Raw genomic sequence first — 52,606 nt, forward strand, 5'->3', positions numbered from 1 at the left:
CGGCGACATAGGCGCGCGCCTTGTCCGCGATCGCAGGATCGCCGCGATGACCGAGCACCGCGATCAGCGTTTCGCGCAGCGTCGCGACGAGCGGCGATTCGTCCTTTGCCGCGGTGAAGCCGACCCGTTGCATCGCCGGAGCGAGCGTCGCGCGGATCCGAGTGCGCATCGCATCCTTCGCAACGCCCTTGGGCAAGCGACCCTCGAGATCGGCGAGCTGTCCGGCGACCGTCTGCCACAGCAGCGGATTCGCATCCGGCCCAACCGCCGCCACATCGGCGAAATAGCGATCGAGCTTCTGATTGCCGCCCTTGGCGAGCGCAAAGTCGTCGCCGAGCGTCCCGAGCTGGTCGGTCAGCGCGAGCGTTCCGAAATCGCGGACGATCGCATCATGCGCCGCCTGGCTGTAGAGAACGCGCGCATAGCTGCCCTTGTCGCGGTTGAGCACGATCGTGCCGCAGCCCTGGACGCTGACCGTCATCGGCTTGGCGCCGCGCACGGTGGCGCGCGTCACCGGCTGGCCGACCACACCGAGCGTCAACGGCACGTGCCAGTCGAGCGGCTGCTTGGCGGTCGCATCATAGCCGAAGCGGCCTTGCGTCAGCGTCACCTGCGTCTTGCCCGCGACACAGCGCGCGCCCGTCATCGTGACGAGCGGGACGCCCGGCTGGAGCGTGAAATCGTGCGCGACATCGGCGACAGAGTGCCCCGACGCCGCAGACAGCTCGGCCCACAGCTGGTCGGTCGTGGTGTTCCCATATTTGTACTTGGCCATGTAGCGGCGGATGCCGTCGCGGAACACGTCGGGCCCGAGCGTCGACTCCATCATACCGATGACCGCCTGCCCCTTCGAATAGGTGATCCCATCGAACGCCTCGCCGATCTGATCGACCGTTTCGACATGGCGGATGATCGGGTGCGTCGCAGCGGTCGCATCGACCTGTAGCGCACCCTCGCGATCCTGCGCCACCGCGGTCGCACCGGCAAACCAGTCGGGGTTGAGGTCGACGCTCGACTTGTTCTCCATCCACGAGGCGAAGCCTTCGTTGAGCCAGAGGTCGTCCCACCAGTTCATCGTGACGAGATCGCCGAACCATTGGTGCGCCATCTCATGCGCGACGACGGTGTAGATGCGCTGCTTGCCGCTCTGCGTCGCGCGCTTCTTGTCGTAGAGCAATTCGGGCTCGAAATAGAAGACCGCGCCCCAATTCTCCATCGCACCGAAGAATTGGCTCGAGCCCGGGCCGGCGATCATGTCGAGCTTGGGCAGCGGGTACGGCTGGCCGAAATAGTCGTTGTAATAGGTCAGCAGGCGCTTGGCCGATTCGAGCGCGTAATCGCCCTGATCGACGACGCCGCGGCGCGTGATGACGCCGATCTCGGTCTTGCCTGCCATCACCGTCTTGCGCTCGACATCACCCATGCCGAGGAACAGCAGATAGCTCGACATCTTGGGTGTCTCGGCGAAATGGTAGAGCTTGGTGCCGTCGCCCTGCTTGGTCACGCTGGTGACGGGCATGTTGGAGAACGCCGTCTGGTCGCCAGGCGCGACGGTGCTGAGACGGAAGGTCGCCTTGTAGCCCGGTTCGTCCCACATCGGCGCGAAGCGGCGCGCATCGGGCGCCTCGAACTGCGTCACCAGCAAGCGCGACGACGAGCCGTCCTGGTTGCTGTAATCGATCGCGAAGAGCCCCGCCGCCGAGGTGTTGATCGTGCCCGTCCAGGCGAATTGGACGCGGTGCTGGCCTGAAGCGAGCATCGTCGGCAGCGTCAACGTCAGCTGCTGCTTGGTCGTGTCGAGCGTGAAGGGCACCGCCGCGCCATCGACCAGCGCGCGCGAGATCTTGAGATCGGCGGCGTTGAGCACGACCGTGCGCGTCGGCTTGGCGACCGCGATGCTGATCGTCTCTTCGCCCGCGAAGGTCATCGCCTTGGCGTCGGGTCGGATCGTGATATCGTACGAGACCGGGGCGATCCCGCTGGGCAGTTGCCCTACGGCAAACGCCGGAGTCGCGGTTCCGAGCAACAAGGCGGCGGCGAGGGTAAGCTTCACTTCGTTACTCCGGAAACAAACGGGGATTTGCGCGCCATAAGGGTTTCTGCTCGCGAGGCAAATCGAGGCCGCTGGACAGTCCTTTCGGTTGCGCTATGAAACGGACATGAGCACACCGCCCCTCCTCTCGTCGCTGCGGCTTCCCCTGATCGGCTCGCCGCTGTTTATCATCTCGGGTCCCGAACTGGTGATCGCGCAGTGCAAGGCGGGAATCGTCGGATCTTTCCCCGCGCTCAACGCGCGGCCGCAGGCGATGTTGGACGAATGGCTCCACCGCATCACCGAGGAATTGGCGGCACACAATCGCGACCATCCCGATCGCCCGGCAGCACCGTTTGCGGTCAACCAGATCGTCCATCGCTCGAACGAGCGGCTCGAAGCCGATCTCGCGACCTGCGCCAAATGGCAGGTGCCGATCGTCATCACCTCGCTCGGCGCGCGCGAGGATCTCAACACCGCGGTGCACAGCTGGGGCGGGATCACGCTGCACGACGTGATCGATGACCGCTTCGCGCGCAAAGCGATCGAAAAGGGTGCCGACGGGCTGATTGCGGTTGCCGCCGGCGCGGGCGGGCACGCCGGGCGGCTGTCGCCCTTCGCGATCATCCAGGAAATCCGCCAGTGGTTCGACGGGCCGCTCGCTTTGTCGGGCTCGATCGCGACCGGCGATGCCATTCTCGCGGCACAAGCGATGGGTGCCGATTTCGCCTATATGGGTTCGCCCTTCATCGCCGCGCTCGAGGCCAATGCCGAACCCGCCTACAAACAGGGCATCGTCGAGGGCAAGGCCGCCGACATCGTCTATTCGAACCTGTTCACCGGCGTGCACGGCAATTACCTGCGCGCCTCGATCGTCGCCGCGGGCATGGACCCCGACGCGCTGCCCGAGGGCGACCTCAAGACGATGGACTTCGGCACCGGCAACGGTGCGAAGCCCAAGGCGTGGAAGGAAATCTGGGGATCGGGCCAGGGGATCGGTGTGATCGAGCGGGTCGAACCCGTCGCGGCGATGGTCGATCGGTTCGAGGCGCAATATCGCGCCGCGCGCGAGCGGCTGAAGCTCTAAGCGGGCACCATCGGCTCGCGGGCTAGAACGCCATCGCCAGCCGCTGGTGCAGCGAGCGCACCGGACTCTCGAGCGCCAGGCCGTCTCCCGCGCTCGAATCGTCGAGCCGGGCGACGCGGCCGTGCAACTCGACACTCGCGGCGATGAGCGACCGCGCAGACTGCGGCATGTGCTCGAGCGCAGCCGGATCCGTCGCCGGCGCGGTGCCGAGCCGGCGCGACGGATCGAGCGCATCGTGCGGCAGCATCTCGCCCGCCTCGACCGCGCGCTGCGTCAGCAGCCATGCAATCACGTGCATCAGCCGCGTGGTCACCTTCAACGATTCACACGAGAAGGCGACTCGCGCGATCGGATCGAGCGCCTCGCGATCGGCGCGGCCGCCTTCGTCGAAATAGCTGCGCGCCTCGTCCGCGAGCACCATCGCATCGATGTACAACGTGTCGATCACGCGACGCTGCATCCGTAAGTCTTGCCGATTTCCGCGCATTCCGGACCTTCCCACAATCGCGCAGGCGAGGGTAGCCGGTCGCGCGAAAATTCGCAGCGACCTGTCCCAAAGCGGTGCGGCTCAGGCGATGATGTCGGGGATCAACTGATCTTCGAGCAAGGCGATCTCGTCGCGCAGCCGCAGCTTGCGCTTCCTGAATCGCGCGAGCTGCAGTTGGTCGGCCGCCCCGCTGCCGATCAGCGCACCGATCGCCGAATCGAGGTCCCGATGTTCGACGCGTAACACCTCGAGGCGCTTTGCGATAAGGCTGTCGTCCATTCGGTCCCCGCTCGATCGCGGCGTCTTAGCAAATCGCGGGGCTGCAGCACGGATAAAATCGACCGGTCGCGCAATTCGGTGCGCGCGTCGCGACCGCCCCGAATCAGAGGGAGACAATTAACCTTGCCCATGTTCTATTTGCCTCCCCCAAGCAGCATATGAAGGAGGTAAGCATCCATGCAGACCGCGCATCACTCGGCCTTGACGGCCAAGCATGCAGTCCTCGATCGACAGATTGCCACCGAGGCGCAGCGCCCGCTGCCCGACGCCGTGACGCTGGCCGCGCTGAAGAAACAGAAGCTTAAGATCAAACAGGAGCTGGCGCAGATCTGACGCCGCAGGGCCCGGACGCACGGCGTCCGGGTCCGCTTAGCGCGCCGCCGCGTTCAACGACTCGGGCGCGAGAAGATCGGCTTCACGAACGTAGGCGTCTGAGAGCCCTGCCCGACGGGCTTGCGGGCCAGCAGCGGATCGATCTGCTGATCGAACGCGACGCCGATTCGCCCAGCGGCCGACCAGGCGACCTGCCCTGGAACCCACCCGATCCCGCGCACGTCGAATTCGACGCGCAATCCCTGCTCGAGCCCGCCCGACAGCTCGGCCATAAGGCCGCCAGCCGAGAGATTGCGGACGCGAACCGCGTGCACCTCACTGCTCCCGACCACGCGGAAATCCGCCATCAGGAACAGGCTGTCGCGCGACTCCTGCCGGTTGTGGGCGCCATCCTCGTCGGGAGCGCTAAGGGGATCTTGGGAATATTGATCCATCGCCTGAATCTTACGGCCTCCGTTAAGATCGTAATAGCCGGGCAAATGTATCGAACCGCTTAACGCGGACCGAACATCATTCCTCGCGCGAGATCTTTTCCTGGCGTTCGTGGCGTTCCTGCGCCTCGACCGTCATCGTCGCGATCGGGCGCGCCTCGAGCCGGGCGAGCGAGATCGGCTCGCCGCTGACTTCGCAATAGCCATATTCGCCCTCGTCGATTCGCCGCATCGCGGCCTCGATCTTGGAGATCAGCTTGCGCTGACGATCGCGCGTGCGCAGTTCGATCGACCAATCGGTCTCACTCGAGGCGCGATCGGTAAGGTCGGCCTCGCGCAGCGTATCGACCTGCAGCTGCGAAAGCGTTCCTGCCGCCTCGCGCAGGATCGAGTCCTTCCACCCCTGCAGCTTGGCGCGAAAATACGCCTGCTGCCGTGGGTTCATGAACTCTTCGTCCGCGCTCGGCCGATAGCCATCGTCACCGCCGACCGGCGGGACCGCGAATTTCTCGGAGTCATCGTGTCGATTCAAGACCGTCGCCATCCCATTTTCTCCCACAGCCGCACGATGCCGAGCGCATCGCGGGTCCGCCCCCGGGTTAACTCACGTGGTGCGGGCCTATAGCCATGCCCTTGAAGCTCCACAAGCAATCCGATGCGATTGTCCTGCGTTCCTGCGACGATCCGATTGCCGCTGCATCGCGCGCCCGGATTGCGCGCGCCGCGGGAGAATGGGGTTTCCATGTCCCAAGACGAAACGTTAACCCACAATCAACCTTTGCCATCCGGACAAAATCGTAGATTAAGATGTGCAGGAGAGGTAAGGCGGTTCAACTTAACGCTTTGTTGGCCTTCACCTGCTAGAGCGAAATGGCACGGATGACCGTGAAACGACCTATAGCGTTGATTTTACGGTAAAGAGAAAGTGGCGGATATGTCGGTGCGGATGGCCTTGGCGAAATTGTGTGCCTGTGCGTGCGGCGGCGCGATCGTCGGCGGTGGCGCGGTCCATGTCGCTGACTCCTCCCGCGCCCGCGCCGCCTATGTCCACAAGACCAAACGAATCGTCCGCAAGACCGCGGTCGCCTCGGTTCGCCGCGTTCGCCGAGTCGTGACGACGACCCGCACCACTCCGCCGCCGCAGGTCGTGGTGGTGACGACGCAGGGCGCACCGATCCCGCTGCCGCCCGCCTTCAATGGTTTCAGCGGGTCGTCGGGCGGCGTCGGTCCAGCCGTGATCGGTGGCGGCTTCGGCGGCGGCGGCGGCTTCTTCGCTGGTGGCTTCTTCGGTGGCGGCGGCGGTGGCGGCGGCGGCGGCAACATCACGATTTCGTCGACCTCGACCGGGAGCAGCGGCACGGTCGTCAACGTCTCGTCGGGCGGATCGTCGACCAGTGGCGGATCGACCTCGACCAGCGGCGGCTCCACCTCGACCAGCACCGGTGGCGCGACTGTCTCGAGCACATCCTCGACCGGCGGGTCGTCGTCGAGCGGCAACGTGTCTTCGGCTTCGGGCGGCAGCAGCGGCGACGTGTCGTCGTCGACCTCGTCCAGCGGCAATATCTCGTCGGCATCCTCGACCTCATCGAGCGGCAACGTCTCCTCTTCGACCTCGTCCTCGACATCGTCGAGTGGCAACGTCTCTTCGGCAAGCTCGTCGAACGGGTCGAGCACGTCCTCGGCCAGTTCAAGCAGCTACGGCTCGAGCAGCCATGGCTGGAATTCGAGCAGCAATTGGGGCCATGGCAGCAGCAGCTATGGCAGCTCGAGCTGCGGCGTGAATTGCACGCCGGGCGCTCCCGACGGCCCGCCCGCGCCCGTCCCAGCGCCGCCGATGGTGCTGCTGTTCGGTGCCGCCGCCGCGGCGCTGGTCGCGCGCAAGCGGTTCACCAAGGGGGCCGCGATCGCCGCCTGACGCGCGACAGCAGCTGCAAGAACGGGCTCCCGCGATGGTCGCGGGAGCCCGTTTGCGTTTCAAGCCGCCTGCAGCGCCTTTTCGATCTGGTCGATCGGGTGGCCGGTCAGATCCTTGTCGAGCTCGCCGCTGAGCCGCGCGCTGACTTCGCTATGATAATGTTTGCGCAATTCGCCGAGCGTCTGCGGCGGCGCGACGACGATCAGCGATGCGAAGTCGTTGGCGAGCGCACGGCGTTTGAGCACGTCGGCGGTATCGACCGCGAAGCGATCCTTCTCCTGCTGGTGGAAGTCGACCTCCTGCATCGAATTCTGCCCACCGCCGACGCTCGACGAGGCGCGCCCGGCATGGTCGGTCTTCTGGTCGCCATCGCTTGGATTGATCTGCTCGACCGCGCGCTCGACGACGAGATTGAGGTGCGTCGCATCGCCCTCGTTGCGCAGGAACAGCGACTTGCGGCCGTCGGCCACGAGCACGACGGCATTGTTGGGTATCTGCATGGGGCGTTTGCCTCTTATGGTTGGTGAGGCTGGAAGAACGCACCGCGCGCCGCGCGGGTTGCGCGCTTGCGGCAGGCTGGGCATAGCCTGCGACCATGCATGATATCCGTTCGATCCGCGAAAATCCCGCCGCTTTCGATGCCGCTCTCGCGCGCCGCGGGCTGTCGCCGCTCGCCGCCGGGCTGGTCGCGCTCGACGAACGCCACCGCGCGCTGATCACCGAGGCACAGACCGGCCAGGCGCGCCGCAACGAAGCCTCGAAGGCGATCGGCGCGGCGAAGGCAAAGAAGGACGACGCCACCGCCGCAAGCCTGATGGCCGAGGTCGCCGCGTTGAAGGAGCGGATGCCCGCGATCGAGGCCGAGGAAAAGGATGTCGCGGCACAGCTCAAGGCCGCGCTCGAAATGATCCCCAATCTGCCCGCCGACGATGTGCCGCACGGCGCGGGCGAGGAGGACAATGTCGAAGTCGCCCGCTGGGCCACCCCGCGCGGCTTCGACTTCACGCCGCGCGAACATGCCGATCTCGCGCCTGCGCTCGGCATGGATTTCGAAACCGGCGCGCGGCTCTCGGGTGCGCGTTTCACCTTCCTGCGCGGTGACATGGCGCGTCTGCACCGCGCGCTCGGCCAGTTCATGCTCGACCTCCAGACGCGCGAGCATGGCTATGAGGAATGCAACCCGCCGGTGCTCGTCAAGGACGAGGCGATGTACGGCACCGACAAGCTGCCGAAGTTTGCCGAGGACAGCTTTCGCACGACCGACGATCGCTGGCTCATCCCGACGAGCGAAGTCAGCCTGACCGCGAGCGTCATGGGCGAATTGCTCGACGAGAGCGCGCTCCCGATTCGGCTTACCGCGCTCACGCTGTGCTTCCGTTCCGAAGCGGGCGCGGCCGGCCGCGACACGCGCGGCTTTATCCGCCAGCACCAGTTCGAGAAATGCGAGCTCGTCAGCGTCGTGCGGCCCGAGGACAGCGAGGCCGAGCACCAGCGCATGACACGTGCCGCCGAGACGGTCCTCGAACGCCTCAACCTGCCCTATCGCAAGCTGCTGCTGTGCACCGGCGACATGGGCTTCGGCGCGCGCAAAACGTACGATCTCGAGGTGTGGCTGCCGGGCCAGAACGCCTATCGCGAGATCAGCTCGTGCTCGAACACCGGCGCGTTCCAGGCGCGGCGCATGAACACCCGGTACCGGGTGGCGGGCGAGAAGAAGACCGAGTTCGTCCACACCCTCAACGGCTCCGGCCTGGCGGTAGGTCGGACGTTGGTGGCGGTGATCGAGAACTACCAGAATGAAGACGGCAGCGTCTCGGTACCCGAGGCATTGCTGTCCTATACGGGCGGCATGTCGCGGCTGGAGCCGAGGCGCTGAACCAAACCGTTTGGGGCGAGCCGATTGATGCCGTGCCCGCGACGACGGCAGCGACGACCAGCGTTTCACGACGCCGGAGCCAAACGGGAGATTAGATGCGCATCCTCCTCACCAACGACGACGGCTATCACGCCCCCGGCCTCAAAGTGCTCGAAGCGATCGCCGCGACGCTGTCGGACGATGTCTGGGTCGTCGCACCTGCCGAGGAACAGTCGGGTGCAGGCCACTCGCTGACGCTCACCCGCCCGATCCGCGTGCGTCAGCATGGCGAGAAGCGCTTCGCCGTCGCCGGCACGCCGACCGACGCGGTGATGATGGCGCTCGCCAAGATCATGGCCGATCACAAGCCCGACCTGATCCTGTCGGGCGTCAATCGCGGCGCCAATCTCGCCGAGGACGTGACCTATTCGGGCACCGTCTCGGCGGCGATGGAGGGCGCTCTCGCCGGCGTCCGCTCGATCGCGCTGAGCCAGGTCTATGAGAAGCGCGGGATGGGCGACGCAGTCCCGTTCGACAGCGCCGCGGCGTGGGGCGAGCGCGTGCTGCGCCCGCTGCTCGATGCGCCGCTCGCGCCGCGCACGCTCGTCAACATCAACTTCCCCGCCGTTTCCGCAGCAGCGGTGAAGGGGGTGCGGATCGCGCAACAGGGTCTGCGCGATTACGGAAGGCTGCAGATCGTCACCAATCGCGATCCGCGTGGCTATGAATATCACTGGTTCGCGCTCGCCGGCACGGTCGAGACGCCGGCGCACGCGACCGACCTCGAAGCGGTCGCCGACGGGTACATCGCGGTCACGCCGCTGCATCTCGACCTGACACATCACGCATCGCTCGCTATGCTCGGCGGCTTATACGCCTAGGGGTGGGCAGGATCGGGGGATGAGGATGGGGCATCGCAGAGAGATAGGCCTGGCGGCGACGCTGTTGCTGACGATGCTGGGCGCCTGCATTCCCAATCCCGACCGTCCCGATAGCGGCTATCGCCCGCCGCGCGACCGCGAAGAGCCGCGGCGCGACGATCGCCCGCGCCGCGATCCGCGCGACGACGCTCCGCCCGAACGCTACGAGCCGCATCGCATCGACGAGCGCGTCTCCGCGCTCCCCGCGCCGCCACCGGCGTGGCAGGCGCGCCCCGTGTCGGCCGATGCCGCGACGATCGACACGACGACCTATCTCGTCCGCCCCGGCGACACGCTGCGCGCGATCGCCGACCGTACCGGCGGCGGCTCGGAGGCGATCGCGCGCGCCAACCAGCTCCCCCCGCCCTTCGTGGTCCGCGCCGGCCAGCGGCTGACGATTCCCGGCGGGCGCTATCATCTCGTCCGCGCCGGGCAGACCGGGATCGCGATCGCGCGCGCTTATGCGGTCGATTGGTCGCGGATCATCGCCGCGAACGATCTGACCGCGCCCTATACGTTGCGCGTCGGGATGCGCGTGCTGATCCCCGGCACCGCAGGCGGCAGTTCGGCGGCCGAGCGCGCGAAGGCCTTCACGCTCGATATCGACGATATCCTCACCGGCAGCGAACCGGCGCTCGCCGCCAACCAGCGCCCTGCCCAGCCGACCGCCTCGCCGCGCCGCGTGCTCGCGCCGACACAGGCGCTCGCCGAACCGGCGCAGCTGACCAGCGGCTTCGCCTGGCCCGTGCATGGCAAGATCATCACGCGCTTCGGGCCGGGCGCCTCGGGTGAAAAGTTCAACGGCGTCAACATCGCGGTGCCGCTCGGCACGCCGATCCTCGCCTCGGCCGATGGCGTTGTCGCTTATGCCGGCAGCGGCGTGCCGACGCTCGGCGGGCTGGTGATCGTCAAGCACGGATCGAGCTGGACGACCGTCTATGCCAATGCCAGCCAGCTGCTCGTAAGGCGCGGCCAGGCGGTCAAGCGCGGGCAGACGATCGCGCTGTCGGGCGATTCGGGACAGGCGAGCCGACCCGAGGTCCATTTCGAAATGCGCAAGGGCCGCACCCCGGTCGATCCGCAACGGCAATTGCCGGGGATTTAGCGCCCCTCCCGCTTGCGGGAGGGGTTGGGGGAGGGCATGTGCGGAGCCAGCACTACAGCCCCTCCCCTAGCCCCTCCCGCAAGCGGGAGGGGGAGAAGATAATATGACCGAGCACACTTCCGATCTCCTCCGCCTGCTGTCGACGCGCGGCTATATCCACCAGACCACCGACGCGGCGGCGCTCGATGCGCTCGCGGCCAAGGAGATCGTGCCCGGCTATATCGGCTTCGATCCGACCGCGCCGTCACTGCATGTCGGCAGCCTGGTGCAGATCATGCTACTGCGCCGGCTCCAGCAGGCCGGTCACAAGCCGATCGTGCTGATGGGCGGTGGCACCGGCAAGATCGGCGATCCGAGCTTCAAGGACGAAGCGCGCAAGCTCCTCGACCATGACGGGATCGCGCACAACGTCGCCTCGATCCGCCGGATCTTCGAGCGTTTCCTGACCTTCGGCGACGGCCCGTCGGACGCGATCATGCTCGACAATGCCGAATGGCTCGACAAGCTCGAATACATTCCGTTCCTGCGCGACGTCGGGCAGCATTTCTCGGTCAACCGGATGCTCGGCTTCGACTCGGTCAAGCTGCGGCTCGACCGCGAGCAGTCGCTGTCGTTCCTCGAATTCAACTACATGATCCTGCAGGCCTACGACTTCCTCGAACTGTCGCGCCGCGCCGGGTGCCGGCTGCAGATGGGCGGGTCGGATCAGTGGGGCAATATCGTCAACGGCATCGAGCTCGCGCGTCGGATGGACTCGACCGAAGTGTTCGGCATCACGACGCCGCTGATCACCACCGCCGATGGCGGGAAGATGGGCAAGACGATGTCGGGTGCGGTTTGGCTGCACGAGGACCAGCTGCCGCATTACGATTACTGGCAATTCTGGCGGAATACCGATGATCGCGACGTCGGGCGCTTCCTGCGGCTCTTTACTGACCTGCCGCTCGACGAGATCGCGCGGCTCGAGGCGCTCGAAGGGGCGGAGATCAACGCCGCCAAGATCGTGCTCGCCAATGCCGCGACGACGATGTGCCGCGGCGAAGCGGCGGCGATCGATTCGGCCGAAACCGCGCGACGGACTTTCGAGGAGGGCGCGGCCGGCGGATCGCTGCCGACTTTCACCGTCGATGGGGACATTGGCATCGTCGATGCGCTGATCGGGCTCGGCTTTGCGGCATCGAAGGGCGAGGCGAAGCGGCTGATCAAGGGCGGCGGCGCGCGCGTAGGCGCCGACAAGGTGAGCGACGAGGCGATGATCGTCAGCGTCGGCGTCGAGCCGGTGCGGATCGCGGCGGGCAAGAAGAATCACGGGCTGCTGGTTCGCGCCTGAGCGTTTTCGAGACTCGGGTAACCCGCTGTTAAGCGGGTTCGTTCCGCTCCGCTTCATACCCGAAGCCCTAGCGTCCAACCTACCCAAAAGGGGGGTTTTGTAATGGCTAAGGCGTTGGAGATGCGGACTGCGGAGAGCCGAGCGCTCGTTCGCGACGAAGTGCATTACCGTGCGCGCGCGTTCGGTCCCGATGCGCGGCAGCTGTTGTTGTTGATCGTCAATCTTTCCGCCGCCGGGCTGATGGCGCGGTTGGACATGAGCTATGCCGTCGGCGACCGGCTCCGCGTCACACTGCCGGTGGTCGGGGTGGTGGTCGCTGAAATCCGCTGGTCGCTCGGCGGGCGGATCGGGTGCGAACTCGACGCACCGATCCCGCTGCCCGAATATTACGAGCTGCTCGCGGTGCTTTTGAAGGAAAAGTAACGCCGCCTCAGCCCGATCGCAGGAGCGCCACCCCGGCATCGCGCTCGAACAGATAGAGCGCCGTCCGCGCCGCCTGCCCGCGTGCCCCCTCGAGCCCGCCGTCGCGGTCGATCAGCAGCCGCGCATCGTCGGTCGCGACCGGGAGCAGCGTCACCAGCATATCGGGCGTCGCCAGCCGAAAGCCCGCCTCGCCCGATTGCTTGGTGCCGAGCAACTCCCCTGCCCCGCGCAAGCGCAGATCCTCCTCGGCGATGCGGAAGCCGTCGGTCGTCTCGCGCATCAGGGCGAGGCGTGCGCGTGAGGTTTCGCTCAGCGACCCGCCGCGGATGAGCAGGCAGTTCGACTTGCCCGTGCCGCGCCCAACGCGCCCGCGCAACTGATGGAGCTGCGCCAGGCCAAAGCGATCGGCATGTTCGATCACGATCAGCGTGGCGTTGGGGACGTCGACGCCGACCTCGATCACCGTCGTCGCGACCAGCACACCGAGCTGACTAGCGGCGAACGCGCTCATCACCGCATCCTTCTCGGCGGGCTTCATCCGGCCGTGGACCAGCCCGACGCGGTCGCCGAAGCGTGCCCGCAGCGTCTCGGCGCGTGCTTCCGCCGCGGCCATGTCGCTCTTCTCGCTTTCCTCGACCAGCGGGCAGACCCAATAGGCCTGGCCCGCGTCGGACAGATGGCGGCCGAGCGCATCGACGACATCAGCCAGCCGGTCTTCGGAAATGACGCGCGTCTCGATCGGCTGGCGGCCGGGCGGCATCTCGTCCAGCTGGCTGACGTCCATCTCGCCATAATTGGCAAGCGTCAGCGTGCGCGGGATCGGCGTTGCGGTCATGGCGAGCAGATGCGGTGCGGCCTTGGCCTTCGCCTGCAGCATCATCCGCTGCGCGACGCCGAAGCGGTGCTGCTCGTCGACCACCACCAGCCCGAGATCCTTGTAGCCGACCGCCTCCTGGAAGATCGCATGCGTTCCGATCAATATGTCGATCGTGCCGGCGGCCAGCGCCATCAGCGTCGCCTCACGCACCTTGCCCTTGTCGCGCCCGGTCAGCACCGCGACCTCGACCGGCAGCCCGGCGAGCGTGCGGCGCAGCGATTCATAATGCTGTCGTGCGAGGATCTCGGTCGGCGCGAGCAACGCCGCCTGCGCACCGGCCTCGACCGCGACGAGCATCGCCAGCGTCGCGACGAGCGTCTTGCCCGACCCGACATCGCCCTGCAGCAGCCGCAGCATCGGTTGCGGCTGGGCGAGGTCGCCCTCGATTTCGCGCACGGTGCGCGCCTGCGCGCCGGTCAGATCATACGGCAACCGCAGCGCGTCGCGCAGCTTTCCCGTCCCCGCCAGCGCCCGCCCCCGCCGTGCGCGCGACGATTGGCGGACCAGCATCAGCGCGAGCTGGTTGGCGAAGATCTCGTCATAGGCGAGCCGCTCGCGCGCCATTGCATCGGACGGGTCGGCATGAATGCGCGCAAGTGCCTCACGCCAGCCGGGCCATTGCTGCTTGGCCAGCAATCCGGGCTCGATCCATTCGGGAAGGTCGGGCGCGCGCTCGATCGCCTGCGCGGCAAGCAGACCAAGCCGTTTCGAGGTTATCCCCTCCGACAGCGGATAGATCGCCTCGCGCTCGGGCGTGTCGCCGGCTTCCTCGAGCGGCAGGACATAGTCGGGATGGACCATCTGCAGATCCTGCCCGTACATTTCGAGGCGGCCCGACACCCGCCGCGGCTCGCCAACCGGCAGAAGCTTCTTCGCCCACCCTGAATTTCCGCCGAAATAGACGAGGCTCACCACGTTGCCGAGCGCATCGGTCGCATGAACCCGCGTCGGCCCGCGCCCTGCGCTCGCGCGGTAGGATTGCGCGGTGAGCGTGATCGCGATGACCCGCCCGGCATCGGCCATGTCGAGCTCTTCGCGGGCGAGGCGATCGACCCAGCCGGTCGGCAGATGGAAGGCGACATCGACGACGCGCGACAGCCCGAGCCGCTCGAGCGGCTTGGCGAGCGTCGGGCCCACGCCCTTCAGCGCCGTGACTTCGGCGAACAATGGATTGAGGATATCGGGTCGCATGACTATCTGGGTCCTCTACCCCCACCCGGCTTCCGCCGCCAGCGTCGCTGTCGGTCGGTGCCGGGCATTTGTGTTTGGACGAGCATGGACCGCGAAACCCGCCTGAAACGCCTGCGCTTCCGTGCCTGGCACCGCGGCACCAAGGAAGCCGATCTGCTGATCGGCGGCTTCTTCGATGCGCGCTCGGCCGGATGGGACGATGAAGAGATTACGCTGGTCGAGGATCTGCTCGAGGAGCAGGACGTCGATATCATGGCATGGGCGATCGGGACCGACACCTGCCCCGAGCGCTATCGCGGGTCGATCCTCGAAGCGCTCCAGACGCTCAACTACGTGCCGATCGCGAAGTAGCTTCACGTCACCCCGGCCGTGTGCCGGGGTCCACTCCTCCACTCGGGCGGCATCCGTCGCTGCGCGGTGGGGCCCGGCATACGGCCGGGGCGACGGATTTCGAAAGTACAGATGCCCGACCTCACCAAAATCCTCACCGCCAAGACCCCGCTCACGCTTGCCGGCGTGCCGACCGGGTTCGAGCCATGGCTGCTCGCCGACCTTGCCCGCGCCGCGAAAAGCCGCGCGGTGTTCGTCGCGCCCGACGAAGCCGCGATGCGCGCGATCGCCGCGACCGCGCAGACCTTCGCCCCCGAGCTCGAGATCCTCACCTTCCCGGCGTGGGACTGCCTGCCCTACGACCGCGCCTCCCCCACGCTGCGCGTGATGGCCGAGCGCATGGCGACGCTCCACCGGCTGCAGCAGCCGGTTAAGGGGCCCCAGCTCCTGCTCACCACGGTCAACGCGGTGGCACAACGCACGCTGACGCCGTTCCGCATCCGCCAGCTTGTCGCCAAGCTCGCGCCGAAGGAGCGGATCGGCCGCGACAAGCTCGCCGCACAGTTGCAGGCGAACGGCTATGTCCGCGTCGAGACCGTCGCCGATTCGGGCGAGTTCGCGGTGCGTGGTGGCTTGGTCGATCTGTTCCCGAGCGGCGAGGAGCACGCGCTCAGGCTCGATTTCTTCGGCGACGAGATCGAGAGCGTCCGCACTTTCGACCCCGCCGATCAGCGGACCACGGGCCGCGTCGACGGCTTCATCCTGCTCCCCGCGTCGGAAACGCTGATCGACGAGGAGAGCATCAAGCGCTTCCGCGCGCGCTACCGCGAACGCTTCGGCGCGACCGCGACGGGCGACCCGCTCTACCAGGCGATCTCGGAAGGGCGGCGGCTCGCAGGGATGGAGCATTGGCTCCCGCTGTTCGAGGACAAGCTGACGACCTTGTTCGATCATCTCGGCGACGATGCGGTGATCCTGCGTGATGCCGGCTCGGTCGCGGCGGCCGAGCAGCGCTTCGAGGCGATCACCGATTACCACGCCAACCGCGTCAAGGCGCAGGTCAGCGATCCCGGCAGCTATCGCCCGCTGCCGGTCGATTCGCTGTACCTCACCGCGAAGGATTTCGCAGCGCGGCTGGACGAGGCGCCGGCGCACCGCATCACCGCGTTCCATGAGCCCGAGAGCGCGAGCGTGCTCGACTTCGGCGTTGACGGTCCGCGCGATTTCGGCGCCGAGCGCGCGAATGGCGCGAACGTGTACGAGGCGGTGGTGCATCATCTGCGTACGCTCGAGCGCGATGGGCAGAAAGCCGTGCTGGCGAGCTATTCGGCGGGCGCGCGCGAGCGGCTGGCGGGGTTGCTGCGCGATCACGGCGCGACGAATCTCAAGCTGGTGGACACGTGGCAAGAGGCGCTCGGCGCGTCCGCTCCTTCTTCCCCCCTCCCGCCTGCGGGAGGGGTTGGGGGTGGGCGCGCGCTATCAAAGTCAGCTGGCGCTGATAGCGCGAGCCCACCCCCAACCCCTCCCGCAAGCGGGAGGGGAGGAATTGGCGCGACGGTTGCGCTCATCATCCTGCCGCTCGACCACGGCTTCTCCTCCCCGCAGGTCGCGCTGCTCACCGAGCAGGACATGCTCGGCGACCGCCTCGTCCGCCGCGCCAAGCGCAAGAAATCGGCCGACGCCTTCCTCGCCGAGCTTGCGATGCTCACGCCCGGCGATCTCGTCGTCCATGCCGATCACGGCATCGGCCGCTATGAAGGCCTGACCTCGATCCCCGTCGGCCAGGCGCCGCACGATTGCGTTGCGCTGACCTACGCCGGCGGCGACAAGCTGTTCGTCCCCGTCGAGAACCTCGAAGTCCTCAGCCGCTACGGCTCGGACAGCGAGGGCGCGAGCCTCGACCGCCTCGGCGGCGAAGCGTGGCAGCGCCGCAAGTCGAAGATGAAGGAGCGGATCCGCGAGATCGCGGGCGAGCTCATCGCCACCGCCGCCGAGCGCGCGCTGCGCCCCGCCGAGACGATCGACCGCGACAGCGGCTATGCCGCCTTCGTCGACCGCTTCCCGTACGAGGAAACCGACGACCAGGATCGCGCGATCGAGGACGTGATGGGCGATCTGCTCAAGGGCACGCCGATGGACCGCTTGGTGGTCGGCGACGTCGGCTTCGGCAAGACCGAAGTCGCTTTGCGCGGTGCGTTCGCCGCGGCGATGGCGGGGCTGCAGGTCGCGGTGGTCTGCCCGACCACGCTGCTCGCGCGCCAGCATTTCAACAATTTCACCGCGCGCTTCGAAGGCTTCCCGCTCAACGTCGGCCGGCTGTCGCGGCTCGTCCCCGGCGCCGAGGCCAAGGCGACCAAGGCGGGCCTCGCCGACGGTACGATCGACGTCGTGATCGGCACGCACGCGATCCTTGCCAAGGGGATCGAGTTCAAGCGGCTCGGGCTCGTCGTGGTCGACGAGGAGCAACGCTTCGGTGTGACGCACAAGGAACGCCTGAAGGGTCTCAAGACCGACGTCCACGTCCTCACGCTGACCGCCACGCCGATCCCGCGCACGCTGCAGATGGCGATGTCGGGCATCCGCGAACTGTCGGTGATCCAGACCCCGCCGGTCGATCGCCTCGCGGTACGCACCTACATCATGCCGTGGGACCCGGTCGTGCTGCGCGAGGCGCTGCTGCGCGAACATTATCGCGGCGGGCAAAGCTTCTTCGTCACCCCGCGCATCGCCGACCTGCCCGAGATCGAAGCGTTCATGCGCGATCACGTGCCCGAGGTGCGCTACGTCGTCGCGCACGGCCAGATGGCACCAAGCGAGGTCGAGGAGCGGATGTCGGCCTTCTACGACAAGAAGTTCGAGGTCCTCATCTCGACGACGATCGTCGAAAGCGGTCTCGACATTCCGAGCGCCAACACGATGATCATCCATCGCGCCGACCGCTTCGGCCTCGCCCAGCTCTATCAGCTGCGCGGCCGCGTCGGGCGCGCCAAGACGCGTGCCTATGCCTATCTCACCACGCCCGAGAACCGCACGCTGAGCCAGACCGCCGAGAAGCGCCTCAAGGTGCTGAGCGACCTCGATACGCTCGGCGCGGGCTTCCAGCTCGCGAGCCACGACCTCGACCAGCGCGGCGCGGGCAATCTGCTCGGCGACGAGCAATCGGGGCATATCAAGGAAGTCGGGTTCGAACTCTACCAGTCGATGCTGGAGGAGGCGATCATGGATGCCAAGGCCGGCGGCCAGCGGTTGCGCCCGAAGGACTTCTCGCCGCAGATCACCGTCGACGCGCCGATCCTCATCCCCGAGGAGTATGTCCCCGATCTCGACCTGCGCATGGGCCTGTATCGCCGCCTCAACGATCTCGAGGACCAGAACCAGGTCGAGGCCTTCGCCGCCGAGCTGATCGACCGCTTCGGCAAGCTCCCAGAGCCGACCGAGAACCTTATCCGCATCATCGAGATCAAGCTGAACGCCAAGAAGGCCTGCGTCGCCAAGATGGACGTCGGCCCCAAGGGCGCGCTCGTCACATTCTTCGACGACAAGCCGCCGAATGTGGACTGCTTGCTCGCCTGGGTCGCCAAGCTCGACGGCGTCGCGCGGTTGCGGCCCGACAGCAAGCTGGTGGTGACGCGCACCTGGGGCGACCCCAAGGCGCGGCTGCACGGCGCGCTGCAACTGTCGAAGGGGTTGGCGAAGGCGGCCGGGTAAAGCGCGCCTCGCCTGGACCACCCCGGCATGTGCCGGGGTGGTGTCTCAGGAACTATGGTCGGCGATGATCCGCCAGCCGGCGGGTTCCTTGCGGAAGACAAGCGACGTCATTCCCGACTGCTCTTTCCCATCAGCCGCGCGCAGCGTGTAGCGCCCGATATAGAGCGCATGCGCGCGATCGAGCAGCCGGAAGTCGAGCGTGACGAAGCGCAGCACCCCGCGCTTCGCTGCATCGCCGAAATCATATTTGGTGCGATAGCGCTCGGCCATCACCGCCTTGCCGCGCAATACCCCGGTCTTGGTGACGAAGCTGGTGTCGGGCGCATCCGAATAGACGCGCATGAACCGCGCGAGATCGCCCGCATTCCAGCCCTCCGCGCTGTCGGCCATCGCCGCCACGACCCCGGCTTGCGGTACAACCTGCGTCGCACGCTCGGGCGGCTGCGCCCGCACGGCCAGCGGTGCCGCAATCAAGAACACACCAGCAAAAAGGCGCTGCATCCCCAACTCCCCTACCGTTCCACCAACGCGACCAGCGCTTCGACCGAGATCGGCTCGGCGCACAGGAACCCTTGGTAAATCTGACAACCCTCGGCCGCCAGCGCCTCGAGCTGGGGCTGGGTCTCCACCCCTTCGGCAATCACCGTCAGTCCGAGCGACCGCGCCATGTCGATCACACCACGCACCACGATCCGGTCGCGTGCCGACCCGGTAATGTCCTGCGCCAGCTTCTTGTCGATCTTGAGGTAATCGAGCGGCAGCGCCTTGAGGTAGGCCAGCGACGAATAGCCCGTCCCGAAATCATCGATCGCGATCCGGCACCCCGCGCCGCGCAGCACCGAGAGCAATCCCGATGCGATCCCGAGGTCCTCGATCAGCCCGCTTTCGGTGATTTCGAGCGTGAGGCGCGACCGCGGGAAGCCGCTCGCATCGACCCGGTCGAGGAACAGATCGGCAAAGCCCGGACGCGCGATGTCGGCCGCGGTGAGGTTGAGCGACAGCCGCAGCCGCGCAAGCGCCTGGGGCCAGGCCGCCGCCTGTGCGAGCACGATCTTCTGGATATGGTCCGACAGTCCGATCTCGAGATCGGCCCGCGCCGCCGCGGCGAACAGCGTCTCGGCCCCGATCGTGCCGAGCACGCCATGCTCCCAGCGTGCGAGCGCCTCGACCCCGACGATCGCACCGGTCGAGACCGAGACCTGCGGCTGGTACAGCACGCCGATCTCGCCCCGTTCGAGCGCGTGATTGAGTTCGACCGCAAGCCGGTCGATCGGCGCCTCGCCGCCCTCGGCATCGGCGACGCGCATCGTCGCGGTATCCGACTCGCGCGCGTCGGCGAGCGCTTCGCTGACGCGGCGCAACAGGCTTGCCGCGCTGTCGTCTCCCAGCGCCTCGGCAAGCCCGATCCGGCAGCCGAGTACCGCGATTGAGTCCCCCGTGACGAACGGCCGCGCCAACGCACTCGCGATCCGCTCGACCGCCAGGTCGATGCGTGGCCGGATGCTGCGCGCCGCGACAAGGAAGGTCGATCCGCTGAGCCGCACGATCAACGCGTCACGACCGAGGATTTCGCGCACGACGTCGTCGATCCGCTTCTGCGCGCTGCTCAGCAAGGCGTCGCCGGTCGCCCGCCCGTATGCGGTATTGACCATGTCGAAGCGGTTGAGCGCGATCAGCATCGCATGGAGCGGGGCACCCGTCTCTTCGCTCAACCGCCGCGTCAGCCAGCGCCGCGCGCTGCCGGCATCACGCGCCCCAGCGAGCGATTCGCGCAGCTCGGCGGCAGGCTCGGGTGCGCTGCCGAGTGGTTCGACCACCGCGTCGATCTGCGCGTTCTCGCAATCGAGCTGGAGGTGCTGGACGACGCGTCCGATGCTGGTCAGGTCCGAATCGTGCGCAAAGGCGGTGGCGGGCCGGTCGGGCGAGAGACGGCGCAGCGCGGCCACCGCCGCGGCGCGATCGGGCCGATCGAACCGGCGCAGCATCGCCCGGACACTCGGCGCGTCATCGATCGCGAGCAAGGCGGCGAGGCCAGGCGTCAGGATCAGCGTGCGGCTGATGAAATCATAGCGCCAGCCGAGCGGCGCAAAGACCGGTCCTGCCGCCCATTCGCGGGCCATCCGCACCGCATGGCGCGCGGCAAAGCGTACCGCCTGGAGGAATTCGGCCTCGCTGAACGGGCTCGCGAGAAAATGCGTCGCGCCGGCATCGTACAACATCGTCACCGTCGCCGCCTCGCCGCGCGAGACCAAGGCGAGCAGCGCCCCGCCGTTTGCCTCGACCGCGCCGCTGATCGTGCGTGCCGCGGTGACGCCCTCGCTGGGCGCCCCGCGCGCGTCGATCACCGCGACGGCGGCGCCGCTCGACAGGAAACGTCGCTCGGCGCCGCCCGCGCGACGTGCCGCGACGACCTGCCAGCCCGCGCCCGCGGCAAGCGAGGCCAACTCGTCGCGCTGTCGGAACGACAGGATGAAAAGCGGGGCGTTGGGCGTAACGGTCATGCAACGACCCTAATGCCGGGTGTGCGGTTAAAGAAGAGGGTGTTGCGTCCGCAATCGCCCTTGTGAGGCCCGATCCGAAGGCTTAGCTCGAGGCGAGATGACCAGCGCGCGCGTCCTTGCCGATTGTACCGACCGCAAGGCCCATGCCGGGCCGTTGCTTTCCGCACGCGCCCGACGCCACGACAGGACCCTGCGATGACACCGTCCGCCAACATGACAGGGGCTCGCCGTGCGCTCGTCGCCTCGCCGGCACAGGCCGCGCAGGATGCCGCAGCGATGCTCGCCGACGCGCATGATTGGGTGCCGGTCGAGGACGCCGAGCTGATCGTCGCGCTCGGCGGCGACGGGTTCATGCTCCAGACGCTCCATGCGATGCTCGAGCGGCGCAAGCCGGTCGTCCCGGTGTTCGGAATGAACCTCGGCACGGTCGGCTTCTTGATGAACGAATGGCGTCCGCACGGGCTCGATGCGCGGCTCGAGCGGATCAAGGCGTTCAAGGTCGTGCCGCTCGCAATGACGGCGACGACGGTCGGCGGCGAGAGCTTTGCCCTGCCCGCGATCAACGAAGTTTCGCTGCTGCGCGAGACGCGGCAGACCGCCAAGCTCGAAGTCACCGTCAACGACCGCGTCGTGCTGCCCGAGCTCGCCTGCGACGGCATCCTTGTCGCCACGCCCGCGGGTTCGACCGCCTATAATCTCTCGGCGCAGGGCCCGATCCTGCCGCTCGGCTCGAACATGCTCGCGCTGACGCCGATCAGCCCGTTCCGCCCGCGGCGCTGGCGTGGAGCGATTCTGCCCGACAAGGCGCGGATCACGCTGCGTGTGCTCGACCCCGCCAAGCGGCCGGTCAGCGCGGTCGCGGACCAGCGCGAGATTCGCGACGTCGCGCGCGTCGAGATCATGATCGACCGCACGCGCGAGCTGACGCTGCTGTTCGATCCCGAACATGCGCTCGACGATCGCATAACGATGGAACAGTTCGCGGTCTGATGTCCGCTAGCCGGCGCTGATGGAGCGCATCGGCTGGAGCCTGCAGGAAATGGCTCCCCGAGTTGGTGTTGGATCGCATCACTTGCCCCTTGTCTTTAGACGTATTTTTCATGGTGTGGTCGGGGCGGTGCCCCCGCCGGTGACCCCAATTGGGTCACGAAATCAGTTCGGAATTTCGACTTCCGGCCTGCTTTTTTTCCAGGCTTGGATGTCGCTTTCGAACCAGCCGGTCCGATTCGCGCTCAGGATGACCTTCCGCGGAAAGTTACCGGCGCGGTGCAGGCGGTTGATCGTCGCCCGGCTCAATCCGATTTCGGCGGTGACGTCCTTTATTGCCAGAAAACGGCCCGACTGCTCGCTCATCACCTTACCCTTCCTCGCACGAGAGGGCGGCGGCACGGTCTAGACGTTCGATCTCAGCGACTAAGAGCGCGGCAGCGCGTACAAGATTGGTCCGCCGATCCTTCGGCTTCCATTCCCAGCGATACGGCCACACTTGGTGCGGAGTACGGAACTGCGAAATCCAAAACGGCCCCGCGTTGCCGCGGCCGCTGTCGGCTAACGCATAGCAGGCCGCAGCCCGGGGAAGCGCTTGGTCGCTGTCGTTCGTATCGTAATGCTTGGGCGTCCAGCCGAGCGCTGATTTCTGACGCTCGCGCTCCGCTGAGACATCGGAGATTACCACCCCGTGGCCCTCCCCCATACGCATGGCGGCGAGTGCCGATTCAAGGGCGTCGATCGTTCGGATGAAGCGCATTACGGTAGTGCGGTTTGCGACGACCTCATGGCCCCCACCACCCTTGCGCCAGACCTCGTCCATCGTCGGCCGATCCATCCGGTCATGGCCAGCGAACGCAAGATCATACCCGTTGGCGGGAATCTTTGTGCTTTTTGCAAATTGCTCCCCTGCGTCGGGGCGGGCGAACAGGGCCTCCAGCTTCGGCTGCATCTCGTCGCGCCAAACGGCGGTGGGGGACGCAGCGCGCGCGCCAATGCCGAGCATCTCTGCGATCTCGTAGAACGCGGTCGCATAGCCGTCACCCGAAGCGGGGATCGCTGTCTGCCCCGGTTCGTTGCTGCCGGTACAGGCAAACCGGTGATCACCAGCGTGCGGACACCGCTTGTTCCCGCAAGTCTCGCACAGGAACATGCGGATGATTCTCGCATCGAAGCAGAACGGCCCGTCAGTTTTCGGGTTGGCCTTTACGGCCTCCCGGGTGCAGCGATCGCAGGTGCAATCGCGTATCGGCGCAGCTTCCGGGGTGTCAGTCGTACCCATAATCATCATCCTTGATTGAGCGGGCGCGGAAGAACGCGGCGAGCGCGTGGAGAAGGTGGCTGATCAAAGCGGCACCTGCTCAATTCTGCCCCGCATCGCCGGCGCCGGTACGCGAACATCAGTCGGGAAAAATGCAGGTCGACCGAGGATTTGGATCCTGCACCAGCCGATCGGGATCGACCCGAAGTGCTCGTGACCCTCTGGATACGGCTTGCCGTAGGTGCCTCGCAGCCATTCAGCGCGATCCTTCGGCGCGTTCCACGGTATGCGCCGCTTCCACGCCTTCCCGGGTGTCGTTCCGGTTGGAAGCGACAGGCTATATTCGGGCAGATCGTCGAATTCGCGTTGGGTAAGGACCCGCGAGTCGCTGGCGTTCAGCCCGCTCATGACAGCGTCCGTGCAGCGATCGCGGCGTCGCGCGCGAGGTTCAGGTCGAGCAGCTTACGATCATCGCCGACCGCGGCTTTCGCCCGGTGACGGTACTCGGCATTGATCTCCTCGATCGATGCATCGGTGTGCAGCGCCAGGACGGCGGTCCAGTGACGCTGAGCGATCGGCGCGGGAAGCGCCTGATATCCGGCGAACGCTTGCTCAGCGGTCCCCACCCCCCACCGGTCCATACCCCGGAGCGCCTCAATGTGCTTCGCGAGCGCGACGATGTTGTCCGCGACGCGGGTCCAGCGATCGCACGCCAGCACCGTCTGCTTGCCTTTGAGGGTAAAATAGACAGCGACGCCCGGGTCACTCGGATCGCCACGGTCACTTCGCGGCTGGCCATCAAGTCGCAACTCGACGTTGGTCGATAGCGTGACGAGCGACACCCGCAGCAGATCTAGCTCGCGCTGTAAACGCTCTCGCGCGGTCGCAATCGTCGCAGACTTCATCCAGCCATCGCTGCCGCGCTGCTTGAATGGGGCAGAGGCGCGCGCCTGCGCGCGCGGCCAGCCGGTTGGCCACTGGAGAGGATACGCTTGGGTCATACAGCGTCACCGTTCGCGGCTACCGCCGCGCCGATCGCCGCGTCGAATTCTTCACGCGTCGCATAGGTCGCGTCGACATCGGCCGTGTCGAAGTTTGCGAGCAGGCCAAGCCAGGTCTCGACGTAGCTTTCGCTTTCCTCGCCGATCACCGAATAGGCGCCCGCATCGTCTCGCGCCCAAGGCTCGCCGTCGATCACGACGACCGCCGGCGGCTCCATAGCCTCCAGCGTTGTGGCGCGCGCCTCAAGCGCTGCCGCGTTCTCGGCGGCGGCGGCTTCCGCCGCGATCGCCGCATCCGAGCGCGCCAGCTCCGCTGCCGCATGTTCGTCGGCCGCTTCCTCTAGATGCGCATCCATCTGCGCCTCGGTGACGTAGATCTGCAGCGCGACGAGCTTCCCGCCTTCGGGTAACCCGGGAACGCTAGCGATTGGCTTCTCGAGCGGATTGATGTTCCAGCCCGCGCGGGGCCAGAAAGCTCGCCCCTCAAGATGCGTACCGACGAACGGCCCTGCCGCCTTGCGGAAGGCAAGCAGCCTGATTTCCTGCTCCCGGCGCGCGGCCGCGTAATCCTCGGGCGACATTGCTGCGGCCGGTGCCGGCGGTTGAACTGTCGGCTGTACCGCCTCTTTGTGTTCCTTCGGGACGAAGAAGCCCTTGGCGTACGGCGCCAGCTCGCCCTTCGTATCGATGCCGACGAGCACATGGACTGGGATACGGTTGTTGCGCGCGGTCTTCCACATGCGCGCGGCCGCGCCTGGGTCGTACTGATGCGCGACCCAGGCGAGGCCGGTCGGTGCTTTTGGATCGAGCCCGTAGGGCGGGTAGACCAGATCCTGCAGCTTGACGAAGCCGGCGACCGTCTCACACTCAAACTCCGCCGCCATCTCGGGCAGGCGTCGGATCATCTGGAAGTCAATTTGCTCGTGCGCGAGCGTCTCGAGCGCCGCGGTATCGACCAACGTCCGCTCTGTGCCCTGCTCAGCGAATAGGTCGTCCTCGTAGCGGCCGCCGCGGCGCTCATATGCCGCGGCGCCGACGAAGAGATAGAGCGGGTGAGAAGTCTTGATAGTCTTGGCGCGCAGATCCCACCGGATCCGCTCCGGATCATGCGGGCGGTATGGCGTTTTCGACTGCCGCTTAAAGACCTCTGCCTGCGCGGTCGCATCTTGCGTCGTCGCATAGGCCATCGCTGCGTCGAGCGTGATCGAGCGCTCGGCCAGCGCATCGATGATCACCGGTGCCAGTTCGGCGAGCCGAAGCCGCTGCCGCACGACGCGTTCGCTATAGCCGAAGCGCTTCGCGAGCTCGGTCGGCGACGTGTTGCCCCGATCCATCAGCGCCTTAAAGCCGAAGCATTCGTCGACGGGTGACATCGTACGGTGGCCGAGGTTCTCGGACAGCGACAGTTCGATCGCGTCTTCCTGGTCACGGATCAGAACTGGGACTGGGAACTCGTCGCCGATCGCGCCGCGCGTAGCGAGCTCCTGCATGGCCTGCAGGCGCCGGCCGCCGCCGACGATGTAGACCTTTGCCTGATCTTCCGGCCACTCGCTCAAATAGCCGATGAGCGAGGTAAGCAGTCCATGCGCTGCAATGTCATCGGCGAGCGCCTGAACGTCCTCGTCCATGCGCTTGTGCCGGACATTTTCGGGTGCGCGGCGCAAACGGCCAAGCGCAATGGGCTGCGGTGCCGATGGAACGATCGTCGCGGCGATCGGCGTGGCGATTGCCTCGGATGGCACGATTTCGACCTTAGTGATCTTGGCTGCGCGTTTCGCGCGTGTCTTTGCAAAAGCGGTCATGTCGTTCATGGGGCGGGTGTCTCCGGTGCCAGTGTCTTGGTGCCGCGAGCCTCTTTCCGAACGGGGCGGCTTAGGTTGCTCACACCGGCAGCGGGAACTGCTGGCGCTTCGGAATTCGAGTGGCGGGCTGGCAGCGATGCCGGCCCGCTAAATGTGCTGGTGATCGCGTCCTCGATGTCGATCTGGCGCGGGTCGTGCGCCTCAATCCCGTACCGAACTGACATCGCAACATCGCACCAGGTCGCGTGTCCTGTCGCATCGTGGTGGCGCGCGGCGGTGCCTTGGGCGGAGCCGCCGTGCCAGTGTGCATCCATACCGTGGCACACGAAGCAGCCGGCGATTACGTCGCGGCTGGTCGAGGTTACCCGGGTGGCAAATGCAGACCGTTTCATGCCGGCGTGCCCCCGCGAGCGTTAATCGCCTCGACGATCAAGGCGGCGATCGCCGACACGTCGTCGTCGCTGCGCTCGTAGTGGCCGTCGACGACGAAGATCTCGAGGCCCTCGTCATCGATGACCGACCCGATTTCTTCGTCGCAGAGGCGCAGAGGTAGGCGAACATCGAGCTTTCGCAGCTCATTCGCGTAGACGGCGCGACTAAGGTCGCTCAGCCGGATCATGGCCGGGTCTCGCCGCGGGCTGCCGCGCGGGCGGCGCGCCAGCGATCAAACGCCTCGCGATGCGTCGGGCACAGGTCTTTCTCTGCCGCCGCCGGATAGGTGCAGCGGCTGCAAAGCGGCGCATCGCAGGTCCCGCGTTTTTTGGCTGGGACCTTCCAGTCGCACAGCAGGGTTGCCGCACGACCGCAGGCACAGCGCTCGCGCTTCCTGGACGAGCAGACGATCGCGCGCAGATCGTTTGGCATGGCAACGACGTCGCACGTCATGCCGGCATCCCGTCGTGGGTGACGCCGCCGAGAAGGCGCCCAGCTCTACCTTTGCCGACCGCCATCATGGTCATGGCGTACGTACCTTGGAGAAAGGCACCCCACTCGTACATTTCGCAGCCATCGAAGCGCTTGCCGTCGCGATGGAGGACGCACTGGTCGACCTTGCAGCGACGGGAAGCATCGGGACGATTCGCTGGCGCCGGAAAGTAGCAGGCCTCGATAAGCTCCGCGTCGATCGCGCTCACCGGTGCCCAGTGGCCCCATTGCTTGAAGAGGAACGGCACACCCGCCTTGTGGCATTGGTCGCGCAGCTGCTCGGCCCAATCGGGATGCATAGGGCGGGCGCCGGGGCCACTCTCGCCGCCGACGATTACCCAGTCGAGGCTGGGAACCGGAGCGCACGGACGACACATGTCGTCATGCTCTCCGGTCAGCGCGTTGATCCAGTAGAAATCGGGCTGATCAGCCCGCGCACTGCAGTCGATGTTCGTCAGGCGCACCGGCCCGAGCAAAGGCTCGGCGGAGATGAACCGCACCGCAGCTGGCGTCGCCAGCAGATCGGGAATGCGCTCGTCGGCGCGCTGCTGATCCTCGACCGAGACGCCCAGCCAGACATTCGGAAAGGGCCAGTCGATCCACGTCGGATAGGAGCGGTTGGGCTGTTCGCGGAAAAACATGTCCGAGGCGATGCCGCCCTTAACGGCCCAAGCTGTCAACTTGGCCGACCCGGCCATGTGCCGGTGGAACTCATTGATTCCGCGCTCAGGATTGGGCGCTCCTACATATCTAAGCTGTGCGGCGACGGTGCAAATGCGACGCACGACGTCTGGAGCCGACATATACGCGCGCATCCGCGCCGATCGCTTTGTCAGGATCTGGTGTGAGTGCTGCGGCGTCAGCGCACAGACGGCAAACACCTTGTCGATCCACTCGTCGGGCACGCTGTCATGGAACAGGTCACCGTGCGCGTTCCAGAAGATGCGCCGTGCGCGCTTCCACGCAAGCGGCTGCAGCAACTGCTTCTCGTTTAGCCGAACCTCCCCGGTCCAAACCATGCCGCCAGCGGTCATTCGCGTCAGGCCGCGCCGCGCGTCGAACCGATGCGCCTGCTTCATGGCGTAACAGAGCTTGCAGCCGGGCGAGAGAACGCTGCAGCCGTTGACCGCGTTCACCGTCGCGTCGGTCCACTCGATTTTTGTGCGGTCCGCCATCAGTCTAGGCCGAGGGCGTGCTTGTAGGTTTCAAGGAGCGCCTCCGCTTCGTCGCGGTGATGCTTCTCCATCTTGCGAAGGCGGACTATCGCGCGGATCGTCTTCACGTCGAAGCCGGTCGATTTCGCCTCGCCGTAGACGTCCTTCACGTCGTCGGCGATGCCCTTCTTCTCTTCCTCAAGGCGTTCGATGCGCTCGATCAGGAGGCGAAGCTGGTCCGCGGCGACGATGTCGCTCACTGGATCGATTCCTTCGCGCAGCCGCGGCCCATGCCGGCGACCAGACCGAGTGCCTGCTCCACGAATTCGGCCGCTTCCAAAGCGGGCAGCGCGACATTGACCTCTCGACCGTCCGCCGCGACCGCGGCGATGATCAGGTAATCGCGCCCACAGCAATCGCAGCGATGCCAGGCCGTACCAACCGTTGGCGCGTTACCCGGGCCATGAGCAGGCACGCTGTTGCCAAATGCTCCTGTAAACCGGTGCCACGCCGTGTCGGCAGAGATCCGATCATGGCTCACAGGGCGAACAGCGCGCGAAGCCCAGCGCCGCCAGAGACAAGATCGATGGCAATAACCAGCGAAATACCGGACAGCATCATGCCGGCCGCGCCCACCAGGCGACCACTCTGATCAGAGGGGGCGCCGCGGTAGCAGCATGGGCCCGCGCAATCCGCGGAATGCAGGCGCGCCGGGCGAACGATGACATCGTGCTTCATGCTGTCTCCTCCAGGTGAGTAATCGCGATCGAAGGGCACCTAACCCGTCGGCTGCAGCGGTCAGTGGGACGATCGGCGCTCATGCCGGCACGCTCTCAGCGCTAGGACCGTCAATTTTGTCACCGCAGACGTTGCAGAGGAGGTCATCAAGGACCCACCAGCAGCCCGATCCGTCAGCGTCGAAGCAAGGGTCGCGCTCGCTGCAGGCGCAGATCCGACAAAGCGGAGGGTGCGGTATGTCCACCCCCTGCCCGATCGCTTCGAGCTGCGCCAAAACGGTTAGGTCGAAACGAAAAATTTGGCGCAACGCGACGATCGTTCGGAAGGTCGCCGGCATGACATCGCCTTCGATCGACTTGATCCACAGGACCCGCATGCGTTCCGAAAGGTGTAGTTCAGTCGCGATCCGTGCAGCGACGTCCTCTATCGAAAAACCCTGCGCCTGCCGCCGCATCTTGAGATATGCGCCTGGTGTGATCCGCGCCGTCACGACACGGCACCACAGGTCAAATCTAGGATAGGATCGACCGATGTCCGCAGCGCTGCGGCAAGCTCGAGCTTCGCGCCGACGACATAAGCGCGCGCCCGTACCACCCGGACAGCGGCTTCAAGGGACATCACGACCTGCTCCGCGGCGCGTAAGTTCGTGTCGATCGCGTCGAGTTCGGTAACGGCTCTGGTGAGAGCGGTGCGATTGCTCATGGGGGTTTCCAGGCAGCAGTTCACCGCTCCCGCTGACCGGTGTCAGCGAGGCGGTATCGATCAGGATTTGGTCAGATGCGGCGCAGTGCGCGGCGGCTGCACTTAGGGCGGCGCGGTCAGCGACCTGGTCAGCATCGGCAATGTGGCTGAGATCGCGTCGGCCGCTTCTTCAAGCTCTTTCGCAGCAGCGCGCTTGTCGGCCTCGGTCGCGCCGGGTAGCGATGCCGTGACCAGTGCGGCGTGTGCTTGGCCTCCCTCGCGGATGACCTCGACCGCCTGCAGGTGAAGCGCTGCAGCGTCGCTAAATCGCTCAGCGTTCGCTGCCTCGAGAAGCTGGCCATACGTCTCGTAGAGGGGGAAGTTCAGGCCGCCCTGGGCACGATACTCGACATCGAGCAGCACAGCGTCTTCCACGCAGATGCGGTAGCGACTGTTAGGGTCGGACAGGCTGCGGAGATAGCCGGGCTCGCGATCGGTCAGCTCGGCAGCGCGCTCGATCGTGATCTTGCCCAGCACCTTGAACAGCGTGTTCTCGATCGTAACTGGTCGACGCTCTTTGGTCATACCCCTGCCCCTTGGTGTGACTGAAAGCACGTGCCCGATGATGGCAGACGAGCCGGCACTACGCCGATAGATGAGATGGCTAACGGGCGATCGGCCCAGGGGCGACGTGATGCGTAACCGGCAAGAAGCGAGGACGAGCCATCACCGGCTTGAAGGGTGGACGCCGGCAGCGGGTGGGGCGATCCCTGCCGCCGGCGCTCGTCGCCCGAATGGCGAGCGAGGTGTAAAAGGGTGGAGCCTTTCAGGGCCGGGCTGGACGCCCGACCCCTTCCGGCTATCGTGTGGAATTCCACTTGCACACGAAGTACGAAAACCATGGACGCGGTCGAAATCGGTCTGCGACTCGCAATTGAGGCGACGATCACGGGCTTGCATCGGGCGGGTGTGCTCGACGACGGCAAACTTGCGACGGTGCTGGCAGAACTCGACGGCGCCGCGGTCGCTGCGCGACAAAACATTCCGTACTCGGCTGAATTGGTCGAGCAGATCGCGAACAACGTTAGGGTCATGGTTCGACAGACCCCGATTGAGTTTTCCGCATAGCGATTTGCGCTTTCGCCAGGCAGACATGGGCTCGCGCGACTTGTCCCAGCGCAAACTGGACTGCGGTCGTTCTTTCACCGGCAGCCGATCGCATGATCTCACCGGCGTCGCATGCTGCGGCAAGAAGCTGATATTCACGCAATCGTTGCTCAGCAAAAAGCGGGTTGGTTTCGGATGAGGCGCTCATCGTGCTGGCTCCAGCGCACCCAGGCCATCGACCGCTGGCACGGGGCGGCTTTGGTCGGTACCTTCGACCGCCGAGGGCGGCGCAACCGCGACTTTCAGGCCCAGTGCAACCGCGATGCGATGGGTCTCGCCACGCTTCCACTTGCCGCGTCCTGCGAGGACCTGATGGACCATGTTCTCTGTGAAGCCGTGCTGGCGTGCCCATTCAGTTACAACAGTCCCCGACGCCTCAAACTGAGCGCGTACAGCCGCCAATCGCTTCGCGCGCTCAATATCGTCGGTGGAGATTCCGGCGTTCAACATGTAACATGTGCCGATCTGTAAAACCTGTCGGTGTAATGTTACAAATACCAAAATGAGTCAACACATATCATCCGAAACCGAGAATTTTGCGCAGCGTGTGCGTGAGCTTCGCAGGCGCTCTGGGCTCACTCAGGCCGAGTGGGCAGAGCTCGGCGGCGTAAGTTTGGGCGCGCAGCACCGTTACGAGGCTGGAGCGACAGAACCGAACGCTTCGTACTTCGCGAAGTTAGATCGGCGGGGCATTGATATTCTGTTGCTTATTGCCGGGCGACCGTCCGCTGACGCACTAGATGGCCGAACCCAGCTGCTACTCGCCGCTTTTTTTGCTCTTCCGCCGAATATGCAGGACGCCGTTGTGACATCCACGACCGCAATCAAGAAGGCCTTGCTGGAGCAATGCCAAATTACAGATTGATACAGGAAAACTTCGCCCTAAGATCATTGCCTTGATCTAGGGCGAGGGTCGATGGCTGACGTAGATCAATATTTTTACGAGCTTGGACGATTTGCAAACCGTTTCGCGGAGATAGAGGCGTTGCTGCGATTGCAATGCGCCGTGGTTGCTGAGGTCCCTGATGAGCTAACTGGGATCATATTTGGTGAGGTAACTGCGGGGTCTGGCGGCGAAATTCTCAAGCGACTCCGCTCGGCAAAGGGTCTCGACGCTGATCCAGATCTAAGTCGCGCGCTGCTTCAACTGACTCGAATCGCTCAAACACGAAACGCCGTCCTGCACCGCGGGGTCACCTTTGGTGAGGCTGCTTTCGCCACGAAGCCTGGTCTGCCGAACAGCCGTCGTCAGCAATATCCAGTCAGCGCGGAGATTCTGCGGGCGATGTCGGTCGACCTAAACGTGATAAGCGCCGCAATGATTGTGGCGGTGCCGATCGACGAGCCTAGCTTCTTAATTTGGGCCGATGGAGTTCGGGCCGCAGCTCAAACTCCATGGCAATATATGCACGAGCCATTGCCCATGCCGAAGGATGATAACTCGGATCATCAGTAAGGCCTTCGCAAACTGCCATCCCGATATCGATAACGGATTGCGGCAGTATGTGGAGAACCCCGTCGGGGCCTACGACCTCCTGCCAATAATCGTGCGGCGGTCGCGCGGGTGCTGCCATGAGATATTCCTAGCAAAGGTCGATCTGAACAAGTGATGCTGGAACAAGATAGCGTATGATCCACGCTCTAGCATCAGCCTCGCCGTCTCACTATGTTCCGCAGTAGGGGCGCGGGATAAATGCATCGATGGGGGAAGGAAATGGTTCTGCTGCGTTAGCGCCGCGCCGTGATGAGGCGCTCGCCTTCATTATCGAACGGATCGCGCGCAACGGAACGAGCCCGACGTTCGAAGAAATCAGCACCAAACTTGGGGTAAGCCCAACCCGCGCAAAGCAATTGGTCGCGCAGCTGATCAAGCGGGGCGACGTTGAGAAGCGGCTAGGCGGGGTTCGCAGCCTTCGCGTCCGTGACGTCGCCGGATCTCGTAATTTGCTCGAGCACGCGCTCCGCCAGCTCGGATGGCACATCGCCGAACTGCAGACCCCCTTCCCGAACGGGCAGCTTCCGACATTCCCGCCTTTCGAGCACCTACCCGACGTCGATTAAGTCGGGGCTCCATGATCAACGTCGCACACTCCAAAGCCGCGCTCGCCTCCATGCCGGGCGACATTATCCCTCTGCCCCGCGAGCAGATGGCGGAGCTGCTAGTCGAGGTAGAAATTGGCCAGCATGCCCGCCGGGCATTGACCAACCTCAAGACGATGATCGCGATCGCGGCCAGCACGTCGGGTGCGCCGGCATGAGCGGGACCTCACACCCGGGCGCGATCAACGTCGGCGGCACGCCATACCTCAGCGATGCCAAAGGCAATCTCGTGCCACTGGCATCGGTGAAGGCGGCGGATCTGCTGATGGACGAGACGGTGCGCGCGATCGTAGCGAACGCCCGCGAGGTTTCGGCCGTCGTCGCGAACCTCAAATCGCAGACCTTCCAGAGCGTCGGCGATCTGCAGGCGCTGATCGCGCAGGATTATGGTGCGATCATCGGCGGCAAAAAGGGCAACATCACCCTGACATCGTTCGATGGCCGCCAGAAGGTACAGGTTCAAGTCGCGGACCTCTTGGAGTTCGGGCCCGAGCTGCAGCCCGCCAAGGCGTTGATCGACGAGTGCCTAACCGAGTGGGCTGTCGGCAGCGCGATGGAATTGCGCGCGCTCGTCAATCGCGTGTTTCAGGTCGACAAAGATGGCCAGATCAATCGGGCCGAGCTGTTCATGTTGCTCCGCGTCGAAATTCAAGACGATCGCTGGACGCGTGCCATGAAGGCCATTCGAGATTCGATGCGCATCATCGGCTCGCGCACCTATGTTCGCTACTACGACCGTCCGGCGCCCGACGCAGCGTGGCAACCTGTCTCCATCGATCTCGCGACAGCGTGACCGTGATGGATGGACCGACGGCGCGCGGAATGCGCGCGAGCGATTGGTGCATCCTGCGCACATCCCCGGGCCGCACGCTCGGCCTGGCTAAATCCCTTGCCGATGCGGGCCTCGCCGTCTGGACGCCGGAGCAGATCTACAATCGGCGCAAGCCGCGCAGCAAAGCCACGATCGAGATTTGCGCCCCGATCCTGCCGACCTTCGTGTTCGCTCGAGCGGCTTTGCTCCCGGAGCTGATGCGGATCTGCGCGCTGCAGATGAGCCCGCATCCGCCCTTTTCCATCTTCCGCCACGCTGGTGGCATTCCGCTGATCGCCGATTGCGAAATTGATAAGCTGCGCGACGTCGAGGAAGTCGGGAAGCGCGCGCGGCTGAAGAGAACGCACCGATACGTCTTTCCAACTGGGCAGAAGGTAAACGTCGTCGCTGGCAGCTTCATCGGACTGGAGGGCGTGGTGCGCGGCGGCGACGGGCAATACGCGATGGTCAGCTTCGGCGGCCCCGTCGAATTCAAGATAAGAACCTTTCTTTTACGAATCGACGGTATCGAAGGCGTTCTCACACGCGAGGCTCCATGAGCCTCGCACGGCCGCCAGAGCGGTCTTCGCGAGTTGGACTGGCTGGTCACGCGACCTTACCGCCCTCGCTACCAAACGCAGAAGCCACGCTTCTGACGATGTCCGACGGATATCGGCAACCTCACCAGCTTATCGTCGGAGATGCCGGATGGCCTCACAGCCCCGCCTGACCACGGCCGAGCGCGTGCGTCGCGCCGCCAATGACGCGCTTGAGGCAGCGGAAGCCATGGAGATCGGATCGAAGACGATGGGTCGCGTCGAGCGGCTGATTGGCGACGTCGAGCGCGCCGCCTCGGATATGCGGGCCGCAGTGCGCGGCTCGGGTGTCCGCTAGGCACATGATCGCCGTCAACGGGGTTCTGGTCTGGATACCGCGCAGTCTGGGCCCGCTCATGGCTGGGGTCATAACGCGCCAAGCCGGCAGCCAGACGGCCGCTGTTCAGGCCGGGCTCGGTCGATCGAACTCGAACCGAGCTTGAGGATCGACATTCGAGCCGATCTGAAGCCGCTGCAGCGCGCTTTCATCGCGCTAGGCGCGAAACAGGTGCCGTTCGCCACTTCCTTGGCGCTCAACGCGCTGGCCAAGGGCGTCGCTACTCAGGAACGTGCCGAGGTGGATAAGACGTTCTCGACGCCGGCTTCCTTCACCGAGAACGCCTTCCGTATCGCAGTGGCAACGAAGTCTAACCCGATTGCGACAGTCGCGGCGAAGGACAAGACGAACGCGCATGGGGGTCAAGCCGCGTACCTCGCCCCATATGTGATTGGCGGCGAACGTTTCCTTGGCTCAAAAAAGGGTATGCTTGCGCCAAGGTCTGTCGGCCTCAATCAGTACGGCAACCTGACCAAAGGCAAGCTTGCTTCATTGCGAGGGCGTCCGAACGTTTTCATCGGGAAACTGCAGACCAAGAGTGGCCGCATTATCAGTGGGGTCTGGCAAGGTCCGGCGGCGGTGAAAGCCCTGCGCCGTAAGAGTGCCGGGGTGTCGACCACTCAGGGCGGCGCAAAACTGCTGATCCAGTTCGAGGATACGACGCCGGTCAAGAAGCGGTTCGATTTCTTCGGTCGCGCGACCTCATACCTCAAATCGAACGCGGCGCGCGAGTTCGACGCTGCGATGAGGCAGGCGCTAGCGACTGCACGGAGGTGAAGATGCCAAAAGCACTGAGCGGCCTATTTGGTCGGACGCGCGCGCGACACACGCCAGCGCGCTCGTTTACCGATCGCATTCGCAGGATCATCCTGCTCGCGCCGAGCGAAGGGTCGGCGGACCGCTTGCTCGAGCATATGCTCAAGACGTTCAGCGACGACATGATCGTCGAGATCTACGCGGGCGATATTCGGCTGGCTTTGCAGGCCGCTCGCGACGACACGACTTTCGTACACCCGGACCGTTTCAGGATCGACTTCGATTGGGAAACGGGGCGCCTCTCAGCGACAGATGGTCGTGCGCGGCTTAGCGCGGCTGAACGCACTGGCTTGCTGCAGACCGCAGAGTACGTCCTCGGCCGGATCCGTCAGGATGACCTCCGAGCGATACGCGCTAACAAGGGTGCTAAGCGCGGCCTATACTGCTGCCGGGTTGAGCATTCGCGAGGCGATGCCTGCCCGATCTGCGATCCAGACTGATGGCTCATCCCAACTACCTTATCGCCGGCGTCGATATCGCGGCCGATCGCTTCGAGGTCGCAATCCTCGGCTGGACGCGTGGCGCGCTCCGCGGGCAATCCACAAGCATCGTGCTGTTCGATGAGATCGATGCGTACCCATTCCCTGCTGATGCCGCACCGTTGACGCCCGCAGCGCTGAACACGGCGGCCCCGCGGTCCGATGCCCGCCTCGGCCGCAGAGCCGCCCGCCGCCAGAGCGGCCGGGCGCGCGCCGCGCGCCGCGCGGCCGCTGCCTGCCTCTGACACCCCCCCCGGGGTCTTTTGGGGTCCTTCCCGGCCCCTTCTGCATCGAGGGTAATTGCGCACCGCATGACTCCCCCAGCTGCGACATCAAAAAGTTGGTTGCGGGGGGCAACCGGTTGCGGGGGTAGGGAACGATGATGCTTCTCTCGCTCACCGCCTTTGCAAAGTCGCACAGCACATCGCGACAGGCTGCCACCAAGTGGAAAACTAAGGGCGCGCTGGTATTTAGCGGCGATCTCGTCGACGTCGAGCAGTCCAATCAGCGGATGCGCGAGGCTGGCCTTGGTCGCTTCAAGACGGAAGCCGCGCAGGCGCAACCAGCCCCCGCAACCGCCCCCCGCAACCGGAGCAAGGTTGCGCGCGAAGTGGCGGCCGCGGTTGACGAGGTTGTCGAGGATTTCAACGCTGCGCTCGAGCATGGCGCGATTGATCCGACGATCGCCGGCGGCTTCATCGAGCAGCTGCTCGCCGGGCAATTCCGAAGCAAGGTCGAGGCCTCTGCGATCAAGGAGAATGCCCTCGCGCTGAAGCACCTGCTGGTGGCGCAGAAAGAGGCCGGGCGACTGGTCGAGATGGATACAGCCGAGAAAGTCCTTTTCGACGATCGCCGCGCATCACGAGACGCCTGGCTGAATTGGCCCGGCCGCTTCGGTCCTCTGCTCGCCGCGGATCTCGATATCGACGGTCCGAAGCTGGTGGAGGCGCTAAGGCCCTATGTCCATCAGCAGCTCGACGAGCTCGGCGAACCAGACGTCGATTTCAGCGGTACCGACGAAGACTGAACGGCTGCAGCGCGCGGCGCGGCGCGGATGGTCCCCGCCGCCCCGGGTCAGCGTTCCGGAGTGGGCCGACAAGAAGCGGGTGCTCGCCAAGGAGGCCGGCAGCACCTCGGGAAAATACCGCACCGCGCGCGTCGAAATAGCGCGCGGGCCCATGCTCGCCGTGACCGAGCCGGGGGTACGCAAAATCTCCGCCATGGTGGCGACGCAGCTGCTCAAGACGACGCTGATCGAGAACGTCACCGGGTTTCACATCCACCTCGACCCCTGCCCGATGCTCATCGTGCAGCCGAAGGACGCGGCAGCCCTGCAGTTCTCGAAGGAGCGTATCGCCCCGTACATCAAGGCTACGCCAGTGCTTCGCGGCCTTGTCGGATCCTCGAAGACACGCGACGCCGGCGACACCGTCGATTACAAGGCATTCCCCGGCGGCTTCCTCGGTATCGTCGGCGCCGGCAGCCCGGACAATCTGGCGCGTCGGCCGATACGGGTCGTCATGTACGATGAGGTCGATAAGTACCTTCCTATCAAGGAAGGCAACCCGATCGATATTGGCGACGAACGTCTCGCCACCTTCGAATCGAACTCGCTCAGCATCCGGGTCTGCTCGCCGACGATTACCGGCGAGAGCAAGATCGAGGCAAGCTTCGGACAATCGGATCAACGCCGAGCATCCGTTTGCTGCCCCTTATGCGATCACCGGCAGTTCCTGGACTTTTTCAAGCACGTCGACTGGAGCAGGGGAAAGGACGGCAAAACCCACCGCCCAGAGACCGCGCGCATCTACTGCGAGAAATGCAGCAAGCCTTGGTCGGAAGGCCAGCGCCAGCGAGCCCTTGGGACGATCCGGTGGCATCAGACGCGGGCGTTCGAATGCTGTGACGAGCTGCAGCACCCGCTCGATACCTATGCTGCGGCCTGGGCGACATTCGACGCCGATGCCGTGGAGATCGTCTGGGACTGGTGGTTCTCGCGCAGGTACGCGGTCTATCGCGCGAAATGTCGCCACTGCGGCGTGTGGGCGGTGCCAAACGAGCATGCAGGCTTTCAGGCCGGCAAGCTTTACAGCCCGTGGGCGAACGACTCTCCGCCCAAAATGGCGGCGAAATGGCTCGCTGCCGTCGACGAGGATGGGAAGCTCACGTTTCATAATACCCAGCTCGCGCTGACGTATAAGAAGAACACCGGCAAGATCCTCGATCCTGACTCTCTGCTCGCGCGGCGTGAGAATTGGGCTGCGGAAATCCCCGACGGTGTCGCCGTGCTGACCGCGGGGATCGACACGCAGGACTATCGTGTTGAAGTTGAGATTGTCGGCTGGGGCCGGGACGAGGAAAGCTGGTCGGTCGCGTACGAGGTGATCGACGGCGAGTTCGACGATCCGAAGACGCAGGCGCAGCTCGATGCTTTCCTGCTGCGTACTTGGTACCGGGCCGATGGCCGCCCCTTCAAGATCTCAGCCGCGTGCCATGACTCGGGCGGCCACCATACGCAGTCGGTCTACGATTTCTCCAAGGCGCGCCTCGGTCGCTTCATCTGGGCGATCAAGGGTGAGAGCGCGCGGACCGGACAACGGAACCCGATCTGGCCGACCAAGCGGCCGTCAGCGCGATCGAAGAAGACGTTTCGCCCGATCATCCTCGGCGTCAATGCCGCGAAGGATGTGGTCCGATCGTATCTGACCAGGCCCAATTACGGCCCCGGCTACATGCATTTTTCGACTGATCGCGACGTAAATTACTTCGCTCAGCTGACGTCCGAAACGATCGTGCTGAAGGAATTGGGCGGGCAGAAATTTCGCGTGTGGGAGCTTCCCGCCGGTCGCGCCAACGAGGCGAGCGACTGCCGGGTCTACGCGTACGGCGCTCTCCACGGAATGCTCCAGCGCGGCTTCAAGCTCAATCGCGAAGCGGAAAAGGTCGGTGCCACCATGACGATCGAGCCCGCCCCGCCCCCGCCCACCCCGGGTGCCGCTACCGATCTGCAGGATCTGCCACGCGACCGCGCGCCGGCGGCGCCGATCGCCGCCTCGCCGCCAGCTGCAATGAAGACCGCGCACCGCGCCGGCGGCCGCACTGGCGCCGGCCGCCGCCTCGCATGAAGGACTGACTATGGGCCGATATGATCCCAGCAAGAGCCTTCTCGCCGGCATGGACACAACCATTCTGCGTCAGCGCCTGGCGCAGATGCAGCAGGACTATCTCGACATCTCGAGCGGCCGGAAGGTCGAAAGCGCGGGCTATGCCCAGGGCGACGGGAGCAAGACCGTGAAATACACCGCGGCTAACTTGGATCAACTCTCGACGGTCATTCGCCAGCTGCAGGCCCAGCTCGGCATAATCCCCTCCCCCCGCCGTGCAATCGGGTTCCGCTTCTGATGGCGCAGCCTCCGGCGCTGATCGATAATCGCGGTCAGCCAATCCCCTCGGCCGTAATTGCGCAGATCCGTCAGAACGCGCAGCGCGGCGGCGCCCGCATGCGTGGTTCTCTCGGCGGCGGCGCTGCGGGCAATTTCTTTCCGTACGACGCGGTCAACTTCAACTCGCGCGACCAAAGCGACTGGTTCCCATCGGTCCGCTCGCCCGATTCCGAGATCAACCTCTACCGCGACCGGATCGCCGCCAAGGCGCGCGATCTGCGCCGCAACGATCCGTGGGCGAACGGCGCGATCGCCGGGATCCTCGATTCCACGATCGGCGCCTCATATCGCTTCGTCTCCAAGCCCGACTATCGCGCGCTGCGGTTGCACGCGAAGGGCTTCGACGCGGTCTGGGCCAACGAGTACCGCGCGGTGCTCGAGGCGAAGTGGCGGAGCTACTCGGAGGATCTCGGCCACTATAACGACGTCAGCCGCGGCATGACCGTATCTCAGCAGTTCCGGCTCGCGCTCGGTCACAAGCTGGTCGATGGCGAATCGCTGCTCGTCGCGCAGTGGCGGCCGGACCGCATCGGCCGCGGCGCCGCGACCTATGCGACCTGCTTTCAGGGCGTAGATCCCGATCGCCTGTCCAATGTGAACATGGGCCCCGACACGCGCTACATGCGTGGCGGCGTGGAGCTCGACGACGACCAGGTCGCCGTCGCGTATCACATTCGCCGCGCCCATCAGTACGACTGGTACAACGCGGTCGAGAGCATGGAATGGGACCGCGTCGAACGCGAAGATCCCGACGGCTGGCGTCGCGTCTACCATGATTACGACCCCGACCGGTTCGCGCAGAACCGCGGCGTAACCGTCTTCGCCCCGGTCATCGGCAAGCTGAAAATGCTCTCGCAGCTCTATGGCGTGAAGCTGGAGGCCGAAAACGTCGCGGCTGCCTTCGGTCTCTATATCACGTCGCCCTACGACATGGAGATGGTGCGCGCCGGCCTCGACTGCGAGGACGACGAGGAAAAGGCGTTCGGCTGGTACCAGGACATGCGGTCGGACTTCCATGCCGACCGTGATGTCGCGGTAAAAGGCGCGCGGATGGCCACGCTGGCCCCGGGCGAGAAAATTGAATCGGTGGCGCCGGGCGGTGGCCAGACCGACATCAAGCCGTTCGCGCACGAAATGCTGCGCGCCGTTTCGGTCGCGCTCGGCGTGTCGGGCGAGGAAGTGCACAACGACTATTCGGACTCGAGCTGGTCGTCCGCACGCGCGGGTATCGTCAAATCTGAAAAGACGTCGCGCCGGCGCTGCTCCGAGTTCGACCAGAACACCGCCACGCCGGTGCTTGCGACCTGGCTCGAGGAACCGTTCGAGCGCAACGAGCTCCCGCTCCCCCGCAACGCCCCGTCCTACCTCGAGATGCGGACCGCCTATTCGCGCGGCCGCTGGCTCGGCGCGGCGCGCGGCTGGGTCGATCCGGTCGCGGAACGCCAGGGCGTCGTGCTTGGCCTCGATGCGGGTCTCTCCACGATGGAGGACGAGTGCGCGAAGCAGGGCATGGATTGGGAAGAGAACCTCGAGCAGCGCGCGATCGAATACCATCGCATGCAGGATCTCGGCCTGCCCCGACCGGAATGGTTCGGCAACGAATACACCGCCACGCAGGTCGCGCAGGCGCAGCAAGCGGAGCAGCCCTGATGTTCATCGACGTCACACGCCATGGCGGTGAGCGCGCGCTGCGCCTTGCGGTCGCGGCGATCGCCCTCCTCGACGAAGCGCCGGGCGGAACTGCCATCCGCTTGATTGGTGGCGACAGCCTGCACGTGGTCGATACGCCGGCCGAGATCGAGACGCGGTGCATGCCGCAGATGATCTTCGCTGAGAGTGTCCTGAGCGAGGACGACGTTGCCGCGATCACGGCCGCCCCCACCGGCGCCGTTATACCGCTGGGTCCCGGCACTGCGGAATCCGCTATGCCGAAGGGCAAGCGCAAGTGACCGCCGTTCCACGCCACCTGATCACGCGTCTGTTCAACACCACAACGGCGCTACTGCCCGCCGCATCGGCGCTGACGATGGAGCTGCTGGCGCGGGCGACCAGCGGCATCCAGGCCGGCAACGGTGGGGCTGCCTTCGGTATTGCGGACGACGACACCGGCGACGATCGCCAGCGCCCCTACGACGTCGTGTGCGGCGTGGCGATCATCCCGATACGCGGCGTGCTCATCCAGCGGATCGGCTGGCTTTGGCGCTACGGCGATATGATCGGCCTGTCCGGCTACGACCGCATCCGCCTGCAGTTCCTGCAGGCCCTCGCAGATCCGCAGGTCGATGCGATCGTATTCGACGCCGATAGCCCTGGCGGTGAAGTCGCCGGCTGTTTCGATCTGGTGGATATGATCTATCGCGCGCGGGGCACCAAGCCGATCGCCGCCATCTTGGGCGAAAGTGCATATTCCGCTGCCTATGGCCTCGTCTCAGCTGTCGACCCCGGTCGGCTCTGGGTGCCGCGCACGGGCGGCACGGGCTCGGTCGGCGTGATCTACCAGCACCTGAGCATCGCCGGCTGGCTCAAGAATACCGGTATCCTGCCGACCTTGGTCACCAAGGGCGCCTTCAAGGGTGAGAGCAGCGAGCTGTTCGACCTTTCCGACGATGCGCTTGCCCGCCTGCAGGCCGACGTCAACGCCGTCGGCAAGCTGTTCGATACCACCGTCGCGCGCAACCGCGGCATGGCCGTGAAGGACGTTACCGCCACTCAGGCGGCCACCTTCCTCGGCGCCAACGGCGTCGACATCGGGTTCGCTGACGCGGTCGCCGCGCCGGACGAAGCCTTCCGGGCGCTGCTCAAGCAGCTCGACTGAACCGCCGGGCCGCCCGGGCCCGGCTCCCCAGGCTTTCCGCCACCAGGAGTGACACCATGAACACCAGCAATTTGATGGCCGGTGCGAGCCGTTTCGCGCATCTCGCAGGCTTCAGTCGGAAGGCGCGCGGCGCTGCCGACGACGACCAGCAGGAAGACCAGGCCAAGGGCAAGCGTTCGAAGGCGTCGGACGACGACGATGATGACGACCAGGCGAAAGGTAAGGGCTCGCGGGCATCGGACGATGACGGCGACGATGACCAGGCAAAGGGCAAGCGCTCGAAGGCATCGGACGACGACGACGATGACGACCAGGCAAAGGGCAAGCGCTCGAAGGCGTCGGATGACGACGATGACGATGATCAGCCCAAGGGAAAACGCTCGCGGGCTTCGGACGACGACGACGATGACGATGACGACGAGAAAGAGATGCACGGTCGCAGCTCGGCCGCATCGGCACGTCGCCGCGAGCAGGCGCGGATCACGCACATCCTCTCGAGCAAGCATGCGGCGGCCAATCTCCCGCTCGCGGTTTCGCTCGCCTGCGAGACCCGCATGCCGCGCCGCGAGGCAGTCTCGGTTCTGAAGGGACAGGCGGCGGTCCGTCCCGATCGCGATTACGACGACGATCGCGGCAACCGCCATGCGCGCAATGATCGCTCGAGCCGCAATGTCGCGCTCGGCGGCGATGCGGCCCTGCCGTCCGACAAGAAGGCAATCGACTCCAGCTGGGGCTCGGCCTTCGCGAAGGCAGGCGTCCCGACCCGCTAACCCCTCAGCCCCGGCCGGAGCTCCTCTTCGGTCTCGAATCCCTCGTTTCAGAAAGGAGCCCGACCATGGGCGTTCCCTCCAATACCGTTCTTATCGAGAATCGCCGCGAAGGTGGCTATGTCGTCTGGGATCCGTCCGACGGCATGTTTACCCGTGATCGTGGCTACATTGCCGCGGGCGCTGGCATCTGTATCGCTGGTCTTGTGCTAGCGTCGCAACTGACCGGCGGCGCAGCCGTTGCAGCTGCGTTCGGTACCAACGTCGGCAACGGCGTCATGGGCGCGATCGCCGTTTCGGCGCTGGCGAAGGTCGGCGACTACAAGCTGATTTTCGTCGAGCCCACCGCCAATGCGGGCACCTTCATCGTCGAGGGTCCGGATGGTATCGAGGTCGGCCACGGCAACGTCGCCGCGCCGTTCGCTGCCGGCGGGCTCAGCTTTACGCTCGCCGATGGCGCGACCGACTTCGCGTCCGGGGACAGCTTCACCATCTCGGTCACCGGTGCGGTGAAATATCTGCCGTATGATCCGATCTCGGTGACCGGCCTACAGTACGCGACCGCGATCTTGTGGAGCGGCTGGCGCGACGCCACCACCGCCGATCGCCGCGCGGTGCTCAACACCAGCGGGCCAATGAAGATCCAGGCCGCAGAGCTGATGTGGGGCGCCAACGTCACCACGCTGTCCCAGCAGGCGAACGCGCTCGCCCAGCTCGCCAAGCTCGGCATCCGCAGCGTCTGACCCGCAGGTGGCGCCGCGGCGCTGCCTGTTCTCTTCTTTTCAACATTCGCCTGACCCGGGCGGCCTCGGCCGCACCGGGCGGGCCCGGTTGCGCTCCATCGTCAGCGCAGCCTCATCGATGGAGCCCCACCCATGAGCATGATCAATATCTTCCGCAACGACGCGTTCTCCGAAGTCGCTCTGACCAGCCAGGTCGAGCGGGTTCCCCATCTCCCGCAGACGCTGAGCGACATGGGCCTGTTCACGCCCAACCCGATCCGCACCACGGCGCTCGCCGTCGAGGAGCGCAACGGGATCCTCAGCATCGTGCCGATGAGCCAGCGCGGGGAGTCGACCAACTCCGAGCGCACGACCGAGCGCCGCAAGATGCGCTATTTCGACGTGCCGCGGATCTTCAAGGGCGACACGATCCACAGCCACGAGCTGCAGAACGTTCGCGAATTCGGCGAAGAGTCCGTCCTGATGCAGGTGCAGACCGAGGTGGCGCGCCGTCTCGCAGGACCGACGGGCATCCTGACCCACCTCGACTACACCGAGGAATTCCAGATGCTCGCCGCCGTGCAGGGCTTCCTGCTCGATGCCGACGGCAGCGTCTGGTACAACTGGTTCGACGAGTTCGAGTTCGCGCCGGCGGCAGAAATCGCCTTCAATCTCGACGCGAACATCGAATATTCGCTGCGTCCGAAGATCAACGCGATGTGCCGCGACATGGCGCGCTCGGCGCAGGGCGCCTTCACCACGTCGACGTCCGTCGTCGGCCTGTGCGGCGACTCGTTCTTCGACAAGTTCACCACGCACGTCGACGTCGAAAAGACGTACAAGAACTGGTCGGATGCCTCCGAGCTGCGCCAGGGCGGCGCCTTCGGCCATTTCCCGTTCGGCGGCGTCGAGTGGGTCAACTACCGCGGGTCGGACAACAACACCGATATCAAGGTCCCCGACGACAAGGTGAAGTTCTTCCCCAAGGGCGCGCCGGGCGTGTTCGAAAAGGCGATGGCGCCGGGCGAAAGCTTCGAGTGGATCAATACGCCGGGGAAGGAACGTTACGTCGTCCCGATCTTCGATCGCGACCGGAATTCGTTCTGGCGCATGGAAGCGTACGAATATCCGCTCTTCATCTGCAAGCGCCCCGAGACCCTGCGCACGGGCAAGCAGGGCGCCTGATCAATGTCGCTCGACTGGGATAGCATTCTGCTCGCGCCTGTGATGGGCGTGTTCGGCGAGGGCGATGCTTCCCAGTCGGCGATGTGGCCGATCTACTACCCCACCGGTCTCGCGCCATTCGCCCTCGCGGATGCGGTCTTTGACCGCGCCTATGCCGACGTCACACTCGACGGAGACGGGTCGGAGAACACGACTACAAAGCCATGCCTCGGAGTACGGGTCTCACTATTTCCTCGCGAGCCGGCGCAGGAAGACACGGTCTATATCCCATCGGTGCCGGGCCACTTCCTTGTGAAGGACGTACGCACTGACGGTCATGGCCATGCCAAACTGATCCTGATGGGCCCAGTCACATGACAACCACCTCAGGCGGCTTGCTCGCGATCGCGGTCGCTGCCGTCGCGGCGCCGAATGCCACTGATGCTGGAGATCAAGTTTTCTCTCCTGGCGATTGGCCCACCCAATCAGGTCAGTATTCGCGCCTGAAAGCGCGGGTCGCCACCGAGAGCAAGCAGTCTCTTGGCCGCGGGGGCGGACCAGAATTTACGGTGACGGCGACCTTTCGCTTCATCGGTGAGGTGTCGGCCGCCCCGCAGTTTCTCAATGCCGGTGCGAACGCCGCAGCGGCGCAGATCCTTCACCTTGCGCGGCAGGTCGAAGTCGCAGTGATCGGGTTGCCGGCGCTTTACGATGAGCGCGTTCAGCAATTCCCCACGGTCCAAACCGAATTTTCTTACAACTCGGACGGTGAAACTCACCTCGCCGGCTTCCAGATGGATGTCGCCGTGGAGTTCTACCAGGGCCCCGAAGATTTCGCGCAGCCGGTGACGACGGACCTCAACGAGGTCGTCGCCGCATGGCCTGCCTATCCGCCAACCGGCTTCATCGCCAATCTCACCTGAGGAGTCCGACATGGGCAGCAACACCGTGCGTATCGTCGCCGTTCCCGATCGATTGGTACGCGACCCTTTGACGCGCCGGCCGGTCGATGAGGTCGGGATCGACATCGATCCGCTTGATCTGACCTGGTCGCGGATGATCGCCGACGAGGACGTCGCGGTCGTCGATGACGAGCCCTCGCTTGAGGCAACCGATCCCGCATCCGCGCCCAGCGCGCCCGATAAGGAGGCCTGAGCATGGTCCCGTTCAAGAACATCCCGTCGAACCTGCGCGTCCCGCTGTTTTATGCCGAGATCGACAATTCGAAGGCGAACACCGCTGCGGTCGCGCAGCGCGCGCTGCTTATCGGTCAGAAGCTGGCGTCGGGCACCTATGCCGCAAACGTTCCGGTCTCGTGTGGGTCGGCGCCGGAAGGCCGAGCCGCTGCAGGTCAGGGCTCGATCCTGGCGGGCATGATCGACGCCTACCGCGACGGCGATCCGAATGGTGAGATGTGGGTGCTTCCCGTCGTCGATGACGGTGCCGCGACCACGGCCATCGGGTCGATCACCTTCACCGGACCGACCACCGCCCTGGGCACGCTGCCCCTCTATGTCGCCGGCCGGTTGGTCGCCCCGATCATCGCGAGCGGGCAGACCGCCGCCCAAGTCGCCACCACAGCCGTTGCGGCGATCAACGCCATGGCAGGCCTGCCTGTAATCGCGGCCGTCGACGTAACGGTGCCGGCGAAGGTCAATCTCACCGTGCGCAACGCCGGCGAATGCGGCAACGATATCGACGTGCGCTTCGCATATCGCGGTGCCGCGGCTGGCGAGAACCTCCCCGCCGGGCTCGGCGCGACGATCGTCGCGATAACCGGCGGTGCGGGCAACCCGGTCCTCACGACCGCGCTGTCTAACCTACTCGACATGTCGTTCGACTTCATCGTCTGCTCACTTACCGATACGGTGTCGCTGGCCGCGATCGCATCGCTGCTCAACGACACCACGGGCCGGTGGGCATGGAGCGCGCAGGTCTACGGCCATTGCTTCATCGCCAAGCGCGGCACCGCCGGCGCGGTCGCGGCGTTCGCGACGGCGCTGAACAACCAGCACGTCACGTGCGTACCTTTCGCCGAGTCGCCTACCCCACCTTGGAAGTGGGCAGCAGCCTTCGCTGGCGTCGCAGCCGTCAGCCTGCGCGCAGATCCGGGCGTCCCTCTCCAGACGCTGGCTGTTCCAGGAATTCTTCCGCCTGCGCTGGCGTCGCGATGGAACCTCCCGACCCGCAACAACACGCTGCTCTACGGCGGATGCTCGACCTGGACGGTCGATGCAGCCGGTAACGTCGTAATCGAGAACATCATCACGACCTACGTCACAAACACGCAGGGCCAGGCGGACAACAGCTATCTCCAGATCGAGACGCTGTTCCTCATCGTCTTCGTGCTGCGCGCGCTGTCGTCGATGGTCTCGACGAAATATGCACGCGTGAAGCTCGCCGCCGATGGAACGCGCGTCATGCCGAACTCGAACGTCGTCATGCCATCCACGATCCGCGGCGACATCATCGCGCTGTACCGCGACCTCGAGGGACAGGGGATGGTGCAGCAGGCGGCAGCGTTTGCAGCAGGGCTGGTGGTCGAGAAGGACGCAATTAACCCGAACCGGGTGAACGTGCTCCTGCCTGCCGTCCTGATCGACCAGCTGCGCACCTTCGCAGTGCTGCTGCAGTTCCGCCTCCAGTAATTCCCATATTTAGGAGACCGCCATCATGGCAGACCCCAATCGCATTGCCGGCACCGCGTCGGTCACGATCGACGGCCAGTCCTTCACCATCGTCGGCGAAGGGACCTATCGGCTCAGCTCGGAGCATCGCGAGACCCTCAAGGGGCAGAGCGGCGTCGAAGGCTATTCTGCGATGCCGATGGAGGGCAAGATCAGCTGGAAGGGGCGCGACGGGTCCAATGTCGACATCGACGCGCTGAACCGCGCGACCAACGCAACTGTCGTGCTGAGCCCTGCCAACGGCAAGTCGATCATCGGCCGGAACATGTGGCGCAGCGGTGACCCAGTCGAGATCAACACCGAAGACGCCTCGTTCTCGATCGAGTTCGACGGCCCCGACGTCATCGCAGCATAGGAGCGGACATGGCCGATATTCCCGACGAGCTCGTGATCACCTTGCGTAAGCCGGTGACGCTGGGCGAGACCTTCACTACCATCACCCTGCGTGAGCCGACCGGCGCCCAGATGATGGAGATCGACAAGCTCGAGGGCTGGGCTGCCGACGTCAAAGCGATCGCATTGGTCTCTGGCCTCCCCGAGCCAGCGGTCAAGATGATCGGCGCGCGCGATCTCCGCATCGCATCGAAGTACCTCGGAAGTTTTTTGCTCGACGGCCCCTCGATTGGCGCCAACGCCTGATCGTCCTCTCGCAGGCTTTCAGCAAAATCCCTCCCGAGATCCTCGCGCATCCCTGGTCGACGATTAACGACTGGTGGGACTGGGGCGGCTTCGGCGAATAGCGAGGGCCTGACATGGCAGCACAAGCCACCTTCGGGATTGACATCACCGCGTCGGACAAGACGGCGAAGGGGAAGAAGTCAGCCGAGAAGACCCTCGGCCAGATCCAGAAAAACCTCAGCGCTGGCAATAAAAAGGCCGCGGAAGAGACCGAGCGTACAATCGGCGGGTCCGGCCGACGCATGGTGCGCACTTTTGGCGCAGTCGAAAAGGCGGCATCTAAGGCGCTAGGGGGGAAATCCATCACCGGCGGCTTGGCTGATCGCATGGGGGGTATTGGCAAGGCTGCATCGGTGCTTGGTTCGAGCCTCGGCGAGGCTTCATTGGCCGGGGGCGCGCTCGGCGGAACGCTTGGCGTCGTTGGCATCGCGGCAGCTGGGACTATCGGTGTATTGGCGGCAGCAGCCTATGGCGCTTTCAAGCTCGCCGACGGCTGGGCGAAGGGCGCGGCATCGATCGGGCGAACGGCAGAGATCATCGGGGTCGGGACCAAGGCGTTCCAGGAATTCACCCTCGCGGCCGAGCGAGCCGGCGTCAGCCGCGATACGGCGGCAGGCGCGGTCGGTGGGTTGTCACAGACCCTGAACGACGCCCGCTATGGCCGGAATAACGACGCTGTCGCGCTGCTGTCGAAAATGGGCGTTGCGCTGAAAACCAAGAGCGACGGCACCGTCGACGTTGAAGCTATGATGCCACAGATCGCCGACGCCCTCGCGCGACAGAATTCGTCAGGCCGGCGCACGGCGGCGCGGATCCTCGGTATTCCGCAGGGTGCCCTCCCCGCTTTCACTCAAGGCGGCAAGGCGCTCTCGGCAGACATGGCGGATGCTGGCGTTCACGGGCCTGTAATCAGCGATGAAGGCATCTCGAAGGCAAAGCGTTTCGCACGCGGTTCCGTGATGGGAGCCCAGATGATTGAGAAACATACGAATTGGGGCAAAGAGAAGATAGTCGATGGGATGATCGCGGCTGCCCAATCGACGGTCGGAGAAGCAGTTATAAAGACGGCGCGTTCGTTGGACAGCAGCTCGCGAACGAATGAGCGCGCCGCCGACAAAACCGATCGCGCCGCCAGTACGATGGAACGCGCGGCAACGGTCATCTCAGGTTCGTCTGGTCGCGGGCATATTGCGCTCGCGCGTGACGTCGTCGCTGCGGCGCAAGCCAGCGAGAAGAAGTACGGGATCCCCGCATCGGTTACTCTCGCGCAGTTCGGCCTGGAAAGCAGCTATGGCCGCCGCATGCCGCCCGGCAGCAACAACCCGTTCGGGATCAAGGCCAAGGCTGGCGAGCCGTTCGTTGCTTCGCGCACTCGCGAAGAAGACCGGAATGGCAACTCCTACTGGGTTAACGCGAGATTCCGGAAGTTTGATAGCCTGGCTGAGGCTTTTGATGCGCACGCAAGGCTGCTTGCTACTGCCCGACCGTATGCCGCGGCACGCCGCAAGTTGCCGGATACCGACGCCTTCGCTGACGCACTCACCGGAACCTATGCAACCGATCATCTCTATGGGTCAAAACTGCGCGGGATTATCCATGGGCAGGGCTTCGACCGGTTCGATAGCGGTAACCAAGCCCAGCCGCCTATACCGGTACATGTCACTGTTGAGCACAAGAACGCCCCACCGGGCACTCGGACAACGGTCAAAGCCGGCTCGGGCCCACGACCAGCTGTGAGCCATGCTTTCGAGCAAGGCATTGTTCCGGTCCATGGAGGTTAGCGCACGCCGTTCGCCTTGAGAGTGTCCAGTGTTGCAAAGCATCTGTGCTTTCTCAGGAGATACATTCGCGCTTCGCCAAGCTGATCGAGCGTGAGGTCTTTCACTGCTTGCGCCATTTTCGCATCAAACTTCGCAATAGCCTGAACGCGGGCGGCATCACTGGGAAGATTTTCCGGACAGACGAACGAGCGGTCTATCTGCGCCATACGATCGGGATCGGCGACCACTTGAGCAGCAAGCGCGATCACGATCATCGCCAACATATTGAGCATCACAGTCTCTCCAAATGATCGACTTCAACTACCACAAGCCGAGGAGGTTCAGATAGATGGTCGACCTCCCGAACAATGGCTTGCTCCCGGCGACCTTTCGCGGTGTCCCGTTCGTCGTAACGAACGACAGCGTCAGCGTCGGGCGACGCCAGGCGGTGCACCAGTACCCCGGCCGCGACGAGCCTTGGGCGGAAGACATGGGCCGCACAGCCCGGCGCTTCCGTCTTCGCGGGTTCATCGCGACTGGCTCGATCCGCACTGTCGGCGGGCCAATCCAGTTGCAACGCCTGCTACTCCTCGCCGCGCTTGAAAAGGAGGGGTCGGGCACTCTCACGCATCCAACCCTCGGCATCCTGAATATCTCAGTGCTGAACTCCGAGATCGAGCAGGACCTCGGTGCTGGCCGAATGTCAAATATCTCCCTCGAGTTCGTCGAGAGCGGCAAGCGCAGCTTCCCGTCGCTTCTGGTATCGGGCTCCAAGCTGCTGTCGAAGCTGGCGGGGATCGTCACGATCGCGATGGACCTCGTTGCGGTAGCGAGCATCGTGTCGAAGGCGATCGGCGGCAAAGCAGCGGCTGCGTCAACCAGCAAGACATATGCAGCCTCCGTTGTCATCGCAGGTGCGGATGCCACGTCGCTCGTCCATCTCGCCGCGCAACTGCCCGGTGACTTCGGCCGGTTCTCAGCTGGTGCCAATGCTGGGCTGCAAGATAGCGCGGCTAGCCCCTATGCCGCCGATACCTCGATCCCAGCGTTGATATCGGCGGCGTCCCAGCAGCGCGTCAGTATCGAAGCAGCCGCCAACCAGGTCAGCGCTGCAGCGGGAAACCTAAATGCCGATGCTGATTTCTCGACGCTATCGGATGCCGTGATCTCGCTGATCGACGCACTGCTCTCGGCATGCTCGAATCCTGCCGATGCTGTTCGCCTGCTCATCGGCCTTATCCAAAACCCGCCGGGCGACGTCACCGCAGGCACAGTCGGCGGCGTCGCGTTGATCCGTGTGTTCCAGCGCTCGGCGTGCTTCGCGCTCGCTCGTGCTTGCGGTGCATATCAACCATCCAGCTACGATGACGCAGCTTCGCTACTGGCAAGGGTCGCAGACGTGATCGATGGTGTGGCGATCGTCGCGGCCGATGCCGGGGACGACGCCAGCTTCGAAGCCCTCAACGGCTTGCTGACTGCACTCACGGAGAATCTGCGCGCGCGCGGCGCCGAGCTCGCGCCGATGAAAGACTTCACCCTGGCCGAGCCGCTCCCCGACGTGGTGCTCGCGCAGCGGCTTTACCGCGACCCATCCCGCGCTGATCAGCTGCTGGGTGAGATCGATCCGATTCACCCGCTGTTCTGCCCAACCGATTTTCAGGCCCTCGCCGCATGACCGAGGACCTGACCCTATCGGCCAATGGTCGCGATATCGCCGGCTGGGAAAACATTGCCGTTACCCTGCGCGCCGAGGGTTTCCCCTCGTCGTTCGATATCTCGCTCTCGTCGCGCGACCCGAGCACGAAAACCGCGCTCGTCGTACGCCCCGGCGATCCCTGCACCGTCAAGCTAGGCAGCGAATTGGTCGCTACCGGCTATGTCGATCGCGCGGGCAACGGGGGCAGCGCCGAAACGCACACGCTGAACGTCTCGGGGCGTGGCAAGACCCAGGACCTAGTTGATTGCTCCGCCGAGTGGCCGGGCGGCCAGATTTCAAACTGCAACGCGCTCGATATCGCGAAGAAGCTGGCGGCCCCATATGGGATCGAGGTCAAGCTCGCGAACGGCGCAGAGGCGGGCCCGATCGTCCCACAGTTCGCAGTGACATACGGCGAGACCGCCGCCGAGATCATCCAGCGTGTTGCGCGTAACGCCGGGCTGCTCGCCTATGAGGACGCGTCCGGCTCGCTGCTTCTGACCGCGGTCGGCACGAAGCAGGCCGAAAGCGGCGTCGCATATGGCACCAACGTCGAGGAATGGGGTGTCCTGCTCTCGAGCGACCAGCGCTACAGCGAGATCGTCTGCATGATGCTGACGCAAGAGACACTCAACGATATCGATGGTGTCACGAAGCCGTTCTTCACCGCACCGGACCCGAACGTGCTGCGGCACCGGCGCTTGTACATGACGCTGGAACAGGCGGCCGACCCGGTGCCGTTCACGATTCAGAAGGCCAAGTGGGAAGCGGCGCGTCGCGCGGGCCGCTCAACGATCGCGACCGCGACTATCGACAGCTGGCGCGATTCGAAGGGAAAGCTCTTCATGCCGAACACGCTGATCCCGGTGAGTCTGCCGGGCCTGCCCGACAAGACGCCATTGATCATTTCCCAGGTGACGTTCCGGCGCGGTGGAGATGGGACGCATGCCGATATCGTCGCCATGCCGAAGGACGCATTTGTGCCCGAGCCGATCAACCTTCAGCCAGTCAACCTCGCGGATATCAGCGCATCGTGAAGCAGCTCCTGCTCAATATGCTGCGAGTCGCCCGCATCAAGCTGGTCGACGATAGCGGCCCGGTTCAACGCTTGCAGATCGATGAGGGCGATTTCCCCGACGGGCGTCGAGTGCTCGACAAGATCGCACACCTCAAGCACTTCGGGTTCGCTAGCTCGCCGCCAGCCGAAAGCGACGTG

66 protein-coding genes (2 of these 66 running past the window's edge) are annotated in these 52,606 nt (G+C 65.1%); 41 read left to right on the forward strand and 25 right to left on the reverse strand.

What is annotated here, in order from left to right; translation table 11 throughout:
- A protein-coding gene (locus ACVWYO_RS00040) for a M1 family metallopeptidase (RefSeq protein WP_457348067.1) crosses the window boundary here: on the reverse strand, positions 1-2,053 show its 5' portion. It extends 539 nt beyond the left edge of the window; the window shows 2,053 of its 2,592 coding nt (coding positions 1-2,053); it begins with the start codon at positions 2,051-2,053; its stop codon lies beyond the left edge, outside the window.
- Positions 2,054-2,159: 106 nt separating this feature from the next.
- Between ACVWYO_RS00040 and ACVWYO_RS00045 the strand changes: the two genes are divergently transcribed.
- On the forward strand, positions 2,160-3,119 hold the full coding sequence (locus tag ACVWYO_RS00045) for an NAD(P)H-dependent flavin oxidoreductase (protein ID WP_457348068.1): 960 nt from the start codon (positions 2,160-2,162) through the stop codon (positions 3,117-3,119).
- A 22-nt stretch (positions 3,120-3,141) separates the two neighbouring features.
- Here ACVWYO_RS00045 and ACVWYO_RS00050 read toward each other — a convergent pair whose 3' ends face one another.
- Entirely contained in the window at positions 3,142-3,579 is a 438-nt protein-coding gene (locus ACVWYO_RS00050; protein WP_457348069.1) for a DUF1465 family protein, read from the reverse strand.
- Between the two features lie 108 nt (positions 3,580-3,687).
- On the reverse strand, positions 3,688-3,885 hold the full coding sequence (locus ACVWYO_RS00055; RefSeq protein ID WP_457348070.1) for a YdcH family protein: 198 nt from the start codon (positions 3,883-3,885) through the stop codon (positions 3,688-3,690).
- A gap of 177 nt (positions 3,886-4,062) precedes the next feature.
- On the opposite strand from ACVWYO_RS00055, the gene ACVWYO_RS00060 reads away from it, so the two are divergent.
- Positions 4,063-4,218, forward strand: a complete 156-nt coding sequence (locus ACVWYO_RS00060) for a DUF465 domain-containing protein (RefSeq protein WP_140852102.1) — start codon at positions 4,063-4,065, stop codon at positions 4,216-4,218.
- Between the two features lie 53 nt (positions 4,219-4,271).
- On the opposite strand, the gene ACVWYO_RS00065 is transcribed toward ACVWYO_RS00060, so the two are convergent.
- Both ACVWYO_RS00065 and dksA read right to left on the reverse strand, forming a co-directional pair.
- A complete protein-coding gene (locus ACVWYO_RS00065) occupies positions 4,272-4,652 on the reverse strand; it encodes a PilZ domain-containing protein (RefSeq protein ID WP_457348072.1) in 381 nt (126 codons plus the stop codon).
- 76 nt (positions 4,653-4,728) lie between these two features.
- Complete coding sequence (gene dksA, locus ACVWYO_RS00070; RefSeq protein ID WP_457348073.1) at positions 4,729-5,193, reverse strand: RNA polymerase-binding protein DksA; 465 nt, start codon at positions 5,191-5,193, stop codon at positions 4,729-4,731.
- A gap of 390 nt (positions 5,194-5,583) precedes the next feature.
- On the opposite strand from dksA, the gene ACVWYO_RS00075 reads away from it, so the two are divergent.
- Complete coding sequence (locus tag ACVWYO_RS00075) at positions 5,584-6,564, forward strand: PEP-CTERM sorting domain-containing protein (RefSeq protein ID WP_457348075.1); 981 nt, start codon at positions 5,584-5,586, stop codon at positions 6,562-6,564.
- A gap of 59 nt (positions 6,565-6,623) precedes the next feature.
- Here the strand turns inward: ACVWYO_RS00075 and ACVWYO_RS00080 are convergent, their stop codons facing one another.
- Positions 6,624-7,064: a host attachment family protein gene (locus ACVWYO_RS00080; RefSeq protein ID WP_457348077.1), complete on the reverse strand. Its 441-nt coding sequence runs from the start codon at positions 7,062-7,064 to the stop codon at positions 6,624-6,626.
- A gap of 95 nt (positions 7,065-7,159) precedes the next feature.
- Here ACVWYO_RS00080 and serS point away from each other — a divergent pair, with 95 nt between their 5' ends.
- The 5 genes from serS (at position 7,160) to ACVWYO_RS00105 (ending at position 12,197) form a co-directional block, all read left to right on the forward strand.
- Complete coding sequence (gene serS / locus ACVWYO_RS00085) at positions 7,160-8,440, forward strand: serine--tRNA ligase (RefSeq protein ID WP_457348079.1); 1,281 nt, start codon at positions 7,160-7,162, stop codon at positions 8,438-8,440.
- A gap of 95 nt (positions 8,441-8,535) precedes the next feature.
- Positions 8,536-9,300 (forward strand): 5'/3'-nucleotidase SurE, encoded by a 765-nt coding sequence (gene surE / locus ACVWYO_RS00090; RefSeq protein ID WP_457348080.1) that lies wholly within the window; start codon positions 8,536-8,538, stop codon positions 9,298-9,300.
- Between the two features lie 25 nt (positions 9,301-9,325).
- Positions 9,326-10,444 carry a peptidoglycan DD-metalloendopeptidase family protein gene (locus tag ACVWYO_RS00095; protein WP_457348082.1) on the forward strand — a complete coding sequence of 373 codons (1,119 nt, stop codon included), beginning with the start codon at positions 9,326-9,328 and terminating at the stop codon, positions 10,442-10,444.
- A gap of 103 nt (positions 10,445-10,547) precedes the next feature.
- Positions 10,548-11,774, forward strand: a complete 1,227-nt coding sequence (gene tyrS, locus ACVWYO_RS00100; protein WP_457348084.1) for a tyrosine--tRNA ligase — start codon at positions 10,548-10,550, stop codon at positions 11,772-11,774.
- A 102-nt stretch (positions 11,775-11,876) separates the two neighbouring features.
- Positions 11,877-12,197: a PilZ domain-containing protein gene (locus ACVWYO_RS00105; RefSeq protein ID WP_457348085.1), complete on the forward strand. Its 321-nt coding sequence runs from the start codon at positions 11,877-11,879 to the stop codon at positions 12,195-12,197.
- Positions 12,198-12,204: 7 nt separating this feature from the next.
- Here the strand turns inward: ACVWYO_RS00105 and recG are convergent, their stop codons facing one another.
- Positions 12,205-14,265, reverse strand: a complete 2,061-nt coding sequence (gene recG, locus ACVWYO_RS00110) for an ATP-dependent DNA helicase RecG (RefSeq protein WP_457348087.1) — start codon at positions 14,263-14,265, stop codon at positions 12,205-12,207.
- 84 nt (positions 14,266-14,349) lie between these two features.
- Here recG and ACVWYO_RS00115 point away from each other — a divergent pair, with 84 nt between their 5' ends.
- Both ACVWYO_RS00115 and mfd read left to right on the forward strand, forming a co-directional pair.
- On the forward strand, positions 14,350-14,616 hold the full coding sequence (locus ACVWYO_RS00115) for an FAD assembly factor SdhE (protein WP_457348089.1): 267 nt from the start codon (positions 14,350-14,352) through the stop codon (positions 14,614-14,616).
- Between the two features lie 111 nt (positions 14,617-14,727).
- Positions 14,728-18,303 (forward strand): transcription-repair coupling factor, encoded by a 3,576-nt coding sequence (gene mfd / locus ACVWYO_RS00120; RefSeq protein ID WP_457348091.1) that lies wholly within the window; start codon positions 14,728-14,730, stop codon positions 18,301-18,303.
- Positions 18,304-18,348: 45 nt separating this feature from the next.
- On the opposite strand, the gene ACVWYO_RS00125 is transcribed toward mfd, so the two are convergent.
- Both ACVWYO_RS00125 and ACVWYO_RS00130 read right to left on the reverse strand, forming a co-directional pair.
- The gene (locus ACVWYO_RS00125; protein WP_457348093.1) at positions 18,349-18,804 is read right to left on the reverse strand and encodes a YybH family protein; all 456 of its coding nucleotides are present in this window, start codon (positions 18,802-18,804) and stop codon (positions 18,349-18,351) included.
- Between the two features lie 11 nt (positions 18,805-18,815).
- On the reverse strand, positions 18,816-20,804 hold the full coding sequence (locus tag ACVWYO_RS00130) for a putative bifunctional diguanylate cyclase/phosphodiesterase (protein WP_457348095.1): 1,989 nt from the start codon (positions 20,802-20,804) through the stop codon (positions 18,816-18,818).
- Positions 20,805-20,999: 195 nt separating this feature from the next.
- Here ACVWYO_RS00130 and ACVWYO_RS00135 point away from each other — a divergent pair, with 195 nt between their 5' ends.
- The gene (locus ACVWYO_RS00135) at positions 21,000-21,794 is read left to right on the forward strand and encodes an NAD kinase (RefSeq protein WP_457348097.1); all 795 of its coding nucleotides are present in this window, start codon (positions 21,000-21,002) and stop codon (positions 21,792-21,794) included.
- A gap of 162 nt (positions 21,795-21,956) precedes the next feature.
- On the opposite strand, the gene ACVWYO_RS00140 is transcribed toward ACVWYO_RS00135, so the two are convergent.
- From ACVWYO_RS00140 to ACVWYO_RS00205, 14 genes are all read right to left on the reverse strand, one after another.
- Positions 21,957-22,157: a helix-turn-helix transcriptional regulator gene (locus tag ACVWYO_RS00140; protein ID WP_457348099.1), complete on the reverse strand. Its 201-nt coding sequence runs from the start codon at positions 22,155-22,157 to the stop codon at positions 21,957-21,959.
- 4 nt (positions 22,158-22,161) lie between these two features.
- The gene (locus tag ACVWYO_RS00145) at positions 22,162-23,073 is read right to left on the reverse strand and encodes a hypothetical protein (protein ID WP_457348101.1); all 912 of its coding nucleotides are present in this window, start codon (positions 23,071-23,073) and stop codon (positions 22,162-22,164) included.
- Between the two features lie 63 nt (positions 23,074-23,136).
- Entirely contained in the window at positions 23,137-23,460 is a 324-nt protein-coding gene (locus ACVWYO_RS00150; protein ID WP_457348102.1) for a hypothetical protein, read from the reverse strand.
- Complete coding sequence (locus ACVWYO_RS00155; RefSeq protein ID WP_457348104.1) at positions 23,457-24,053, reverse strand: J domain-containing protein; 597 nt, start codon at positions 24,051-24,053, stop codon at positions 23,457-23,459. Before ACVWYO_RS00155 ends, ACVWYO_RS00150 begins: the two co-directional genes overlap by 4 nt.
- The gene (locus ACVWYO_RS00160; protein WP_457348105.1) at positions 24,050-25,864 is read right to left on the reverse strand and encodes a ParB/RepB/Spo0J family partition protein; all 1,815 of its coding nucleotides are present in this window, start codon (positions 25,862-25,864) and stop codon (positions 24,050-24,052) included. The genes ACVWYO_RS00155 and ACVWYO_RS00160 overlap by 4 nt, the downstream gene beginning before the upstream one ends.
- A gap of 379 nt (positions 25,865-26,243) precedes the next feature.
- Positions 26,244-26,474, reverse strand: coding sequence for a hypothetical protein (locus ACVWYO_RS00165; protein ID WP_457348108.1), 231 nt, complete (start codon positions 26,472-26,474; stop codon positions 26,244-26,246).
- Positions 26,471-26,740: a hypothetical protein gene (locus ACVWYO_RS00170; RefSeq protein ID WP_457348110.1), complete on the reverse strand. Its 270-nt coding sequence runs from the start codon at positions 26,738-26,740 to the stop codon at positions 26,471-26,473. The genes ACVWYO_RS00165 and ACVWYO_RS00170 overlap by 4 nt, the downstream gene beginning before the upstream one ends.
- On the reverse strand, positions 26,737-27,954 hold the full coding sequence (locus ACVWYO_RS00175; protein ID WP_457348112.1) for a phage Gp37/Gp68 family protein: 1,218 nt from the start codon (positions 27,952-27,954) through the stop codon (positions 26,737-26,739). Before ACVWYO_RS00175 ends, ACVWYO_RS00170 begins: the two co-directional genes overlap by 4 nt.
- Positions 27,954-28,193 carry a DUF2312 domain-containing protein gene (locus tag ACVWYO_RS00180; RefSeq protein WP_457348113.1) on the reverse strand — a complete coding sequence of 80 codons (240 nt, stop codon included), beginning with the start codon at positions 28,191-28,193 and terminating at the stop codon, positions 27,954-27,956. Before ACVWYO_RS00180 ends, ACVWYO_RS00175 begins: the two co-directional genes overlap by 1 nt.
- A complete protein-coding gene (locus ACVWYO_RS00185) occupies positions 28,190-28,408 on the reverse strand; it encodes a hypothetical protein (RefSeq protein ID WP_457348115.1) in 219 nt (72 codons plus the stop codon). Before ACVWYO_RS00185 ends, ACVWYO_RS00180 begins: the two co-directional genes overlap by 4 nt.
- Before the next feature lie 62 nt (positions 28,409-28,470).
- Entirely contained in the window at positions 28,471-28,671 is a 201-nt protein-coding gene (locus ACVWYO_RS00190; protein ID WP_457348116.1) for a hypothetical protein, read from the reverse strand.
- Between the two features lie 79 nt (positions 28,672-28,750).
- Positions 28,751-29,161, reverse strand: a complete 411-nt coding sequence (locus ACVWYO_RS00195) for a helix-turn-helix domain-containing protein (protein ID WP_457348118.1) — start codon at positions 29,159-29,161, stop codon at positions 28,751-28,753.
- Positions 29,158-29,373 carry a hypothetical protein gene (locus tag ACVWYO_RS00200; RefSeq protein WP_457348120.1) on the reverse strand — a complete coding sequence of 72 codons (216 nt, stop codon included), beginning with the start codon at positions 29,371-29,373 and terminating at the stop codon, positions 29,158-29,160. Before ACVWYO_RS00200 ends, ACVWYO_RS00195 begins: the two co-directional genes overlap by 4 nt.
- 102 nt (positions 29,374-29,475) lie before the next feature.
- Positions 29,476-29,937 carry a hypothetical protein gene (locus tag ACVWYO_RS00205; protein WP_457348121.1) on the reverse strand — a complete coding sequence of 154 codons (462 nt, stop codon included), beginning with the start codon at positions 29,935-29,937 and terminating at the stop codon, positions 29,476-29,478.
- A gap of 315 nt (positions 29,938-30,252) precedes the next feature.
- Here ACVWYO_RS00205 and ACVWYO_RS00210 point away from each other — a divergent pair, with 315 nt between their 5' ends.
- Complete coding sequence (locus ACVWYO_RS00210; protein ID WP_457348123.1) at positions 30,253-30,480, forward strand: hypothetical protein; 228 nt, start codon at positions 30,253-30,255, stop codon at positions 30,478-30,480.
- Positions 30,481-30,663: 183 nt separating this feature from the next.
- On the opposite strand, the gene ACVWYO_RS00215 is transcribed toward ACVWYO_RS00210, so the two are convergent.
- The gene (locus tag ACVWYO_RS00215; RefSeq protein WP_457348124.1) at positions 30,664-30,969 is read right to left on the reverse strand and encodes a hypothetical protein; all 306 of its coding nucleotides are present in this window, start codon (positions 30,967-30,969) and stop codon (positions 30,664-30,666) included.
- A gap of 52 nt (positions 30,970-31,021) precedes the next feature.
- Between ACVWYO_RS00215 and ACVWYO_RS00220 the strand changes: the two genes are divergently transcribed.
- The 26 genes from ACVWYO_RS00220 to ACVWYO_RS00345 all read left to right on the forward strand — a co-directional run bounded on the left by ACVWYO_RS00220 (position 31,022) and on the right by ACVWYO_RS00345 (position 49,715).
- Complete coding sequence (locus ACVWYO_RS00220) at positions 31,022-31,384, forward strand: helix-turn-helix domain-containing protein (protein WP_457348125.1); 363 nt, start codon at positions 31,022-31,024, stop codon at positions 31,382-31,384.
- A gap of 51 nt (positions 31,385-31,435) precedes the next feature.
- On the forward strand, positions 31,436-31,975 hold the full coding sequence (locus tag ACVWYO_RS00225) for a hypothetical protein (protein ID WP_457348126.1): 540 nt from the start codon (positions 31,436-31,438) through the stop codon (positions 31,973-31,975).
- 245 nt (positions 31,976-32,220) lie between these two features.
- Positions 32,221-32,580 (forward strand): LexA family protein, encoded by a 360-nt coding sequence (locus tag ACVWYO_RS00230; RefSeq protein WP_457348127.1) that lies wholly within the window; start codon positions 32,221-32,223, stop codon positions 32,578-32,580.
- Between the two features lie 11 nt (positions 32,581-32,591).
- Positions 32,592-32,777: a hypothetical protein gene (locus ACVWYO_RS00235; protein WP_457348128.1), complete on the forward strand. Its 186-nt coding sequence runs from the start codon at positions 32,592-32,594 to the stop codon at positions 32,775-32,777.
- Complete coding sequence (locus tag ACVWYO_RS00240; RefSeq protein ID WP_457348129.1) at positions 32,774-33,412, forward strand: DUF3164 family protein; 639 nt, start codon at positions 32,774-32,776, stop codon at positions 33,410-33,412. Before ACVWYO_RS00235 ends, ACVWYO_RS00240 begins: the two co-directional genes overlap by 4 nt.
- On the forward strand, positions 33,409-33,990 hold the full coding sequence (nusG, locus tag ACVWYO_RS00245; protein WP_457348131.1) for a transcription termination/antitermination protein NusG: 582 nt from the start codon (positions 33,409-33,411) through the stop codon (positions 33,988-33,990). The genes ACVWYO_RS00240 and nusG overlap by 4 nt, the downstream gene beginning before the upstream one ends.
- A 148-nt stretch (positions 33,991-34,138) precedes the next feature.
- Positions 34,139-34,324: a hypothetical protein gene (locus tag ACVWYO_RS00250; RefSeq protein ID WP_457348133.1), complete on the forward strand. Its 186-nt coding sequence runs from the start codon at positions 34,139-34,141 to the stop codon at positions 34,322-34,324.
- 141 nt (positions 34,325-34,465) lie between these two features.
- Positions 34,466-35,140, forward strand: a complete 675-nt coding sequence (locus tag ACVWYO_RS00255; RefSeq protein ID WP_457348135.1) for a hypothetical protein — start codon at positions 34,466-34,468, stop codon at positions 35,138-35,140.
- Positions 35,141-35,142: 2 nt separating this feature from the next.
- A complete protein-coding gene (locus ACVWYO_RS00260) occupies positions 35,143-35,619 on the forward strand; it encodes a hypothetical protein (protein ID WP_457348136.1) in 477 nt (158 codons plus the stop codon).
- Positions 35,619-35,903: a hypothetical protein gene (locus ACVWYO_RS00265; RefSeq protein WP_457348137.1), complete on the forward strand. Its 285-nt coding sequence runs from the start codon at positions 35,619-35,621 to the stop codon at positions 35,901-35,903. Before ACVWYO_RS00260 ends, ACVWYO_RS00265 begins: the two co-directional genes overlap by 1 nt.
- A gap of 137 nt (positions 35,904-36,040) precedes the next feature.
- Positions 36,041-36,685, forward strand: a complete 645-nt coding sequence (locus ACVWYO_RS00270) for a hypothetical protein (protein WP_457348139.1) — start codon at positions 36,041-36,043, stop codon at positions 36,683-36,685.
- A complete protein-coding gene (locus ACVWYO_RS00275; protein WP_457348141.1) occupies positions 36,618-38,783 on the forward strand; it encodes a phage terminase large subunit family protein in 2,166 nt (721 codons plus the stop codon). Before ACVWYO_RS00270 ends, ACVWYO_RS00275 begins: the two co-directional genes overlap by 68 nt.
- Positions 38,784-38,832: 49 nt before the next feature.
- Positions 38,833-39,060, forward strand: coding sequence for a gpW family head-tail joining protein (gpW, locus tag ACVWYO_RS00280; protein WP_457348142.1), 228 nt, complete (start codon positions 38,833-38,835; stop codon positions 39,058-39,060).
- A 98-nt stretch (positions 39,061-39,158) separates the two neighbouring features.
- Positions 39,159-40,751 carry a phage portal protein gene (locus ACVWYO_RS00285; RefSeq protein WP_457348143.1) on the forward strand — a complete coding sequence of 531 codons (1,593 nt, stop codon included), beginning with the start codon at positions 39,159-39,161 and terminating at the stop codon, positions 40,749-40,751.
- Complete coding sequence (locus ACVWYO_RS00290) at positions 40,751-41,050, forward strand: hypothetical protein (RefSeq protein ID WP_457348145.1); 300 nt, start codon at positions 40,751-40,753, stop codon at positions 41,048-41,050. The genes ACVWYO_RS00285 and ACVWYO_RS00290 overlap by 1 nt, the downstream gene beginning before the upstream one ends.
- Positions 41,047-41,916: a S49 family peptidase gene (locus tag ACVWYO_RS00295; protein WP_457348147.1), complete on the forward strand. Its 870-nt coding sequence runs from the start codon at positions 41,047-41,049 to the stop codon at positions 41,914-41,916. The genes ACVWYO_RS00290 and ACVWYO_RS00295 overlap by 4 nt, the downstream gene beginning before the upstream one ends.
- Positions 41,917-41,972: 56 nt before the next feature.
- Positions 41,973-42,686 carry a hypothetical protein gene (locus tag ACVWYO_RS00300; RefSeq protein ID WP_457348149.1) on the forward strand — a complete coding sequence of 238 codons (714 nt, stop codon included), beginning with the start codon at positions 41,973-41,975 and terminating at the stop codon, positions 42,684-42,686.
- A 65-nt stretch (positions 42,687-42,751) separates the two neighbouring features.
- Positions 42,752-43,426 (forward strand): head decoration protein, encoded by a 675-nt coding sequence (locus ACVWYO_RS00305; protein ID WP_457348150.1) that lies wholly within the window; start codon positions 42,752-42,754, stop codon positions 43,424-43,426.
- A 132-nt stretch (positions 43,427-43,558) separates the two neighbouring features.
- Complete coding sequence (locus tag ACVWYO_RS00310) at positions 43,559-44,590, forward strand: major capsid protein (protein ID WP_457348151.1); 1,032 nt, start codon at positions 43,559-43,561, stop codon at positions 44,588-44,590.
- Between the two features lie 3 nt (positions 44,591-44,593).
- Positions 44,594-44,947 carry a head-tail joining protein gene (locus tag ACVWYO_RS00315; RefSeq protein ID WP_457348153.1) on the forward strand — a complete coding sequence of 118 codons (354 nt, stop codon included), beginning with the start codon at positions 44,594-44,596 and terminating at the stop codon, positions 44,945-44,947.
- The gene (locus ACVWYO_RS00320; RefSeq protein ID WP_457348155.1) at positions 44,944-45,492 is read left to right on the forward strand and encodes a hypothetical protein; all 549 of its coding nucleotides are present in this window, start codon (positions 44,944-44,946) and stop codon (positions 45,490-45,492) included. The genes ACVWYO_RS00315 and ACVWYO_RS00320 overlap by 4 nt, the downstream gene beginning before the upstream one ends.
- A gap of 10 nt (positions 45,493-45,502) precedes the next feature.
- Positions 45,503-45,724: a hypothetical protein gene (locus tag ACVWYO_RS00325; protein WP_457348156.1), complete on the forward strand. Its 222-nt coding sequence runs from the start codon at positions 45,503-45,505 to the stop codon at positions 45,722-45,724.
- Positions 45,725-45,726: 2 nt separating this feature from the next.
- A complete protein-coding gene (locus tag ACVWYO_RS00330; RefSeq protein ID WP_457348158.1) occupies positions 45,727-47,217 on the forward strand; it encodes a phage tail sheath subtilisin-like domain-containing protein in 1,491 nt (496 codons plus the stop codon).
- A gap of 25 nt (positions 47,218-47,242) precedes the next feature.
- Positions 47,243-47,611 carry a phage tail tube protein gene (locus ACVWYO_RS00335; RefSeq protein WP_457348160.1) on the forward strand — a complete coding sequence of 123 codons (369 nt, stop codon included), beginning with the start codon at positions 47,243-47,245 and terminating at the stop codon, positions 47,609-47,611.
- Positions 47,612-47,619: 8 nt separating this feature from the next.
- On the forward strand, positions 47,620-47,895 hold the full coding sequence (locus ACVWYO_RS00340) for a phage tail assembly protein (RefSeq protein WP_457348161.1): 276 nt from the start codon (positions 47,620-47,622) through the stop codon (positions 47,893-47,895).
- Between the two features lie 113 nt (positions 47,896-48,008).
- The gene (locus tag ACVWYO_RS00345; RefSeq protein WP_457348163.1) at positions 48,009-49,715 is read left to right on the forward strand and encodes a glycoside hydrolase family 73 protein; all 1,707 of its coding nucleotides are present in this window, start codon (positions 48,009-48,011) and stop codon (positions 49,713-49,715) included.
- Here ACVWYO_RS00345 and ACVWYO_RS00350 read toward each other — a convergent pair.
- Entirely contained in the window at positions 49,712-49,987 is a 276-nt protein-coding gene (locus tag ACVWYO_RS00350) for a hypothetical protein (protein WP_457348164.1), read from the reverse strand. The two genes, ACVWYO_RS00345 and ACVWYO_RS00350, sit on opposite strands and share 4 nt — an antisense overlap.
- A 56-nt stretch (positions 49,988-50,043) precedes the next feature.
- On the opposite strand from ACVWYO_RS00350, the gene ACVWYO_RS00355 reads away from it, so the two are divergent.
- The 3 genes in view from ACVWYO_RS00355 to ACVWYO_RS00365 are tightly spaced (each overlapping or abutting the next) and all read left to right on the forward strand, a layout consistent with a single transcriptional unit that may run on beyond the window.
- Positions 50,044-51,369 (forward strand): DNA circularization protein, encoded by a 1,326-nt coding sequence (locus ACVWYO_RS00355; protein ID WP_457348165.1) that lies wholly within the window; start codon positions 50,044-50,046, stop codon positions 51,367-51,369.
- Positions 51,366-52,427: a phage baseplate assembly protein gene (locus ACVWYO_RS00360; protein ID WP_457348167.1), complete on the forward strand. Its 1,062-nt coding sequence runs from the start codon at positions 51,366-51,368 to the stop codon at positions 52,425-52,427. The genes ACVWYO_RS00355 and ACVWYO_RS00360 overlap by 4 nt, the downstream gene beginning before the upstream one ends.
- Positions 52,424-52,606, forward strand: the start of a protein-coding gene (locus tag ACVWYO_RS00365) for a phage baseplate assembly protein domain-containing protein (RefSeq protein ID WP_457348169.1). The gene runs 396 nt beyond the window's last position; the window shows 183 of its 579 coding nt (coding positions 1-183); its start codon is at positions 52,424-52,426; its stop codon lies off the right edge, out of view. The genes ACVWYO_RS00360 and ACVWYO_RS00365 overlap by 4 nt, the downstream gene beginning before the upstream one ends.

It is taken from the genome of Sphingomonas sp. UYP23 (assembly GCF_054059235.1).

Excerpts from the sequence above, each read along its gene's own strand:
- surE (WP_457348080.1), top strand. The coding sequence starts at position 8,536 with ATGCGCATCCTCCTCACCAACGACGACGGCTATCACGCCCCCGGCCTC.
- ACVWYO_RS00290 (WP_457348145.1), top strand. The coding sequence starts at position 40,751 with ATGTTCATCGACGTCACACGCCATGGCGGTGAGCGCGCGCTGCGCCTT.
- ACVWYO_RS00145 (WP_457348101.1), bottom strand. The coding sequence starts at position 23,073 with ATGGGTACGACTGACACCCCGGAAGCTGCGCCGATACGCGATTGCACC.
- ACVWYO_RS00240 (WP_457348129.1), top strand. The coding sequence starts at position 32,774 with ATGAGCGGGACCTCACACCCGGGCGCGATCAACGTCGGCGGCACGCCA.
- ACVWYO_RS00330 (WP_457348158.1), top strand. The coding sequence starts at position 45,727 with ATGGTCCCGTTCAAGAACATCCCGTCGAACCTGCGCGTCCCGCTGTTT.
- ACVWYO_RS00135 (WP_457348097.1), top strand. The coding sequence starts at position 21,000 with ATGACACCGTCCGCCAACATGACAGGGGCTCGCCGTGCGCTCGTCGCC.
- tyrS (WP_457348084.1), top strand. The coding sequence starts at position 10,548 with ATGACCGAGCACACTTCCGATCTCCTCCGCCTGCTGTCGACGCGCGGC.
- ACVWYO_RS00235 (WP_457348128.1), top strand. The coding sequence starts at position 32,592 with ATGATCAACGTCGCACACTCCAAAGCCGCGCTCGCCTCCATGCCGGGC.
- ACVWYO_RS00150 (WP_457348102.1), bottom strand. The coding sequence starts at position 23,460 with ATGAGCGGGCTGAACGCCAGCGACTCGCGGGTCCTTACCCAACGCGAA.
- ACVWYO_RS00345 (WP_457348163.1), top strand. The coding sequence starts at position 48,009 with ATGGCAGCACAAGCCACCTTCGGGATTGACATCACCGCGTCGGACAAG.
- ACVWYO_RS00095 (WP_457348082.1), top strand. The coding sequence starts at position 9,326 with ATGGGGCATCGCAGAGAGATAGGCCTGGCGGCGACGCTGTTGCTGACG.
- ACVWYO_RS00300 (WP_457348149.1), top strand. The coding sequence starts at position 41,973 with ATGAACACCAGCAATTTGATGGCCGGTGCGAGCCGTTTCGCGCATCTC.
- ACVWYO_RS00050 (WP_457348069.1), bottom strand. The coding sequence starts at position 3,579 with ATGCAGCGTCGCGTGATCGACACGTTGTACATCGATGCGATGGTGCTC.
- ACVWYO_RS00220 (WP_457348125.1), top strand. The coding sequence starts at position 31,022 with ATGAGTCAACACATATCATCCGAAACCGAGAATTTTGCGCAGCGTGTG.
- ACVWYO_RS00265 (WP_457348137.1), top strand. The coding sequence starts at position 35,619 with ATGGCTCATCCCAACTACCTTATCGCCGGCGTCGATATCGCGGCCGAT.
- serS (WP_457348079.1), top strand. The coding sequence starts at position 7,160 with ATGCATGATATCCGTTCGATCCGCGAAAATCCCGCCGCTTTCGATGCC.
- ACVWYO_RS00250 (WP_457348133.1), top strand. The coding sequence starts at position 34,139 with ATGGCCTCACAGCCCCGCCTGACCACGGCCGAGCGCGTGCGTCGCGCC.
- ACVWYO_RS00275 (WP_457348141.1), top strand. The coding sequence starts at position 36,618 with ATGTCCATCAGCAGCTCGACGAGCTCGGCGAACCAGACGTCGATTTCA.
- ACVWYO_RS00105 (WP_457348085.1), top strand. The coding sequence starts at position 11,877 with ATGGCTAAGGCGTTGGAGATGCGGACTGCGGAGAGCCGAGCGCTCGTT.
- ACVWYO_RS00260 (WP_457348136.1), top strand. The coding sequence starts at position 35,143 with ATGCCAAAAGCACTGAGCGGCCTATTTGGTCGGACGCGCGCGCGACAC.
- ACVWYO_RS00320 (WP_457348155.1), top strand. The coding sequence starts at position 44,944 with ATGACAACCACCTCAGGCGGCTTGCTCGCGATCGCGGTCGCTGCCGTC.
- ACVWYO_RS00215 (WP_457348124.1), bottom strand. The coding sequence starts at position 30,969 with ATGTTGAACGCCGGAATCTCCACCGACGATATTGAGCGCGCGAAGCGA.
- dksA (WP_457348073.1), bottom strand. The coding sequence starts at position 5,193 with ATGGCGACGGTCTTGAATCGACACGATGACTCCGAGAAATTCGCGGTC.
- ACVWYO_RS00305 (WP_457348150.1), top strand. The coding sequence starts at position 42,752 with ATGGGCGTTCCCTCCAATACCGTTCTTATCGAGAATCGCCGCGAAGGT.
- ACVWYO_RS00080 (WP_457348077.1), bottom strand. The coding sequence starts at position 7,064 with ATGCAGATACCCAACAATGCCGTCGTGCTCGTGGCCGACGGCCGCAAG.
- ACVWYO_RS00140 (WP_457348099.1), bottom strand. The coding sequence starts at position 22,157 with ATGAGCGAGCAGTCGGGCCGTTTTCTGGCAATAAAGGACGTCACCGCC.
- ACVWYO_RS00190 (WP_457348116.1), bottom strand. The coding sequence starts at position 28,671 with ATGAAGCACGATGTCATCGTTCGCCCGGCGCGCCTGCATTCCGCGGAT.
- ACVWYO_RS00270 (WP_457348139.1), top strand. The coding sequence starts at position 36,041 with ATGCTTCTCTCGCTCACCGCCTTTGCAAAGTCGCACAGCACATCGCGA.
- ACVWYO_RS00060 (WP_140852102.1), top strand. The coding sequence starts at position 4,063 with ATGCAGACCGCGCATCACTCGGCCTTGACGGCCAAGCATGCAGTCCTC.
- ACVWYO_RS00045 (WP_457348068.1), top strand. The coding sequence starts at position 2,160 with ATGAGCACACCGCCCCTCCTCTCGTCGCTGCGGCTTCCCCTGATCGGC.
- ACVWYO_RS00065 (WP_457348072.1), bottom strand. The coding sequence starts at position 4,652 with ATGGATCAATATTCCCAAGATCCCCTTAGCGCTCCCGACGAGGATGGC.
- ACVWYO_RS00310 (WP_457348151.1), top strand. The coding sequence starts at position 43,559 with ATGAGCATGATCAATATCTTCCGCAACGACGCGTTCTCCGAAGTCGCT.
- ACVWYO_RS00205 (WP_457348121.1), bottom strand. The coding sequence starts at position 29,937 with ATGACCAAAGAGCGTCGACCAGTTACGATCGAGAACACGCTGTTCAAG.
- ACVWYO_RS00170 (WP_457348110.1), bottom strand. The coding sequence starts at position 26,740 with ATGACGTGCGACGTCGTTGCCATGCCAAACGATCTGCGCGCGATCGTC.
- ACVWYO_RS00230 (WP_457348127.1), top strand. The coding sequence starts at position 32,221 with ATGGGGGAAGGAAATGGTTCTGCTGCGTTAGCGCCGCGCCGTGATGAG.
- gpW (WP_457348142.1), top strand. The coding sequence starts at position 38,833 with ATGGACACAACCATTCTGCGTCAGCGCCTGGCGCAGATGCAGCAGGAC.
- ACVWYO_RS00325 (WP_457348156.1), top strand. The coding sequence starts at position 45,503 with ATGGGCAGCAACACCGTGCGTATCGTCGCCGTTCCCGATCGATTGGTA.
- ACVWYO_RS00360 (WP_457348167.1), top strand. The coding sequence starts at position 51,366 with ATGACCGAGGACCTGACCCTATCGGCCAATGGTCGCGATATCGCCGGC.
- ACVWYO_RS00315 (WP_457348153.1), top strand. The coding sequence starts at position 44,594 with ATGTCGCTCGACTGGGATAGCATTCTGCTCGCGCCTGTGATGGGCGTG.
- ACVWYO_RS00340 (WP_457348161.1), top strand. The coding sequence starts at position 47,620 with ATGGCCGATATTCCCGACGAGCTCGTGATCACCTTGCGTAAGCCGGTG.
- ACVWYO_RS00175 (WP_457348112.1), bottom strand. The coding sequence starts at position 27,954 with ATGGCGGACCGCACAAAAATCGAGTGGACCGACGCGACGGTGAACGCG.
- ACVWYO_RS00210 (WP_457348123.1), top strand. The coding sequence starts at position 30,253 with ATGGACGCGGTCGAAATCGGTCTGCGACTCGCAATTGAGGCGACGATC.
- ACVWYO_RS00355 (WP_457348165.1), top strand. The coding sequence starts at position 50,044 with ATGGTCGACCTCCCGAACAATGGCTTGCTCCCGGCGACCTTTCGCGGT.
- ACVWYO_RS00155 (WP_457348104.1), bottom strand. The coding sequence starts at position 24,053 with ATGACCCAAGCGTATCCTCTCCAGTGGCCAACCGGCTGGCCGCGCGCG.
- mfd (WP_457348091.1), top strand. The coding sequence starts at position 14,728 with ATGCCCGACCTCACCAAAATCCTCACCGCCAAGACCCCGCTCACGCTT.
- ACVWYO_RS00165 (WP_457348108.1), bottom strand. The coding sequence starts at position 26,474 with ATGATCCGGCTGAGCGACCTTAGTCGCGCCGTCTACGCGAATGAGCTG.
- ACVWYO_RS00055 (WP_457348070.1), bottom strand. The coding sequence starts at position 3,885 with ATGGACGACAGCCTTATCGCAAAGCGCCTCGAGGTGTTACGCGTCGAA.
- ACVWYO_RS00350 (WP_457348164.1), bottom strand. The coding sequence starts at position 49,987 with ATGCTCAATATGTTGGCGATGATCGTGATCGCGCTTGCTGCTCAAGTG.
- ACVWYO_RS00200 (WP_457348120.1), bottom strand. The coding sequence starts at position 29,373 with ATGAGCAATCGCACCGCTCTCACCAGAGCCGTTACCGAACTCGACGCG.
- ACVWYO_RS00125 (WP_457348093.1), bottom strand. The coding sequence starts at position 18,804 with ATGCAGCGCCTTTTTGCTGGTGTGTTCTTGATTGCGGCACCGCTGGCC.
- ACVWYO_RS00075 (WP_457348075.1), top strand. The coding sequence starts at position 5,584 with ATGTCGGTGCGGATGGCCTTGGCGAAATTGTGTGCCTGTGCGTGCGGC.
- recG (WP_457348087.1), bottom strand. The coding sequence starts at position 14,265 with ATGCGACCCGATATCCTCAATCCATTGTTCGCCGAAGTCACGGCGCTG.
- ACVWYO_RS00225 (WP_457348126.1), top strand. The coding sequence starts at position 31,436 with ATGGCTGACGTAGATCAATATTTTTACGAGCTTGGACGATTTGCAAAC.
- ACVWYO_RS00285 (WP_457348143.1), top strand. The coding sequence starts at position 39,159 with ATGCGTGGTTCTCTCGGCGGCGGCGCTGCGGGCAATTTCTTTCCGTAC.
- ACVWYO_RS00335 (WP_457348160.1), top strand. The coding sequence starts at position 47,243 with ATGGCAGACCCCAATCGCATTGCCGGCACCGCGTCGGTCACGATCGAC.
- ACVWYO_RS00160 (WP_457348105.1), bottom strand. The coding sequence starts at position 25,864 with ATGAACGACATGACCGCTTTTGCAAAGACACGCGCGAAACGCGCAGCC.
- ACVWYO_RS00130 (WP_457348095.1), bottom strand. The coding sequence starts at position 20,804 with ATGACCGTTACGCCCAACGCCCCGCTTTTCATCCTGTCGTTCCGACAG.
- ACVWYO_RS00115 (WP_457348089.1), top strand. The coding sequence starts at position 14,350 with ATGGACCGCGAAACCCGCCTGAAACGCCTGCGCTTCCGTGCCTGGCAC.